General features: G+C 64.1%; 54 protein-coding genes and 1 other RNA gene (2 of these 55 cut by a window edge). 35 read left to right on the forward strand and 20 right to left on the reverse strand.

Features of this window, described 5'->3' with window-relative positions; translation table 11 throughout:
- A protein-coding gene (locus P8H27_RS07180; RefSeq protein ID WP_289636354.1) for a YaiI/YqxD family protein crosses the window boundary here: on the forward strand, window positions 1-325 show its 3' portion. 128 nt of this gene lie to the left of the window's left edge; 325 of the gene's 453 nt are visible here — the last part of the coding sequence; its start codon lies beyond the left edge, outside the window; the stop codon is at window positions 323-325.
- 13 nt (window positions 326-338) lie between these two features.
- Here the strand turns inward: P8H27_RS07180 and P8H27_RS07185 are convergent, their stop codons facing one another.
- The 3 genes from P8H27_RS07185 to P8H27_RS07195 all read right to left on the reverse strand — a co-directional run bounded on the left by P8H27_RS07185 (window position 339) and on the right by P8H27_RS07195 (window position 2,438).
- On the reverse strand, window positions 339-809 hold the full coding sequence (locus tag P8H27_RS07185) for a thioesterase family protein (RefSeq protein ID WP_289636356.1): 471 nt from the start codon (window positions 807-809) through the stop codon (window positions 339-341).
- A 96-nt stretch (window positions 810-905) separates the two neighbouring features.
- Window positions 906-1,565, reverse strand: a complete 660-nt coding sequence (gene elbB, locus P8H27_RS07190) for an isoprenoid biosynthesis glyoxalase ElbB (protein WP_289636358.1) — start codon at window positions 1,563-1,565, stop codon at window positions 906-908.
- Window positions 1,566-1,883: 318 nt separating this feature from the next.
- Complete coding sequence (locus tag P8H27_RS07195; RefSeq protein ID WP_289636359.1) at window positions 1,884-2,438, reverse strand: DedA family protein; 555 nt, start codon at window positions 2,436-2,438, stop codon at window positions 1,884-1,886.
- Between the two features lie 213 nt (window positions 2,439-2,651).
- Here P8H27_RS07195 and hemB point away from each other — a divergent pair, with 213 nt between their 5' ends.
- Both hemB and ppk1 read left to right on the forward strand, forming a co-directional pair.
- A complete protein-coding gene (gene hemB / locus P8H27_RS07200) occupies window positions 2,652-3,665 on the forward strand; it encodes a porphobilinogen synthase (RefSeq protein WP_289636360.1) in 1,014 nt (337 codons plus the stop codon).
- 18 nt (window positions 3,666-3,683) lie between these two features.
- Window positions 3,684-5,882, forward strand: coding sequence for a polyphosphate kinase 1 (gene ppk1 / locus P8H27_RS07205; protein ID WP_289636362.1), 2,199 nt, complete (start codon window positions 3,684-3,686; stop codon window positions 5,880-5,882).
- On the opposite strand, the gene ppx is transcribed toward ppk1, so the two are convergent.
- Window positions 5,869-7,371, reverse strand: a complete 1,503-nt coding sequence (gene ppx / locus P8H27_RS07210; protein ID WP_289636364.1) for an exopolyphosphatase — start codon at window positions 7,369-7,371, stop codon at window positions 5,869-5,871. The genes ppk1 and ppx overlap by 14 nt on opposite strands.
- A gap of 264 nt (window positions 7,372-7,635) precedes the next feature.
- Here ppx and trxA point away from each other — a divergent pair, with 264 nt between their 5' ends.
- The 4 genes from trxA (at window position 7,636) to P8H27_RS07230 (ending at window position 12,131) form a co-directional block, all read left to right on the forward strand.
- A complete protein-coding gene (trxA, locus tag P8H27_RS07215; RefSeq protein WP_289636366.1) occupies window positions 7,636-7,962 on the forward strand; it encodes a thioredoxin TrxA in 327 nt (108 codons plus the stop codon).
- Between the two features lie 246 nt (window positions 7,963-8,208).
- Complete coding sequence (rho, locus tag P8H27_RS07220) at window positions 8,209-9,468, forward strand: transcription termination factor Rho (RefSeq protein WP_289636368.1); 1,260 nt, start codon at window positions 8,209-8,211, stop codon at window positions 9,466-9,468.
- Between the two features lie 127 nt (window positions 9,469-9,595).
- Complete coding sequence (gene ubiD / locus P8H27_RS07225; protein ID WP_289636369.1) at window positions 9,596-11,062, forward strand: 4-hydroxy-3-polyprenylbenzoate decarboxylase; 1,467 nt, start codon at window positions 9,596-9,598, stop codon at window positions 11,060-11,062.
- 100 nt (window positions 11,063-11,162) lie between these two features.
- Window positions 11,163-12,131: a CDP-6-deoxy-delta-3,4-glucoseen reductase gene (locus tag P8H27_RS07230; RefSeq protein WP_289636371.1), complete on the forward strand. Its 969-nt coding sequence runs from the start codon at window positions 11,163-11,165 to the stop codon at window positions 12,129-12,131.
- A gap of 73 nt (window positions 12,132-12,204) precedes the next feature.
- Here P8H27_RS07230 and P8H27_RS07235 read toward each other — a convergent pair whose 3' ends face one another.
- Window positions 12,205-13,182 carry an NADPH:quinone oxidoreductase family protein gene (locus P8H27_RS07235; RefSeq protein ID WP_289636373.1) on the reverse strand — a complete coding sequence of 326 codons (978 nt, stop codon included), beginning with the start codon at window positions 13,180-13,182 and terminating at the stop codon, window positions 12,205-12,207.
- Window positions 13,183-13,340: 158 nt separating this feature from the next.
- Between P8H27_RS07235 and P8H27_RS07240 the strand changes: the two genes are divergently transcribed.
- Window positions 13,341-13,754, forward strand: coding sequence for a flagellar basal body-associated protein FliL (locus P8H27_RS07240; protein ID WP_289636374.1), 414 nt, complete (start codon window positions 13,341-13,343; stop codon window positions 13,752-13,754).
- A gap of 167 nt (window positions 13,755-13,921) precedes the next feature.
- Here the strand turns inward: P8H27_RS07240 and P8H27_RS07245 are convergent, their stop codons facing one another.
- From P8H27_RS07245 to P8H27_RS07260, 4 genes are all read right to left on the reverse strand, one after another.
- Window positions 13,922-15,046: an ABC transporter permease gene (locus tag P8H27_RS07245; RefSeq protein WP_289636375.1), complete on the reverse strand. Its 1,125-nt coding sequence runs from the start codon at window positions 15,044-15,046 to the stop codon at window positions 13,922-13,924.
- Entirely contained in the window at window positions 15,046-17,787 is a 2,742-nt protein-coding gene (rbbA, locus tag P8H27_RS07250; RefSeq protein ID WP_289636377.1) for a ribosome-associated ATPase/putative transporter RbbA, read from the reverse strand. Before rbbA ends, P8H27_RS07245 begins: the two co-directional genes overlap by 1 nt.
- Window positions 17,784-18,860 carry an HlyD family secretion protein gene (locus P8H27_RS07255; RefSeq protein ID WP_289636378.1) on the reverse strand — a complete coding sequence of 359 codons (1,077 nt, stop codon included), beginning with the start codon at window positions 18,858-18,860 and terminating at the stop codon, window positions 17,784-17,786. Before P8H27_RS07255 ends, rbbA begins: the two co-directional genes overlap by 4 nt.
- 217 nt (window positions 18,861-19,077) lie before the next feature.
- A complete protein-coding gene (locus P8H27_RS07260) occupies window positions 19,078-19,527 on the reverse strand; it encodes an EVE domain-containing protein (protein ID WP_289636379.1) in 450 nt (149 codons plus the stop codon).
- A 198-nt stretch (window positions 19,528-19,725) separates the two neighbouring features.
- Between P8H27_RS07260 and P8H27_RS07265 the strand changes: the two genes are divergently transcribed.
- Window positions 19,726-19,857, forward strand: coding sequence for a hypothetical protein (locus P8H27_RS07265; protein ID WP_289636381.1), 132 nt, complete (start codon window positions 19,726-19,728; stop codon window positions 19,855-19,857).
- Window positions 19,858-19,911: 54 nt separating this feature from the next.
- On the opposite strand, the gene P8H27_RS07270 is transcribed toward P8H27_RS07265, so the two are convergent.
- From P8H27_RS07270 to P8H27_RS07285, 4 genes are all read right to left on the reverse strand, one after another.
- Window positions 19,912-20,508, reverse strand: a complete 597-nt coding sequence (locus P8H27_RS07270; RefSeq protein ID WP_289636382.1) for a 5-formyltetrahydrofolate cyclo-ligase — start codon at window positions 20,506-20,508, stop codon at window positions 19,912-19,914.
- Window positions 20,509-20,557: 49 nt separating this feature from the next.
- A non-coding RNA gene (gene ssrS / locus P8H27_RS07275) (6S RNA) lies at window positions 20,558-20,736 on the reverse strand.
- Window positions 20,737-20,769: 33 nt separating this feature from the next.
- Window positions 20,770-21,090, reverse strand: coding sequence for a cell division protein ZapA (locus tag P8H27_RS07280; RefSeq protein ID WP_289636384.1), 321 nt, complete (start codon window positions 21,088-21,090; stop codon window positions 20,770-20,772).
- On the reverse strand, window positions 21,087-21,296 hold the full coding sequence (locus P8H27_RS07285) for a TIGR02449 family protein (protein WP_289636386.1): 210 nt from the start codon (window positions 21,294-21,296) through the stop codon (window positions 21,087-21,089). Before P8H27_RS07285 ends, P8H27_RS07280 begins: the two co-directional genes overlap by 4 nt.
- Window positions 21,297-21,450: 154 nt before the next feature.
- On the opposite strand from P8H27_RS07285, the gene P8H27_RS07290 reads away from it, so the two are divergent.
- From P8H27_RS07290 to P8H27_RS07360, 15 genes are all read left to right on the forward strand, one after another.
- Entirely contained in the window at window positions 21,451-22,005 is a 555-nt protein-coding gene (locus P8H27_RS07290) for a YecA family protein (protein ID WP_289636387.1), read from the forward strand.
- 34 nt (window positions 22,006-22,039) lie between these two features.
- Window positions 22,040-23,374, forward strand: coding sequence for a Xaa-Pro aminopeptidase (gene pepP, locus P8H27_RS07295; protein WP_289636388.1), 1,335 nt, complete (start codon window positions 22,040-22,042; stop codon window positions 23,372-23,374).
- 4 nt (window positions 23,375-23,378) lie between these two features.
- Complete coding sequence (gene ubiH / locus P8H27_RS07300; RefSeq protein WP_289636389.1) at window positions 23,379-24,566, forward strand: 2-octaprenyl-6-methoxyphenyl hydroxylase; 1,188 nt, start codon at window positions 23,379-23,381, stop codon at window positions 24,564-24,566.
- A 3-nt stretch (window positions 24,567-24,569) separates the two neighbouring features.
- Window positions 24,570-25,052, forward strand: coding sequence for a DUF4442 domain-containing protein (locus P8H27_RS07305; RefSeq protein ID WP_289636390.1), 483 nt, complete (start codon window positions 24,570-24,572; stop codon window positions 25,050-25,052).
- 9 nt (window positions 25,053-25,061) lie between these two features.
- Window positions 25,062-26,279 (forward strand): 2-octaprenyl-3-methyl-6-methoxy-1,4-benzoquinol hydroxylase, encoded by a 1,218-nt coding sequence (locus P8H27_RS07310; RefSeq protein WP_289636391.1) that lies wholly within the window; start codon window positions 25,062-25,064, stop codon window positions 26,277-26,279.
- A gap of 166 nt (window positions 26,280-26,445) precedes the next feature.
- On the forward strand, window positions 26,446-27,447 hold the full coding sequence (locus P8H27_RS07315) for an extracellular solute-binding protein (protein WP_289636392.1): 1,002 nt from the start codon (window positions 26,446-26,448) through the stop codon (window positions 27,445-27,447).
- 134 nt (window positions 27,448-27,581) lie between these two features.
- A complete protein-coding gene (locus P8H27_RS07320) occupies window positions 27,582-29,198 on the forward strand; it encodes an iron ABC transporter permease (protein ID WP_289636393.1) in 1,617 nt (538 codons plus the stop codon).
- Between the two features lie 202 nt (window positions 29,199-29,400).
- Complete coding sequence (gcvT, locus tag P8H27_RS07325; protein WP_289636394.1) at window positions 29,401-30,498, forward strand: glycine cleavage system aminomethyltransferase GcvT; 1,098 nt, start codon at window positions 29,401-29,403, stop codon at window positions 30,496-30,498.
- Window positions 30,499-30,682: 184 nt separating this feature from the next.
- A complete protein-coding gene (gene gcvH, locus P8H27_RS07330; protein WP_289636395.1) occupies window positions 30,683-31,072 on the forward strand; it encodes a glycine cleavage system protein GcvH in 390 nt (129 codons plus the stop codon).
- A gap of 268 nt (window positions 31,073-31,340) precedes the next feature.
- On the forward strand, window positions 31,341-31,673 hold the full coding sequence (locus P8H27_RS07335) for a helix-turn-helix transcriptional regulator (RefSeq protein ID WP_289636396.1): 333 nt from the start codon (window positions 31,341-31,343) through the stop codon (window positions 31,671-31,673).
- The gene (locus P8H27_RS07340; RefSeq protein WP_289636398.1) at window positions 31,663-32,094 is read left to right on the forward strand and encodes a YeeE/YedE family protein; all 432 of its coding nucleotides are present in this window, start codon (window positions 31,663-31,665) and stop codon (window positions 32,092-32,094) included. Before P8H27_RS07335 ends, P8H27_RS07340 begins: the two co-directional genes overlap by 11 nt.
- A gap of 2 nt (window positions 32,095-32,096) precedes the next feature.
- A complete protein-coding gene (locus tag P8H27_RS07345) occupies window positions 32,097-32,516 on the forward strand; it encodes a DUF6691 family protein (protein ID WP_289636399.1) in 420 nt (139 codons plus the stop codon).
- Window positions 32,517-32,530: 14 nt separating this feature from the next.
- Entirely contained in the window at window positions 32,531-32,719 is a 189-nt protein-coding gene (locus P8H27_RS07350) for a DUF2892 domain-containing protein (protein WP_289636400.1), read from the forward strand.
- 82 nt (window positions 32,720-32,801) lie between these two features.
- Window positions 32,802-33,665, forward strand: coding sequence for an MBL fold metallo-hydrolase (locus P8H27_RS07355; protein ID WP_289636401.1), 864 nt, complete (start codon window positions 32,802-32,804; stop codon window positions 33,663-33,665).
- Window positions 33,666-33,749: 84 nt separating this feature from the next.
- Window positions 33,750-35,486 (forward strand): SulP family inorganic anion transporter, encoded by a 1,737-nt coding sequence (locus P8H27_RS07360; protein WP_289636403.1) that lies wholly within the window; start codon window positions 33,750-33,752, stop codon window positions 35,484-35,486.
- Window positions 35,487-35,525: 39 nt separating this feature from the next.
- Here the strand turns inward: P8H27_RS07360 and mgtE are convergent, their stop codons facing one another.
- The 6 genes from mgtE to P8H27_RS07390 all read right to left on the reverse strand — a co-directional run bounded on the left by mgtE (window position 35,526) and on the right by P8H27_RS07390 (window position 42,993).
- The gene (gene mgtE / locus P8H27_RS07365; protein WP_289636405.1) at window positions 35,526-37,172 is read right to left on the reverse strand and encodes a magnesium transporter; all 1,647 of its coding nucleotides are present in this window, start codon (window positions 37,170-37,172) and stop codon (window positions 35,526-35,528) included.
- Window positions 37,173-37,271: 99 nt separating this feature from the next.
- A complete protein-coding gene (gene aguA, locus P8H27_RS07370; protein WP_289636407.1) occupies window positions 37,272-38,378 on the reverse strand; it encodes an agmatine deiminase in 1,107 nt (368 codons plus the stop codon).
- Window positions 38,379-38,487: 109 nt separating this feature from the next.
- On the reverse strand, window positions 38,488-39,366 hold the full coding sequence (gene aguB / locus P8H27_RS07375; RefSeq protein ID WP_289636409.1) for an N-carbamoylputrescine amidase: 879 nt from the start codon (window positions 39,364-39,366) through the stop codon (window positions 38,488-38,490).
- A 221-nt stretch (window positions 39,367-39,587) separates the two neighbouring features.
- A complete protein-coding gene (locus tag P8H27_RS07380; RefSeq protein ID WP_289636527.1) occupies window positions 39,588-40,226 on the reverse strand; it encodes a TetR/AcrR family transcriptional regulator in 639 nt (212 codons plus the stop codon).
- Window positions 40,227-40,331: 105 nt separating this feature from the next.
- Window positions 40,332-41,426, reverse strand: a complete 1,095-nt coding sequence (locus P8H27_RS07385) for a polyamine ABC transporter substrate-binding protein (RefSeq protein ID WP_289636411.1) — start codon at window positions 41,424-41,426, stop codon at window positions 40,332-40,334.
- Between the two features lie 190 nt (window positions 41,427-41,616).
- Complete coding sequence (locus P8H27_RS07390; protein ID WP_289636412.1) at window positions 41,617-42,993, reverse strand: glutamine synthetase family protein; 1,377 nt, start codon at window positions 42,991-42,993, stop codon at window positions 41,617-41,619.
- 277 nt (window positions 42,994-43,270) lie between these two features.
- On the opposite strand from P8H27_RS07390, the gene P8H27_RS07395 reads away from it, so the two are divergent.
- The 8 genes from P8H27_RS07395 (at window position 43,271) to P8H27_RS07430 (ending at window position 52,556) form a co-directional block, all read left to right on the forward strand.
- Window positions 43,271-44,023, forward strand: coding sequence for a gamma-glutamyl-gamma-aminobutyrate hydrolase family protein (locus P8H27_RS07395; protein ID WP_289636413.1), 753 nt, complete (start codon window positions 43,271-43,273; stop codon window positions 44,021-44,023).
- Between the two features lie 43 nt (window positions 44,024-44,066).
- Entirely contained in the window at window positions 44,067-45,425 is a 1,359-nt protein-coding gene (locus P8H27_RS07400) for a glutamine synthetase family protein (RefSeq protein ID WP_289636415.1), read from the forward strand.
- Between the two features lie 53 nt (window positions 45,426-45,478).
- Window positions 45,479-46,852, forward strand: a complete 1,374-nt coding sequence (locus P8H27_RS07405; protein ID WP_289636417.1) for an aspartate aminotransferase family protein — start codon at window positions 45,479-45,481, stop codon at window positions 46,850-46,852.
- Between the two features lie 162 nt (window positions 46,853-47,014).
- Window positions 47,015-48,109 (forward strand): polyamine ABC transporter substrate-binding protein, encoded by a 1,095-nt coding sequence (locus P8H27_RS07410; RefSeq protein ID WP_289636419.1) that lies wholly within the window; start codon window positions 47,015-47,017, stop codon window positions 48,107-48,109.
- A gap of 266 nt (window positions 48,110-48,375) precedes the next feature.
- Entirely contained in the window at window positions 48,376-49,470 is a 1,095-nt protein-coding gene (locus tag P8H27_RS07415) for a polyamine ABC transporter substrate-binding protein (protein ID WP_289636420.1), read from the forward strand.
- A 53-nt stretch (window positions 49,471-49,523) separates the two neighbouring features.
- Window positions 49,524-50,666: an ABC transporter ATP-binding protein gene (locus P8H27_RS07420; protein WP_289636422.1), complete on the forward strand. Its 1,143-nt coding sequence runs from the start codon at window positions 49,524-49,526 to the stop codon at window positions 50,664-50,666.
- Window positions 50,667-50,692: 26 nt separating this feature from the next.
- Window positions 50,693-51,574 carry an ABC transporter permease subunit gene (locus P8H27_RS07425; protein ID WP_289636528.1) on the forward strand — a complete coding sequence of 294 codons (882 nt, stop codon included), beginning with the start codon at window positions 50,693-50,695 and terminating at the stop codon, window positions 51,572-51,574.
- Window positions 51,575-51,656: 82 nt separating this feature from the next.
- Window positions 51,657-52,556 (forward strand): ABC transporter permease subunit, encoded by a 900-nt coding sequence (locus tag P8H27_RS07430; RefSeq protein ID WP_289636424.1) that lies wholly within the window; start codon window positions 51,657-51,659, stop codon window positions 52,554-52,556.
- A 273-nt stretch (window positions 52,557-52,829) separates the two neighbouring features.
- Here the strand turns inward: P8H27_RS07430 and P8H27_RS07435 are convergent, their stop codons facing one another.
- Window positions 52,830-53,642 carry a TOBE domain-containing protein gene (locus P8H27_RS07435; protein WP_289636426.1) on the reverse strand — a complete coding sequence of 271 codons (813 nt, stop codon included), beginning with the start codon at window positions 53,640-53,642 and terminating at the stop codon, window positions 52,830-52,832.
- A 341-nt stretch (window positions 53,643-53,983) separates the two neighbouring features.
- On the opposite strand from P8H27_RS07435, the gene P8H27_RS07440 reads away from it, so the two are divergent.
- From P8H27_RS07440 to P8H27_RS07450, 3 genes are all read left to right on the forward strand, one after another.
- Entirely contained in the window at window positions 53,984-54,691 is a 708-nt protein-coding gene (locus tag P8H27_RS07440) for a succinate dehydrogenase iron-sulfur subunit (protein WP_289636428.1), read from the forward strand.
- 364 nt (window positions 54,692-55,055) lie between these two features.
- A complete protein-coding gene (locus P8H27_RS07445) occupies window positions 55,056-55,595 on the forward strand; it encodes a cysteine hydrolase family protein (protein WP_289636430.1) in 540 nt (179 codons plus the stop codon).
- A gap of 124 nt (window positions 55,596-55,719) precedes the next feature.
- Window positions 55,720-55,883, forward strand: partial view of a DNA topoisomerase III gene (locus P8H27_RS07450; protein ID WP_289636431.1) — the beginning only. It continues 1,777 nt past the right edge of the window; only the first 164 of its 1,941 coding nucleotides appear in the window; the start codon lies at window positions 55,720-55,722; its stop codon lies beyond the right edge, outside the window.

The following is a 55,883-nucleotide window of genomic DNA, read 5'->3' on the forward strand; positions in this document are numbered from 1 at the left end:
TTGCGTGCGCCTGATCGTGGTGCCGAGTGGCCCGGATGCGGCGGATGATTACCTGGTGGAGCATGCCGTGCCTGGCGAGTTGGTCATCTGTAGCGACGTGCCGCTGGCCGATCGGCTGGTGAAGAAGGGCGTTGCCGCTCTCGATCCGCGCGGCAAGGAATTCGATGAGGGCAACATGGGCGAGCGCCTGGCGGTGCGCAATTTGTTTACCGATCTGCGCGAGCAGGGCCAGGTCGGTGGTGGCCAGGGGCCTTACGGCGAACGCGAGCGGCAGGCGTTTGCCAACGCGCTGGATCGTATTCTGACCCGCCTGATGCGAGGCTGATACCAGGCGCCGGCTAACCGCACAGGTAGGTGCCGGTACCTACCGCGACCAGGGTGCCGTCATCGCTGTGCAGTTCGCTGCGCACCACCGCGACCTTGTTGCCGGAGCGCAGCAGCACGGCGTTGACGGTGAAGTGCTGGCCGCGACCGGGGCGCAGGTAGTCGATGCGCAGGTCGATGGTGCCCAGCTTGGACAGTCGCGTCAGGCGCTCCTGGCTGGACAGGTGCCGGTGCTTGTCGAAAGCGCCGATCAGCGCCATGGCACCCCCGGCGACATCCAGCAACGAGGCGATTACCCCGCCATGCAGGATGCCGTGGACGAAGTTGCCAATTAGCTGATCCTGCATCGGCAGCTGCATGGTCACTCGCTGCGGACTCAGATCGCCGAGCTGGATGCCCAGCATCTGGTTGAACGGGATGCGTTGGAAAAAGCCGCTCACGGCCTGATGCAGCTCTTGGCTGAGTTCGAGAGGTGGAGTGGTCATGGTGCCTGCCTTTGCGAGATGTGACCCACGCTGCAGCAGCTGGCCGTGCTTGGCCAGAGGCGCGGCGGGTGTGCCGCGCGCATTGGCCGGTTCGGCCTAGATCTGGGTCAGTTCGAGCACCCGGTCGACCAGCTTGTTGATGCCCGAGGCCGCTTCGCTGATCGACTGGGCGAGCATGTAGGCTGGCGTGCTGACCAGCTTGTGCGGGTGATCTTCGATAATTTCGCTGACCTCGCACTCGTGGTGAATGGTGCCCATCTGGGCCAGTGCGGCGGCGGTTTCATGGTCGTTGCCGATGGTGCACACCACCCCGCGGCCGAAGATTTTGGCCGCCAGAACCGGGGCGATGCAGATCAGGCCGACCGGTTTGCCGGCCTTGACGAAGGCCTGGGTGGCGTTGAGGACGTCGGCCTGCACCGTGCAGTTGGCGCCGCTGATGGCGAAGTCGGAGAGATTCTTGGCCACGCCAAAGCCCCCAGGCAGGATCAGGGCGTCGAAATCGTCTACGTGCAGTTCGCGGACGTCCTTGATCTTGCCGCGGGCGATGCGGGCGGCCTCCACCAGGACGTTGCGCGTCTCGTCCATTTCATCGCCGCTGTAATGATCGACCACGTGCAGTTGCGGCACGTCGGGCGCAAAGCAGTGCACCTTGGCGCCGCGCTGGTCGAGGCGCAGCAGGGTAATAACGCTTTCATGGATCTCGGCGCCGTCGTAAACGCCGCAGCCGGAAAGAATCACCGCTACTTTTTTGTTCATTAAGAACTCCTGGTCACTGGGCCGAGCCAGGGCGGCTGGGCAAATTTTTACGAGTCGGCGGCCGATCCTCGACGAGTTGAATCTGCTGCCTAGAGGCCGTTGACGCGGTTCTGCTGCGCAAAGCCACTGTTTAGCCTGCTGCTCTTCGTCATTCAATGGCGCGCTATTCGCTGCGAGCGCCGCCGGGGCAGGGCGAGGGGCTTCCCGGTAATCCTAGCCCTTGGGCTTAGGCCGCGATATGGCTCGGCATGAATTACCTTCTGCCCGCCATGGTTTTGCCGGCTGGATCGCGCGCGGATCGGGTTCTGGCGGGGCGGCTCAATGCGCCGAGCGACGCAGGCGCTGGCGCAGCCAGAAACCCAGGCCGATCAGCAGCAGCGCGCCGAAGACGTACAGCTGGTAACGACGGAAGTCGCCGAGAATGGTTTCCAGTGCCGCGCCCAACTGATAGGCCGCCAGGCCCAGGCCGGTGGCCCAGCAGGCTACGCCGATGGCGTCCAACAGCAGGTAGCGTCGCCATGAATAGCCGGACAGGCCGATGGCCAGCGGCATCACCGTGCGCATGCCGTAGATGAAGCGAAAGCCCAATACCCACAAATCCGGATGCCGGCGCAGAAGCAGCAATGCCTTGTCGCCCAGACCCTGCCAGTGCGGGCGGCGGGCGAGGATGCGGCGGCCATGGCGACGGCCGAGGAAATACCACAGCAGATCGCTGGCGTAGGTGCCGCAGAAGGCGAACAACACCACCAGTTCGATGCTCAGGTAGCCGCGCAGAGCCAGGTAAGCCGCCAGCAGCAGCGACATTTCGCCTTCGAGAAAGGTGCCGAGCAGCACCGCGGGATAGCCAAATTGCTGCAGAAGAGTTTCGAACATGGGGGCGGCCAAGTGATCAGGCGCTCAGCCTACTCCCCTGCGCCGCTCGGGAAAACCGCGCGTCGCTCGACGACGCTGGGCATGCTGGGCACAATGACGCGGCAGGCCGGCGCGACGCATTGGCGCAGTTTCGCCTGCGACCGTCATCATTTGGTCATAATGATGGCTTATAACTGTCACGCTCGCCCGTTCGTGCGGGCTCTGGAGTCTGCCGTGAGCTTTACCCCTGCCAATCGCCTGTTTCCCGCCACCCGCCTGCGGCGCAATCGGCGCGATGACTTTTCCCGGCGCCTGGTGCGCGAAAATCGCTTGAGTGTCGACGACCTGATTCTGCCGGTGTTCGTCCTCGACGGCGACAACCGCCGCGAGGCGATCGCCTCGATGCCGGGGGTCGAGCGTCTGTCCATCGACCTGCTGCTCAAGGAAGCCGAGCACTGGGTGGCCCTGGGTATTCCGGCATTGGCACTGTTTCCGGTGACGCCGCTGGAAAAGAAATCCCTGCTCGCCGAGGAAGCCTGGAACCCGCAAGGCATCGCCCAGCGCGCGATTCGCGCCTTGCGCGAGAAATTCCCGGAGCTGGGCATCATCAGCGACGTGGCCCTGGATCCTTTCACTACCCACGGTCAGGACGGCATTCTCGACGAAGACGGCTACGTGCAAAACGACGTCACCGTCGACGCCCTGGTCAAACAGGCGCTGTCCCATACCGAGGCCGGCGCCCAGGTGGTGGCGCCCTCGGACATGATGGACGGTCGGGTGCAGGCCATCCGCGAGACCCTGGAGCTGGCCGATTTCCCCAATGTGCGCATCATGGCCTACTCGGCCAAGTACGCCAGCGCCTACTACGGCCCGTTCCGCGATGCCGTGGGCTCGGCGGCCAACCTCGGCAAGGCCAACAAGGCCAGCTACCAGATGGATCCGGCCAACGGCGACGAGGCGCTGCATGAAGTGGCCGCCGATCTGGCCGAAGGCGCCGACATGGTGATGGTCAAGCCGGGCATGCCCTACCTGGACATCCTCTGGCGGGTCAAAGAGGAATTCCGCGTGCCAACCTTTGTCTATCAAGTCAGTGGCGAGTACGCCATGCACATGGCCGCGATCCAGAATGGCTGGTTGAGCGAGGCGGTGATTCTCGAGTCGCTGACCGCTTTCAAGCGTGCCGGTGCCGATGGCATCCTTACCTATTTCGCCGTGCGTGCGGCAGAACTGTTACAGCAGGGGCACTAGTCCCGCCAGGACGATCCAATGACTACCGAAGGACTCCCCCAGAGCGAATTGCAGACTGCCGAAGCGGCCGTCGCCGAACTGCCAGCGGAAATCCTGCTGCCGATCGAAACGCCCACGCCAGCGCCGCCCATGGTGGTGCCGAGCCTGGACGACAGCAGCCTGTATATCCACCGTGAGTTGTCGCAACTGCAATTCAACATTCGCGTGCTGGAGCAGGCGCTGGATGAGTCCTACCCGTTGCTGGAGCGGCTGAAGTTCCTGCTGATTTTCTCCAGCAATCTGGATGAGTTCTTCGAGATTCGCGTGGCCGGCCTGAAGAAGCAGATCAACTTCGCCCGCGAACAGGCCGCCGCCGATGGCTTGCAGCCGCACCAGGCGCTGGCGCGGATCTCCGAGCTGGCGCACGAACAGGTTAGCCGGCAGTACGCGATTCTCAACGACACCCTGTTGCCGGCGCTGGAGAAGCACCGGGTGCGCTTTATCCGCCGGCGTCACTGGAACACCAAGTTGAAGGCCTGGGTGCGCCGCTATTTCCGCGACGAGATCGCGCCGATCATCACGCCGATCGGTCTGGATCCGACCCACCCGTTTCCCTTGCTGGTGAACAAGAGCCTGAACTTCATCGTCGAGCTGGAGGGCATCGACGCCTTCGGCCGCGACTCGGGCCTGGCGATCATCCCGGCGCCGCGCCTGCTGCCGCGGATCATCAAGGTGCCCGAGGAAGTCGGTGGCGCTGGCGACAACTACGTGTTCCTCTCCTCGATGATCCACGCCCATGCCGACGACCTGTTCCAGGGCATGAAGGTCAAGGGCTGCTACCAGTTCCGTCTGACCCGCAACGCCGACCTGTCGGTGGACACCGAAGACGTCGAGGATCTGGCCCGCGCCCTGCGTGGCGAGCTGTTTTCGCGGCGTTACGGCGATGCGGTGCGTCTGGAGGTGGTCGACACCTGCCCGCGGCCGCTGCTGGATTACCTGCTCAAGCAGTTCAGCCTGAGCGAGAGCGAGTTGTATCGGGTCGGCGGCCCGGTCAACCTGACCCGCCTGTTCAGCATCACCGGCCTGGCCAGTCATCCGGAGCTGCAGTATTCGCCGTTCACCCCGGTGATCCCCAAGCTGCTGCAGAACAGCGACAACATCTTCAGCGTGATCAGCAAGCAGGACATCCTGCTGCTGCACCCGTTCGAGTCCTTCACCCCGGTGGTCGATCTGCTCCGTCAGGCGGCGAAAGATCCGCACGTGCTGGCGATCAAGCAGACCCTGTACCGCAGCGGCGCCAACTCGGAAATCGTCGATGCGCTGGTCGAGGCGGCGCGCAACGGCAAGGAAGTCACCGCGGTGATCGAGCTGCGTGCGCGCTTCGACGAGGAGTCCAACCTGGCCCTGGCCAGCCGCTTGCAGGCGGCCGGTGCGGTGGTGATCTATGGGGTGGTCGGGTTCAAGACCCACGCCAAGATGATGTTGGTTCTGCGTCGCGAGAGCGGCGAGATCGTCCGCTACGCGCACCTGGGCACCGGCAACTACCATGCCGGCAACGCCAAGCTGTACACCGACTACAGCCTGCTCACCGCCGATGTGGCCCTCGGCGAGGATGTGGCGAAGATGTTCAGCCAGTTGATCGGCATGGGCAAGACCCTGCGCATGAAGAAACTGCTGCATGCGCCCTTCACCCTGAAGAAAACCCTGCTCGACATGATCGCCAAGGAAACCGCCCTGGCCAGCGAGGGTAAGCCGGCGCACATCATCGCCAAGTTCAACTCGTTGACCGACGCGAAGATCATCCGCGCGTTGTACAAGGCCAGCCAGACCGGGGTGCGCATCGATCTGGTGGTGCGCGGCATGTGCTGCCTGCGTCCGGGTATTGCCGGGGTGTCGCACAATATTCAGGTGCGCTCGATCATCGGCCGCTTCCTCGAACACACGCGGGTGTTCTATTTCCTCAACGAGGGCGAGGAGAAGGTCTACCTGTCCAGTGCCGACTGGATGGAGCGCAATCTGGACAAGCGGGTCGAGACCTGCTTCCCGGTGGAAGGCAAGAAATTGGTCATGCGGGTGAAAAAAGAACTGGAGGCCTACCTGAGCGACAACACCCAGAGCTGGGTGCTGCAAGCGGACGGCCGCTACCTGCGCAGCAGCCCGACCGGCAACCAGAACCCGCGCAGCGCCCAGGCCGGGTTGCTGGAAAAGCTGACGGTGCCGCTGGTCAGCGCACGCTGAGTTCGATGTCGATGCGTTTGAGCCAGCCCGCTTCCTGAGTGAAATCCGCTTGGGTCAGCGGGTTGGCGTTCAGCCAACCCGCGGGAAACACTATTTCCAGGCTCTGCGCGCTGGCCTCTAGCTGAACCCGGGGCATCTCCTGGGTACTGCGGATGTGATGGAACAGAATGGCGAAACGCAGCAGCACGCACAGACGAACCAGCTTGATGCCTTCGTCGCCGAACTCGCCCAACTTGTCCTTGGGGATATTGCGTCGGTGACCGCGCACCAGCAGAGCGAGCATCTGCTGATCCATGCGTGAGAAGCCGGCCAGGTCGGAGTGTTCGATCAGGTAGGCGCCGTGCTTGTGGTACTGGTAGTGGGCGATGTCCAGGCCCAGCTCATGCACGCGGGCCGCCCAGATCAGCAGTTCGCGATGCCATTCGTCGCCCAGCTCCCAGCTGTCGGCCACTTGATCGAGGGCTTCCAGGGCCTTGTGCTCGACCCGGGCGGCTTGCTCCAGGTCGACGTGGTAACGCTCCATCAGCGCGCTCAGGGTGCGCTGGCGCACGTCTTCGTGGTGATGGCGGCCGATCAGGTCGTAGAGCACGCCTTCGCGCAGGGCGCCTTCGGAATGCGACATGCGCTCGATCTCGCAGGCATCGAAAATCGCTTCGAGGATGGCCAGGCCGGCAGGGAATATCCCGCGGCGATCCGCTTTGATGCCGTCGAGGTCGAGCTTGTCCACGTCCCCGATCTTGAATATTTTGCGCTTGAGCCAGGCCAGGCCGTCCGGGTTGATCTCGCCGCTGCCCAGCCCCGCGGCCTGGATCGCCAGGCCGATGGCTTTGATGGTGCCGGCCGCGCCGACCGCATCCTGCCAGCCGAGCCGGCGTAATGCATGCTCGATACCCATGATCTCCAGGCGGGCGGCGGTGTAGGCCTGGGCGTAGCGTGCCGGGGTGATCTTGCCGTCCTTGAAGTAGCGCTGGGTGTAGCTCACGCAGCCCATCTGCAGGCTCTCGCGCAGCAACGGCTCGAAACGCTGGCCAATGATGAACTCGGTACTGCCGCCGCCGATATCGGTCACCAGGCGCTTGCCCGGGGTGTCGGCGATGCTGTGGGACACGCCGAGGTAGATCAGGCGCGCTTCTTCGCGGCCGGAAATGACCTCGACCGGGTGGCCGAGGATTTCCTCGGCGCGGCGGATGAATTCGCCGCTGTTACGCGCCTCGCGCAGGGCATTGGTGCCGACGATACGCACCGCACCCTCCGGCAGGCTGGCGGTCAGTTGGGCGAACCGCCGCAGGCAGTCGAGGCCGCGCTGCATGGCGTCCTCGCTGAGCAGGCGCAGCTCGTCGATACCGGCGGCCAGCTGCACCTTGTCGCCCAAGCGTTCGAGGATGCGCAGTTCGCCGTGATCGGCCTTGGCCAACACCATGTGGAAGCTGTTGGAACCCAGGTCGATGGCTGCGATCAAGGGAAATGACTCTGCAGGGGTATGCGGCATGATCAGGCTTTCTCGATGCGGAACGCCGCCATCGTGCCACGATAGGCCTGGCACGCCAACGCATACTGATGTCGCAGGCCGTTGTCGAGTGCCTGGCGATCCGCCAATTTGACGCGTCAGGAGCCGGCACCGGCCAAGCGCGGTGTGAGTTGCGCAGCGCTTCGCCAAGGCCTATAGATAAGCTCAATGGCGTTCGCCTTCCTGTGCCGGGAAAGGCGGGCTATCATGGCGACCACTTTTTGCTTCCGAACACGGAGACTTTCCATGAGCGAATTCATCACCAATGTCAGCGATGCCAGCTTCGACCAGGACGTCATACAGGCCGAGGGTCCGGTGCTGGTCGATTACTGGGCTGAGTGGTGCGGCCCGTGCAAGATGATTGCCCCGGTGCTCGATGAGATCGCCCAGACTTACCAAGGCAAACTCAAGGTCTGCAAGCTGAACATCGACGAAAACCAGAACACTCCGCCGAAATACGGCGTGCGTGGTATCCCGACCCTGATGCTGTTCAAGAACGGCAATGTCGAAGCCACCAAGGTCGGCGCGCTGTCCAAGTCGCAGCTGGCAGCCTTCCTCGACAGCAATATCTAAGTTGCCCCGAATGACAGAAGCCCCGCAAATTGCGGGGCTTTTTTCTGCCTGAATGCTGGACGTGCCAATAAAGCCGGTGTTACATTCGGCCTCGCTGCATTTCCTATGCAGCCCCCTGCAAGCCGTCGCCGACGCATTCCTACGCGAATACCTTCGATACACGCTGGCGATCCAATCGCCTTTTAGCGGCGCGGCCTCCCAAGCTGAATAGCTTATTTCCCCTCCTTCATGAATTACGTCATTCCTATGAATCTGACCGAACTCAAGCAAAAGCCGATCACCGAACTGCTGGAACTCGCCGAACAACAGGGCCTGGAAAACATGGCCCGTTCGCGCAAGCAGGACGTGATTTTCTCGCTGTTGAAAAAACACGCTAAAAGCGGTGAGGAAATCTCCGGTGATGGCGTGCTGGAGATTCTCCAGGACGGTTTCGGCTTTCTCCGCTCCGCGGATGCCTCGTACCTCGCTGGCCCCGACGACATCTACGTCTCGCCGAGCCAGATTCGCCGCTTCAACTTGCGTACCGGCGATACCATAGTCGGCAAGATTCGTCCGCCGAAAGAAGGCGAGCGTTATTTTGCCCTGCTCAAGGTCGATACGATCAACTACGATCGCCCGGAAAACGCCAAGAACAAGATTCTGTTCGAGAACCTGACGCCGCTGTTCCCCACCAAGCGCCTGCTCATGGAAGCCGGTAACGGCTCCACCGAAGACATTACCGGGCGGGTGATCGACCTCTGCGCGCCGATCGGCAAGGGCCAGCGCGGCCTGATCGTGGCGCCGCCGAAGGCCGGCAAGACCATCATGTTGCAGAACATCGCGGCTAACATCGCGCGCAACAATCCCGAGTGCCACCTGATCGTCCTGCTGATCGACGAGCGCCCGGAAGAAGTGACCGAGATGCAGCGCACCGTGCGCGGCGAAGTGGTCGCCTCGACCTTCGACGAGCCGCCGACCCGCCACGTGCAGGTCGCCGAGATGGTGATCGAGAAGGCCAAGCGTCTGGTCGAGCACAAGAAGGACGTGGTTATCCTGCTCGACTCCATCACCCGTCTGGCGCGTGCCTACAACACCGTGATCCCGAGCTCCGGCAAGGTGCTCACCGGTGGTGTCGACGCCCATGCCCTGGAGAAGCCCAAGCGTTTCTTCGGTGCCGCGCGCAATATCGAGGAAGGCGGTTCGTTGACCATCATCGCCACCGCGCTGGTGGAAACCGGCTCGAAGATGGACGAGGTGATCTACGAGGAATTCAAAGGCACCGGCAACATGGAACTGCCGTTGGATCGGCGGATCGCCGAGAAGCGCGTGTTCCCGGCGATCAACATCAACCGTTCCGGCACCCGCCGCGAAGAGTTGCTGACCGCCGAAGACGAGCTGCAGCGCATGTGGATTCTGCGCAAGTTGCTGCACCCGATGGATGAAATCGCCGCCATCGAGTTCCTCACCGACAAGCTGAAAGCGACCAAGACCAACGAAGAGTTTTTCATGTCGATGCGTCGCAAGTAAAAGCAGCAAGCACAAAAGCCGGGGCAACCCGGCTTTTGTGCGTCTGCGCGGCGGCAATCCTTCTGAATAACCCGGTTCGGCGCTAAACTTTGCGCCCCGACTGGCCCGCCTGATACGAGGCTCCTGCATGCAATATCGCGACCTGCGCGATTTTATTCGCGGTCTGGAACAGCGCGGCGAACTCAAACGCATTCAGACGCCGGTTTCCCCGGTGCTGGAAATGACCGAAATCTGCGACCGCACCCTGCGCAAGGGCGGCCCGGCGCTGCTGTTCGAAAATCCCACCGGCTTCGCTATGCCGGTGCTCGGCAACCTGTTCGGCACGCCCCAGCGGGTGGCCCTGGGCATGGGGGCGGAGGCGGTCAGCGAGCTGCGCGAGATCGGTAAGCTGCTGGCGTTCCTGAAAGAGCCGGAGCCGCCGAAAGGCCTGAAAGACGCCTGGTCGAAGCTGCCGATTTTCAGAAAGGTGCTGGCCATGGCGCCCAAGGTGTTGAAAGACGCGCCTTGCCACGAGGTGATCGAGGAGGGCGACGACGTCGACCTCGGCAAGTTGCCGGTGCAGACCTGCTGGCCGGGCGATGTCGGCCCGCTGATCACCTGGGGCCTGACCGTGACCAAGGGGCCGCACAAGGAGCGGCAGAATCTCGGTATCTATCGCCAGCAGGTGATCGGCCGCAACAAGCTGATCATGCGCTGGCTCAGCCACCGCGGCGGCGCCCTGGATTTTCGCGACTGGTGCGAGAAGTTTCCGGATCGGCCCTACCCGGTGGCCGTGGCCCTGGGCGCCGATCCGGCGACCATCCTCGGCGCGGTCACCCCGGTGCCTGACAGCCTGTCCGAATACGCCTTCGCCGGCCTGCTGCGCGGCCACCGTACCGAGTTGGTGAAGTGCCGCGGCAGCGAGCTGCAGGTGCCGGCCAGCGCCGAGATCGTCCTCGAGGGGGTGATCCATCCCGGCGAGATGGCCGACGAAGGGCCTTACGGCGACCACACCGGCTACTACAACGAGGTCGATCGCTTCCCGGTGTTCACCGTCGAGCGCATCACCCGCCGGCAGAAGCCGATCTACCACAGCACCTACACCGGGCGGCCGCCGGATGAGCCGGCAATCCTGGGCGTGGCCTTGAATGAAGTGTTCGTGCCGATCCTGCAGAAGCAGTTCCCCGAGATCGTCGACTTCTACCTGCCGCCGGAAGGCTGTTCCTACCGCATGGCGGTGGTGACCATCAAGAAGCAGTACCCCGGCCACGCCAAGCGGGTAATGCTCGGCGTCTGGTCGTTTTTGCGCCAGTTCATGTACACCAAGTTCGTCATAGTCACCGACGACGACATCGATGCGCGCGACTGGAACGACGTGATCTGGGCCATCACCACGCGCATGGATCCCAAGCGCGACACCGTGCTGATCGACAACACGCCGATCGATTACCTGGACTTCGCCTCGCCGGTCTCCGGCCTGGGCAGTAAGATGGGCCTGGACGCCACCCACAAGTGGCCGGGCGAGACCAGTCGCGAGTGGGGCCGGGCGATCGTTCAGGATGAGGCGGTCAAGCGGCGGGTCGACGATCTCTGGGCGCAGTTGGGGATCGACTGATGCGCCATGGCTGGATACCTGCGCGACTGCGGTCGCGCTTACTGCACAGCGTGCGCACCCCGGCCAAGACCGTGGGTTGGCGCTTCGGATTGAAAACGCGATGAAAGTGACCTTGCAACCCTCAGGCGCCGTACTCGAAGTCGAGCGTGGCGAGCGCATTCTCGATGCGGCGCGCCGGCTCGGTTACGACTGCCCGCAGAGCTGCCGCAACGGCAACTGCCATATCTGCGCATCCCTGCTGGTCAACGGCCGGGTGCGTCAGGCCGGCCAAAGCTATGAGCATGGCGAGGTGTTCGCCTGCCTGGCCGAACCCGAAGAGGAGTGCGTACTGCTCTGGGACGGTGTGCTGGCCCCTGGCGAGCTGCCGATGCGCGAGTTGAACTGCCAGCTGATCGAATGCCGCGACGCCGGTGGCGAGGTGTTCCGGGTGCGCCTGCGCGCGCCGGCGGGCAAGCTGCCGCGCTATCACGCCGGCCAGTACCTGCTGTTGCAGCGCGCCGAGGGCGAGTACGCGGCCTTTTCCCTGGCCTCGGCGCCACAGTCCGGGCGCGAGCTGGAACTGCATATTCTGGCGCGTGACCCGTCCAGTATCGCGGTCATCGAGCACCTGCGCGGGCAGGGTTTCGCCCGGGTGCAGATGCCGTTCGGCGATACCCATCTGGCCGAGCTGCCGGACGGGCCGCTGGTGCTGATCGCCGCCGGCACCGGCATGGCGCAGATGCGCAGCCTGATCGAGCACTGCCGCGCCGCCGGCTTCCGCCATCCCGTGCACCTGTACTGGGGCGCGCGGCGGCCGGAAGATTTCTATGAGCTGCCCTGCTGGGCCGAATGGCAGTCGTTACCCAACCTGTTTCTGCATCGGGTGGTCAGCGACCCTTGTGGCTGGCAGGGCCGTTGCGGCCTGTTGCACCAGGCGGTGCGCGAGGACTTCGCCGATCTCAAGCCGTTGCATGTGTATGCCAGTGGCTCGCCGACCATGGTCTACGCGACCCTGGACGCCCTGGTGGAAGCCGGCATGGAGGCCCGGCAGATGCGCGCCGACGTGTTCGCCTACGCGCCGCGTGCGTAGGCCGGATCGCACTTCACCGATCCAGCGGCGGGCGCTGTAGGGGGCGGATGAAAGAGCCTCATCCAGCTTTGGCTCAGCGTACCTGCACCACCACCTTGCCCACCGCCTTGCGCTGGCCGAGGCTGTCGATCGCCGCGGCGGCCTGCTCCAGCGGGAAGGTTTGCGAGACCAGCGGCTTGAGTTTGCCGGCAGCGTGCCAGGCGAACAGTTGCTGGAAGTTGGCGGCGTTGTCCTGCGGCTGGCGCTGGGCGAACGAACCCCAGAACACCCCGACCACCGCCGCCCCCTTGAGCAGGGCCAGGTTGACCGGCAGTTCGGGGATGCGCCCGCTGGCGAAGCCGACCACCAGCAGGCGGCCATTCCAGGCGATGCTGCGGATGGCCGCGTCGAACAGGTCGCCGCCGACCGGGTCATAGATCACGTCGGCGCCCTGGCCGCCGGTCAGGCGTTTGACTTCATCCTTGAGGCTGCAGTCGCTGTAGTTGATCAGCTCGTCGGCGCCGGCGGCCTTGGCCACGGCCAACTTCTCTGCGCTACTCGCCGCGGCAATCACCCGGGCGCCCATGGCCTTGCCGATTTCCACCGCCGCCAGGCCGACGCCGCCGGAGGCGCCCAGCACCAGCAGGGTCTCGCCCGGCTTGAGGCCCGCGCGCTGCTTGAGGGCGTGCATCGAGGTGCCATAGGTCATGCCGAAGGCGGCAGCGCTGACGAAGTCCATGTGCGCGGGGATCGGCATGAGGTTATAGCTCGCCACCGCCACCTGTTCGGCAAAGCTGCCCCAGCCCGTCAGGGCCATCACCCGGTCGCCCACTTTCAGGTGGCCGACTTTTTCGCCCACCGCCGCCACCACCCCGGCCGCCTCGCCGCCGGGGGAGAAGGGCAAAGGCGGCTTGAACTGGTACTTGCCCGCGATGATCAGGGTGTCGGGGAAGTTGACCCCGGCGGCGTGCACCTCGAGCAGCACTTCGTTGGCCTTGGCTGCGGGGTTGGCGACTTCTTCCAGTACCAGGGTTTCGGCGGGGCCGAAGGCTTTGCACAGCACGGCTTTCATCGGGCTATTCCTCTGCGGGAGTGGGCTTGCAGTGTAAGTGCGAGCGGCAGCCGGTCAACCAGCATGGCGGCTGCTGAATACTCGGGCATAAGCAGGGGGCTTGGGCCGCCGCCTGACTGTGGCTATGCTAGGGCTCTATCTGTGGAGGAACACACCCTGTGAAAGTCTGGATCGCTTTATTGTTGGCCTTGTCCCTGCCGCTGACGGCGTCGGCCAATGCAAGTAAAGAGGAGGCGAAAGAAGGGGCGGCGCCCGCCGTGGCCTACATAAGTCTGTTTCCGGCACTGGTGGGTAATTTCGGTTCAGGAACCAAGCTCAAGTACTTCAAGGCGGACATTTCGCTGCGGGTGACGGGGGCGGATGTCGAGGCCACGGTTAAGCACCATGAACCGCTGATTCGCAACCAGTTGGTCATGCTGTTCTCCCAGCAGACCGAGGAAAGCATGAATGCGGCCGATGCCAAGGAAGCCCTGCGCCAGGAAGCCCTCAAGCAAGTGCAAGATGTGCTTAACCAGGAAGAGGGCAAGCCGCTGGTGGATGACCTGCTGTTCAATAACCTGATTATTCAATAGCAGGCCGTTGAAAAATGTAGCGAGCGAAGGCTAGGCAAGGCGAAATCGGCCGAAAAAGCGCAGTTTACTGGTGTAAATGAGCATTTTGAGGCCGATTTCAACGCCGCATAGCCGAGCGCAGTAGTTTTTCAACGGCCTGATAGGGCCAGGCCGCCGGCCAAGGCCTGCTAAGCCATCTGCGCCAGGGTTTTGCGAAAGCGCAGCAGGGCGGCGGCGAAAAACAGCGTGCCGATGGCGCTGATGGCGAGCAGCTGCGGCCAGACGATGGAGAGCCCGGCGCCGCGGTAGAGAATCGCCTGGGCCAGGCTGACAAAGTGCGTCGTGGGGGCGGCCAGCATGATCTGCTGCACCAGTTCGGGCATGCTTTCGCGCGGCGTGGTGCCGCCGGAGAGAATCTGCAGCGGGATCAGCACCAGGATGATCAGCAACCCCAGTTGCGGCATCGAGCGCGCCACCGTGCCGAAGAAGATGCCCATCGAGGTGGTGGCGAACAGGTGCAGCGCCGCGCCGAACAGGAACAGGCCAAGCGATCCGCCGATGGGCACCTGCAACCAACGCTGCACCACCAGGGTCAGCGACAGCAGGGTCGCGACCAGCACCACCAGGCCCATCGACCAGACCTTGGCCAGCATGATCTCCAGCGGCGTGACCGGCATCACCAGCAGGTGTTCGACGGTGCCGTGCTCGCGTTCGCGAATCAGCGCGGCGCCGGTGAGAATGATCGATAGCATGGTGATCTGGTTGATCACCTCCATCACCGAGCCGAACCAGGCGCGCAGCAGGTTCGGATTGAACTTCACCCGCACCGCCAACTCGGCGCTCTGTGCCGGACGGGCACGGTAGCGGCGGACAAACTCGGCGATCTCGCCGGCGCCGATGCTCTGGATATAGCCGGCGCCAGTGAAGGCCTGACTGACCTGGGTGGCATCGACGTTGAGCTGGATCACGGGCGAGCGCCCGGCCAGTACATCGCGCTGGAAGTTCGCCGGGATGTTCAGGCTGAAGGTGTACAACCCGGCATCCATGCCGCGATCCAGCTGGCTTAGGTCGATGCGTGCCGGGGGGCTGAAGTAGGGCGGCTGGAAGGCGTTGATCAGGCGTTCGGAGAGCGGCGACTGATCTTCATCGACCACGCCGATGGAGGCGTGTGCGAGGCTCTCCGGCATGCTGGTGGCGGCGGAGTAAACGCCGATGCTGAAGGCCCAGACGATCAGCAGCACCAGTGCGATGTCGCGCTGCAGGCTGCGAAATTCCTTGCAGCCGAGGTGGGCGATATTGGCCAGCTTGCGCATCAGAGCTCCTGCTTCTTGAGGCAGCCGACGCAGAGCAGGGTCAGCAGCGGAATGCTCAGCAGCAGCGCGCCGAACGGGGCGTACAGATCGCTGAAGTCGAGGGCCTTGGAAAAGGTGCCGCGACTGATCAGCAGAAAATGCGAGGTCGGGTAGAGGGTTCCGATCAGTGCGCCTACCCCCTCCAGCGAGGACACCGGGTAGATCAGCCCGGAAAACTGGATGGCCGGCAGCAGGGTGGCGATGGCGGTGCCGAAGACCGCGGCGATCTGGCTGCGGGTGAAGGTCGAGATCAGCAGGCCCAGGCCGGTGGCGCAGGTGATGTAGAGCAGGCCGCCGAGCAGCAAGGTCGGCAGGCTGCCCTTGAGCGGCACATCGAACAGGGTCACGGCCAGGAGCAGCAAGAGGATGAAGCTGAGCATGCCCAGGGCGATATAGGGCAACTGTTTGCCGAGCAGGAATTCCAGGCGCGTCACCGGGGTGACGTAGAGGTTGATGATCGAGCCCAGCTCTTTTTCCCGCACCACCCCCAAGGCGGTGAGCATGGCCGGAATCAGCATCAGCAGCAGCGGGATGACCGCCGGCACCATGGCCTTGAGGCTTTCCACGTCCGGGTTGTAGCGGTAGCGCACTTCCAGGCCGGCGGGGCTGGCGGGTTGCGCCTGGCTCGAGCGGCGCGCCAGATTGGCCAGGTAGTCGCTGTGCATGCCTTGCACATAAGCCTTGATGGTTTCCGCGCGGGTCGGCATGGCGCCGTCGATCCACATGCCGATGTGGGGGCTGCTGCCGCGCTTGAGGTCACGGCCGAAATTCGCCGGGATTTCCACCGCCAGACTGATTTCGCCGCTGCGCATGCGCCGTTCCAGGTCGTCGTAGTCCTGCAGCGCGGGGCGCTCGATAAAGTAGCGCGAGCCAGACAGGTTGAGGTGGTAGTCCATGCTGGTGGTGGTCTGGTCGCGATCGAGCACGGCGAAGCTCAGGTCTTGCACATCCAGGCTGATGCCGTAGCCGATGATGAACAGCAGCAGCACCGTGCCGAGCAGGGCCATGCTGCCGCGAATCGGGTCGCGGCGCAGCTCCAGGGTTTCCCGGCGGCTGTAGCTGAGCAGGCGGCGCAGGCTGAAGCGCTGGCGCGGGCTTGACGGTGCCGGGTCAGGCTTGGCCGCGGGGCTGGCGGCGACTGGCGCGCCGGCGTTGGCTGCTTCTTCCAGGTAGGCGATAAAGGTCGCTTCCAGGGTCGCCAGGCCGCGCTGCTGCATCAGTCCTTGCGGAGTGTCGCTGGCCAGTACCTTGCCGGCATGCATCAGCGAGATGCGGTCGCAACGCTGCGCCTCGTTCATGAAGTGGGTGGAGATGAAGATGGTCACCCCGTCGTTGCGCGACAGGTCGATCATCAACTGCCAGAAGCCATCGCGGGCCACCGGGTCGACGCCGGAAGTGGGTTCGTCGAGGATCAGGATTTCCGGTTTGTGGATCACCGCCACCGCCAGTGACAAGCGTTGGCGCACGCCCAGCGGCAGGCGCTCGGGCAGGCTGTCGAGCACGCTGCGCAGGTCGAAACGCTCGGCCATCGCGGTGACCCGCCGGGCAATTTCGGCGCGCGGCACATGGAACAGCTGGGCGTGCAGCACCAGGTTCTGGTGCACCGTCAGTTCGGCATATAGGGAGAAGGCCTGGGACATGTAGCCGACCCGGCGGCGGGTGGCCATGTCCTTGGGGTTCACCGTCTGGCCGAACAGCAGGGCTTGGCCCTCGCTGGCCTCGAGCAGGCCGGTGAGGGCTTTCATGGTGGTGGATTTGCCGCAGCCGTTGGAGCCGAGAAAGCCAAAGATTTCCCCGCGTTCGATGCGAAAGTTGACGTGGTCGACGGCGACGAAATCGCCGAAGCGGCAGGTCAGTTCGCGTGCTTCGATGGCGCTGCTCGGTTCGTTAGCGCCTGTAGCCGTCGGCGGCCGCGGTGGAATCACCAGGGCCCGGTGGCCTTGGCGCTTTGCCTCCGGGAGCAGGGCGATAAAGGTGTCTTCCAGGGTGGCGCAGCCATGGGCGTCGCGCAGCCCTTGCGGGGTGCCGGTGGCCAGTATCTGGCCGGCATCCATGGCCACCAGCCAGTCAAAGCGCTGGGCTTCTTCCATATAGGCGGTGGCGACCAGCACGCTCATCTGCGGGCGCTGGCTGCGGATCCGGGCAATCAACTCCCAGAACTGGTTGCGCGAGAGCGGGTCGACGCCGGTGGTGGGCTCGTCGAGGATCAGCAGATCCGGGTCGTGGATCAAGGCGCAGCACAAGCCGAGCTTCTGTTTCATGCCGCCGGAGAGCTTGCCCGCCGGCCGCTCGCGAAAGGCTGTCAGGCCGGTGCTGGCGAGCAGCTCGTCGATGCGCCGGGTGCGCTCGGCCTGACCCTGGCCGAACAGGCGGCCGAAGAAGTCCAGGTTCTCCAGCACCGACAGCGTCGGGTAGAGGTTTTTGCCCAGGCCCTGGGGCATATAGGCAATATGCGGGCAGACCTGGCGGCGATGGCGACGCTCGCGCATATCGCCGCCGAGCACCTCGATCTGCCCGCTCTGGATCTTGCGGGCTCCGGCAATCAGCGCCAGCAGGCTGGACTTGCCGACGCCGTCCGGGCCGATCAGGCCGACCATGCGTTGTGCCGGTATTTCCAGGCTGAGCGCATCCAGCGCGCAGGTCTTGCCGTAGCGCAGGCTGACCTCACGCAGCCGCGCGACTGTTGCTGGCGCCTCGCTCATTGGGGAACCTTGATGACCAGGTGCTCAGGCCATTCGACCTGCGGGTCGAGACGTAGGTAGGCCATGCCGGGTACGCCAGTCTTGACCTGGTGCAGATGACGTTGCAGCAGTTCGGGGGCGATGCGCGCCTTGACCCGGAACACCAGCTTTTCGCGCTCGTTGGCGGTTTCCACGGTTTTCGGGGTGAACTGGGCGACGCTGGCCACATAACTGACCTTGGCCGGGATCACGTACTGGGGAATCGCATCTATGACCAGGCGCACTTCGGCCCCCAGAGCGACCCGGCCAGCCTGGCGTTCGGGGAGAAAGAAGGTCATGTAGACATCGCTCAGATCCACCAGATTGAGCACCTTGCCGCCCGCGCCTATGACTTCGCCAGGCTCGCTCACGCGGTATTGCACGCGGCCGCCGCGCGGGGCCTTGAGCTGACTGTCGGCAATCTCGACCTGCAGGCGTGTGACGCTGGCCTGGGCCGCTTCCACCGCCGACTGCGCTTCGACGACCTGGGATTGTGCGGCCGTGATTCCCGCAGCGGCCGAGATGACCTGGGAGCGCGCCGCGGCCAAGGCCGCCTGGGTGCTTTGTAGGCGTGCCAGGTCATCATCCAGTTGTTGCTGGGGCATGGCGTTGCGTTTAACCAGGATGGCGCTGCGGGCATGCCGTTTTTGCGCGGCGGAAACTTCCGCCTGGCGCTGAAGCACTATGGCTTCGGCGGTGATTTTTTCGCTTTCGCGCAGGCTGACCTGGGCGCGGGCGGTCAACTGGCTGTTCTGCATCTGGCGCATTTGGGCCTGGGCCTGGGCCAGTTGCGCTTGCAGCACCTGGGTGTCCATGAGCGCGACTATCTGTCCGGGCTGGACGAACTCGCCTTCGTCGACCTCGATGCTGGCGATGCGTCCGGCCAGCTTGGTTGCCACGTCCACCTCGGTGGCTTCGATGCGGCCGTTGCCGCTGGCGAAAGCTTGGCCCAGGCCAGTGGGGCGCAGCTCATACCAGAGCAAACCGGTGATTGCCGCGATGATCAGGGCGAGGGTGAGGCGGAGAATCCAATTCTTGCTGCTGGGCATATTCATCCATGGTGTCTCAAGGGCAGGAGGGGCATGGCCTGCGCTGCATGCCGCAGGGGCGAGCAGTGGCCGCTTGTGAGCATCGGCCGACTCCAGGCCTGCCGTGCCGCCGGGATGCCAGGACTCTATCGCGCCGGTCGTATGGATTGTGCTGCAGCGGCTTCGCTCAACCCTTGATGCAGGTCAACCGCAGGCTGCCCCGTGCGCGCTCGCCAGCGCCTGCTCAGCGCATCGCGAGGATGGCCGCCCATTGCTCGGCACTGACCGGCATCACCGACAGGCGACTGCCTTTGTGCACCAGGGGCAGCTCCAGCAAGGCGCCGTGCGCCTTCAGTGCGGCCAGCGGAATGACCCGGCTGAAGGCTTCGACAAACGCCACGTCGACCGCGCTCCAGGGGTTTTTCTCGTGGCTGGCCTTGGCGTCGAAGTAAGGGCTGTGCGGATCCAGCGCCGTCGGGTCGGCATAGGCGGGGCTGCTGATGCAGGCGATGCCGGCGATGCCCGGCTCGGGGCAGCTGGAATGGTAAAAGAACAAGTGCTCGCCGCTCTGCATGCGGCGCAAGAAATTGCGCGCCTGATAATTGCGCACCCCATCCCAGCGGGCGTGGCCGAGGCGCTGCAGGTCGTGGATCGACAGTTCGTCGGGTTCCGACTTCATCAGCCAGTAAGGCATGAACTTTGCTCCCAAAAGGCGGTTCTTGCTGCGGGCCGATGGCCGTACGCGCAGCTGGCGACCGTTTGGCGCCAGAAATTGCTTGGTTGCGACGACTGGCAGACAATGCCGGCCTTTGCATCAGACGGTTTGTACGGCCGATAAAAATAAAACCGCCGGATCACCGTGCGCAGCATGCCTCGAAGGGGGAGGCATCCTATGAAACGTAAGCCAGATCTATTGTGGGTATTAGTCGTTCTGTTCAGCCTGGGCGTGGTTACCACGGGTTACACCCAGAGCCTATGGGAACGCCAGGGTGATAGGCCGGTTAACGTCTCCGCGCAACCCTGAGCCGCCCGCCGAGTTCGCCATGCGCCGCAGGGATCGCGGTGCCGCCAGCACCTTTCAGTACCACGCCCTGTCCGTCACCGTCGCCTTGAGCGGCACATCCCAGCTGGCCAATACCAGCCGATCTACCTGCTGGCATTCATGCGCCAGGCCCAATAAAGTCGGGCTGTGCCATTTTTTGCGCACCCCTCGATACGCCAGGCTGCGGTCGTAGAAGCCGCCGCCCATGCCGATGCGCCCGCCGTGGCGGTCGAAGCCGACCAGCGGCAGCAACACCAGATCCAGTGCCCATACCTTGCGCTGCTGTGCGCGATTGTGGCGCGGTTCGGGGATGCGGAAGCGATTGGGTTTCATGGCCTCGTGCGGGCGCACGCGCTGAAACACCATCTTGCTGCGCGGCCAGGAGTTGAGTACCGGCAGGTAGGTGGCTTTGCCGCGGCGTTGCGCGGCGCGTAACAGCGGCCGCGGGTCGATTTCGCCATCGTTGGGCAGGTACAGGGCGATGTGCTTGGCACGCCGAAACAACGGATGTTGCGCCAGTTGTCGATACAGTTGCTGGGCGGCGCGGCGTTGCGCTTGAGTGTCGAGGGCGCAGCGCTGTTGCCGTAGCAGGCGGCGTAATTGCGGGCGGGTCAGGTCGGCTGAATCGAGCATGATCAGGCGTGGCACCCGTTGCCGGCAGCGGGCAGCAGGTATGAAAATAAGACTCCCCGACGTGTCGCTGTCGGCTTAGCCCTTGAACCCGAAAGTTCAAGGTGGAGGTTGCAGGAGGCGTTAAGGCTTTCCGTCAGGCGGACATGCACACCGGCCCCAACATGCAACCCCCGGGTTTGTGCGTATCGGCTCAGGGACATCACCAACTGGCGCACACTCCAGGGAGCGGTGGCCAGTATACCCGAATCCGCGGCGTCGTAATCAGCGAGCTTGGCCATCGCCACCATCATCGTTGGCCAGGGCATGGTCGACGCGCTCGAGCAGGTTGCGCACATGGTCGCGGGTCGAGGTCGCTTGCTGATCAAGGTTTTGCTGTTTGTGCAGCAGGTCGTGGGTGATGTTCAGCGCGGCCATCACCGCGATGCGGTCGGCACCGATGACTTTGCCGCTGCTGCGGATCTCGCGCATCTTGCCGTCCAGGTAGCGCGCGGCGCTTTCCAGGTTGGCGCGTTCGTCCGCCGGGCAGGCGATGCAATATTCTTTGTCCAGAATATGGACGGTAACGGTATTCGACGGGGTCATGAGTCCTGCTCCAGGGCTTTGAGGCGCGAAATCATGGATTCGACCTTGTGCCGGGCCATTTCGTTCTTTTCGATTAGATGGGCGCGCTCCTCGCGCCAGGCCTGTTCGTTTGCCAGGAGAGTCCGGTTCTGGGTCTTGAGCTGCTCGACCCGCTGGATCAGTTGCTCCAGCTTGGTCGTGAGGGCGTGCAGGTCGACGTCTTCCATGGGGTCTCGCTAAGGCAAGGATTGACCGACTATATAGGCTTGCCCCTGGCTGGGGTCAAACCTTGCGCCGGCCTGGATGGTCTTGGCGCGCCTGCCGGTGCTAGGATACTAGGCCTTCATTCTAGTGATTGCGCCGCTTGGCGCCTAGTGATCTATGCCGACTTCAAGTTCTCCGTATACCGCTTTCGCCGCGCTGCTCGCCAGCAGCGGCCACCCCGTCTCCCCTGCCGAACTGCATGGCCTGCTGTTGGGCCGCAGCTGCGCGGGTGCCGGTTTCGCTATCGATGCCTGGCTGGTGGATGCCGCCGAGCTGCTCGGCGCTGCCCCGCAAGACAACGTACGCCAGGCGTTGATTGGTTTGCAGGAGATGGTCAAGGGCGAGTTGTGCGGTGACGAAGTCACTGTGGTGCTGCTGTTGCCGTCCGATGACGCGCCGCTGGGCGAACGCGCTGCAGCCATTGGCCAGTGGTGCCAGGGCTTTCTCGGCGGCTTCGGCTTGACCGCGGGTGACAGCGCCCTGAGCGCCGAGGCCATGGAGGTGTTGCAGGATCTCTCGGCCATCGCCCAGGTGCAGAACGCCCTGGAAGAGTCGGAAGATGGCGAGAACGATTACATGGAAGTGATGGAATACCTGCGGGTGGCCCCGCTGCTGCTGTTCAGTGAGTGCGCCAAGCCTGTCGCCGCGACCGCCAAGCCGTCGCTGCACTGATTTATTTCGCGTTAGAAGTGGACCCAGCTTGCCCATGATCAGCATCCCCAAGGCGGAATACGCCCGTCGGCGCAAGGCGCTGATGGCGCAGATGGAACCCAACAGCATCGCCATCCTGCCGGCGGCGCCGGTGTATATCCGCAACCGCGACGTCGAGCACGTCTATCGCCAGGACAGCGACTTCCAGTACCTCTCCGGCTTCCCCGAGCCGGAGGCGGTGATCGCCCTGATTCCCGGCCGCGAGCACGGCGAGTACGTGCTGTTCTGTCGCGAGCGCGATCCCGAGCGCGAGCTCTGGGATGGCCTGCGCGCCGGCCAGGACGGCGCGATCGGCCAGTACGGCGCCGCCGATGCCTTCCCCATCGGCGACATCGACGACATCCTTCCCGGCCTGATCGAAGGCCGTGAGCGGGTCTACTACGCCATGGGCACCAATCAGGAGTTCGATCGTCACCTGATGGATTGGATCAACCAGATCCGCTCCAAGGCTCGCCTGGGCGCTTCGCCGCCGAATGAGTTCGTCGCCCTCGACCACCTGTTGCACGACATGCGCCTGTACAAGTCGGCCAACGAGGTCAAGGTGATGAAGGAGGCGGCGCAGATTTCCGCGCGTGCCCACGTGCGCGCCATGCAGGCCAGCCGTGCCGGCCTGCATGAATTCCACCTGGAGGCCGAGCTGGACTACGAGTTCCGCAAGGGCGGGGCGAAGATGCCGGCCTATGGCTCGATAGTCGCGGCCGGCAAGAATGCCTGCATCCTGCATTACCGCGAGAACGATGCGCCGCTCAAGGACGGCGACCTGGTGCTGATCGACGCCGGCTGCGAGATCGATTGCTACGCCAGCGACATCACCCGCTGCTTTCCGGTCAACGGCAAGTTCTCGCCCGAGCAGAAGGCCATCTACGAGCTGGTGCTGGCCGCCAACGAGGAGGCCTTCAAGCACATCGCTCCGGGCAAGCACTGGAACGAAGCCCATGAGGCCACGGTGCGGGTGATCACCGCCGGCCTGGTCGAGCTGGGTCTGCTGCACGGCGAGGTCGACGAGCTGATCGCCGCCGAGGCCTACAAACCTTTCTACATGCACCGCGCCGGCCATTGGTTGGGCATGGACGTGCACGATGTCGGCGACTACAAGGTCGGCGGCGAGTGGCGGGAGCTGGAAGTCGGCATGGCCATGACCGTCGAACCGGGCATCTACATCGCCGCGAACAACACCCATGTGGCGAAGAAATGGCGTGGCATCGGGGTGCGCATCGAAGACGACGTGGTGGTGACCAAGAGCGGTTGCGAGGTGCTGACCCGTAGCGTGCCGAAGACCGTCGCCGAGATCGAGGCGCTGATGGCCGCCGCGCGCACCGTGGCGGCCTGAACCCATGCAGCGAGTCGATCTGGCAATCATCGGCGGCGGGCTGGTCGGCGCCAGCCTGGCCCTGGCCCTGCAGGGCGAGGCCAAGGCGCGCGGCTGGCGCATCAGCCTGATCGAACCTTTCGCCCCGGGCGAAGGTTATCAGCCGAGCTACGATGCGCGCTCTACCGCGCTGTCCTACGGCACGCGGCTGATCTACCAGCGCTTTGGCCTGTGGCAGGCCATCGCTGAGCGCGCCGAGCCGATACTGCAGATCCACGTCTCCGATCGCGGTCGCTTTGCCGCGGCGCGCTTGAGCGCCGCGCAGGAGGGCGTGCCGGCGCTGGGTTATGTGGTGGAAAACGCCTGGTTGGGCCAGTGTCTGTGGCAGGCTCTGGATCGGCAGGTGGTCAGTTGGCGCAGCCCGGCGCAGGTGACTCGCCTGGATGCGCTGGAGCACGGCTATCGCTTGACCCTGGATGACGAGTCCAGTCTGGAGTGTGACCTGGCCGTTCTCGCTGATGGTGGCCGTTCCGGTTTGCGCGAGCAGTTGGGCATCGGCGTCAGCCATAGGCCCTACGGCCAGAGTGCGCTGATCGCCAATCTCAGCCCGCAGGACGATCACCACGGCTTGGCCTTCGAACGCTTCACCGCAGACGGGCCGATGGCCCTGCTGCCGCTGGCGGACAAACGCTGTGCGTTGGTCTGGACTCGCTCGACGGCAGACGCCGAGCGTTTGCTGCGGCTGGATGAAGCGAGCTTTCTCGGCGAGTTGCAGCAGGCCTTCGGTTATCGCCTCGGTGCCTTGCGCCAGGTCGGGGCGCGGCACCTGTACCCGCTGGCGCTGACTGCGGCCGAAGAGCAGGTGCGTTCCCATCTGGTGGTGCTCGGCAACGCCGCGCACAGCCTGCACCCGATTGCCGGGCAGGGCTACAACCTGTCCCTGCGCGATACCCTGGCATTGGCCGAGACGCTGCTGGCCAGCAGTGCGCCGCTGGGCGATCTGGCGACCTTGCAGGGCTATCTGCAGCGGCAGCGGCTCGACCAGCAATTGACCGTGGGCTTTTCCGATCGGGTCACCCGCCTGTTCAGCAGTGGCGAGCCGCTGCTCGCCGCCGGGCGCGGTCTGGGCCTGCTCGGTCTGGATCTGCTGCCGCCGGCCAAACGCTGGTTCGCTCGCCAGGCCATGGGCCTGGGCACCCGTGTGGAGCGCTAGCGGATGACGGCTCGCCGGTTAGCCCGCAAGGCGCGCATGCTGCGCTGGGCGATGAATCTCTATCCGCCCTACCTGGGCGCCGGGGTGTGGGTGCGGCATATCGGCGCGGACTTCCGTCAGGTGCAGGTCAAGATGGGCCTGGGCTGGTACAACCGTAATTATGTGGGCACCCAATTCGGTGGCAGTCTGTATTCGATGACCGATCCGTTCTTCATGCTGATGCTGATGGAGAACCTCGGGCGCGACTACATCGTCTGGGACAAGGCCGCCCGCATCGACTTCATCGCTCCGGGCCAGGGCCCGGTGTTTGCCGACTTCAGCATCGACGAAGGCTTGCTGGAGGAGATCCGTGTCCGCACGGCCGACGGCGACAAGTATTTACCCGAGCTGCAGGTGGAGGTGCGGGACGGCGCCGGAACCCTGGTGGCGCGGGTGCACAAGACCTTGTACGTGCGGCTCAAGCCCCGTGCCCGACAGGCAGCTTAAGGAATCAACATGCGTGCGGATCTGATCATCGTCGGTGCCGGTATGGTCGGCAGCGCCTTGGCGTTGGCCCTGCAAGAGCAGGGCTTGGACATCCTCCTGATCGACGGCGGGCCGCTCAGCGTCAAGCCGTTCGACCCTGCCGCGCCCTTCGAGCCGCGGGTCAGTGCGCTGTCGATCGCCAGCCAGCGGGTGCTCGAACGGCTCGGCGTGTGGCCGGGCGTCACCGCCCGGCGCAGCAGTCCCTATGCCGAGATGCAGGTGTGGGACGGCGCCGGTACCGGACAGATTCATTTCAGTGCGGCCAGCGTGCATGCCGAGACGCTCGGCCATATCGTCGAGAACCGCGTGCTGCAGGACGCCTTGCTCGAGCGCCTGCACGAGGGCAACGTCGGCCTGCTGAACAATGCCCGCCTGGAGCAGTTGCGCCGTTCTGGCGACGACTGGCTGCTGACCCTGAGCGATGGCCGCCAGTTACGCGCGCCCTTGTTGATCGCCGCCGATGGCGCCAACTCGGCGGTGCGCCGTCTGGCCGGTTGCGCCACCCGCGAGTGGGATTACCTGCACCACGCCATCGTCACCAGCGTGCGCTGCGCCGAGGCGCACCAGGCCACGGCCTGGCAGCGCTTCACCGACGACGGCCCGCTGGCCTTTCTGCCCTTGGCTGCCGCGCCGGACGAGCACTGGTGTTCGATCGTCTGGTCGGCCACCCCGAGCGAAGCCGAGCGCCTGATGGCGCTGGACGACGGCGGGTTCTGTGGCGCGCTGGGCAAGGCCTTCGAGCATCGCCTGGGCGCGGTGCTGCACGCCGATCCGCGGCTGTGCATCCCGTTGCGCCAGCGCCATGCCAAGCGCTACGTCGAAGATGGGCTGGCGCTGATCGGCGATGCCGCGCACAGCATCCATCCGCTGGCCGGGCAAGGCGTCAACCTGGGTTTTCTCGATGTCGCAGTGCTGGCCGAGGTGCTGCTGCATGCCCTGGCGCGTGGCGAGTGCCTGGCCGATAAGCGCGTGCTGAGTCGCTACGAGCGTCGGCGCATGCCGCATAACCTGGCGATGATGGCGGCGATGGAGGGCTTCGAGCGCTTGTTCCAGGCCGACCCATTGCCGCTGCGCTGGCTGCGCAACGCCGGGCTCAACTGGGTCGACGAGCTGCCCGAGGCCAAGGCGCTGTTCGTCCGCCAGGCGCTGGGCCTCAGCGGCGATTTGCCGGAGCTGGCGCGTGCCTGAATCCGCCGTTGTCGTCCGTCGATGCGGCTGGACGGATTAAAAAACTGCCGAAGATTGACCTGGGTCATGGTGGCTCATCGTGCTGAAGTGAAGAATGGTTGAGAAACTAAATGACATTCACTACTATTTGATCTTTCGACTCACCTTCGCTCAAGAGGCAGTATCCATGCAGGTTAGCAAGCGTCTGTTCGCCGCTCTCACCCTCACCGCGCTGGCCGGTGCCGTGCAGGCCGCCGATGAAGTGGTGGTTTACTCCGCTCGTATCGACGAGCTGATCAAGCCGGTCTTCGATGCCTACACCGCCAAGACCGGTGTCGCGGTGAAGTTCATCACCGACAAGGAAGCGCCGCTGCTGGCCCGCCTGCAAGCCGAAGGCGAGAACACCCCGGCCGACATGCTAATCACCGTGGACGCCGGCAACCTCTGGCAGGCCGAGCAGGAAGGCGTGCTCAAGCCGCTGCAGTCCGCGGTCATCGACGCCAACATTCCGGCCCAGTATCGCTCCAGCACCGGCGCCTGGACCGGCCTGTCGCTGCGCGCGCGGACCGTGGTCTACTCCACCGAGCGGGTCAAGCCGCAGGAGCTGTCGACCTACGAAGCCCTGGCCGACAAGAACTGGGAAGGCCGCCTGTGCCTGCGTACCAGCAAGAAAGTCTATAACCAGTCATTGACCGCCACCCTGATCGAGACCCATGGCGCGGCCAAGACCGAAGCGCTGGTCAAGGGCTGGGTGAATAACCTGGCCACCGACGTGTTCCCCGACGACACCGCCCTGATCCAGGCCATCGATGCCGGCCAGTGCGATGTCGGCATGGTCAATACCTACTACTTCGGCCGCCTGCACAAACAGCAGCCGGATTTGAAAGCCAAGCTGTTCTGGCCCAACCAGGCCGACCGCGGCGTCCACGTCAACCTCTCCGGTGCCGGCGTGACCAAGCATGCGCCGCATGCCGAGCAGGCGCAGAAGCTGCTGGAGTGGATGACCACCGAGGAAGCCCAGGGTCTGTTCGCCAGCTTGAACCAGGAGTTCCCGGCCAACCCGCAGATCGCGCCATCGGAAGAAGTGGCCGCCTGGGGCAGCTTCAAGGCCGACAGCATTCCATTGGAAGTGGCCGGCAAGCGTCAGGCCGAAGCGACCATGCTGATGGATCGCGCCGGCTGGAACTGATCCAGGTCATTGCCTGAGCGCTAACCGCAGATTCGATTCGGTTTCTTGCTTTAGGCTGCAGTTATACTCGACGCCCCGGCCTAGTCCGGGGCGTTGTGTTTATGCCGTCGAGAAAATAGTTCCGAGGATTGTGCGTGGCCCATCCTGCCCAGCGTCGCTGGTATCCCATCGCCTTTGTCATTGCCCTGCTGGTATTGCTGCCGCTGAGTGTGCTGCTGTTCAGTTGGCATGAGGTGGATCGGCAGATCTGGGCGCACCTGTGGCAAACCCAGTTGCCGCGTCTGCTCGGCAACACCCTGATACTGGTACTCGGGGTCGGGGGCGGGGTTACCGTGCTCGGCGTCAGCCTGGCCTGGCTGACCAGCCTCTGCGAGTTCCCTGGCCGGCGCTGGCTGGATTGGGCGCTGATGCTGCCCTTCGCCATCCCGGCTTATGTCCTGGCTTTTGTCTTCGTCGGTCTGCTGGATTTCGCCGGGCCGGTGCAAACCTTGTTGCGCGACTGGTTTGGCGCCGGCTTGCGCCTGCCGCGGGTGCGTTCCACCGGCGGGGTGATCATCGTCCTGGTGCTGGTGTTCTACCCCTATGTCTACCTGCTGGCGCGCAATGCCTTTCTGGCCCAGGGCAAGGGGTTGATGGAGGCCGCGCGGGTGCTCGGGCAGAGCCCCTGGCAGGCGTTCTGGCGGGTGGCCCTGCCGATGGCGCGACCGGCCATCGGCGCCGGCCTGGCGTTGGCGATCATGGAGACCCTGGCCGATTTCGGCGCGGTCTCGGTGTTCAATTTCGACACCTTCACCACGGCCATCTACAAGACCTGGTACAGCTTCTACAGCCTGACCAGTGCCACCCAGCTGGCCAGCCTGCTGTTGCTCGCGGTGATGCTGGTGCTCTATGGCGAACGACGTGCCCGCGGGGCCGTGCGCCCGGCCAACGAGCGGCCCCGGGTCAAGGCGCTGTATCACCTCAAGGGCGGCCGGGCGCTGGCTGCCAGTCTCTGGTGCGGCCTGGTGTTCGCCTGTGGTTTCGTGATTCCCGTGCTGCAGTTGCTGGTGTGGTTCTGGCAGCGCGGCCGTTTCGATCTGGACGAGCGCTACACCGCCTTGATTCTGCATACCCTCTACCTCGGCGGCATGGCGGCGCTGATCACGGTCAGTGTGGCCTTGCTGCTGGCCTTCGCCCGCCGTTTGGCGCCGACCCGGTTGATGCGCTCGACCGTCGGCCTGGCCAATCTCGGCTATGCGTTGCCGGGTTCGATGCTGGCGGTGGCAATCATGCTGGCCTTCAGCGTGCTCGATCGCGAACTGGTGATGCCGCTGTCCAGTTGGCTCGGCGGTGCCGGCAAGCCGATCTTGCTCGGCAGCCTGTCGGCCTTGTTGCTGGCGTATCTGATTCGCTTCATGGCGGTGGCCTATGGGCCGTTGGAGAACAGCCTGGCGCGGATCCGGCCGTCGTTGCCGGAGGCCTCGCGCAGTCTGGGGGTCGGCGGCATCGGCCTGTTTTTCCGGGTCTACCTGCCGCTGCTGGTGCCGGGGGCGATGTCGGCGGCGCTGCTGGTGTTCGTCGATGTGCTCAAGGAAATGCCGGCGACCCTGCTGATGCGCCCCTTCGGCTGGGGCACCCTGTCGGTGCGGGTGTTCGAGCTGACCAGCGAGGGCGAATGGGCGCGCGCCGCGCTGCCGGCCCTGACCCTGGTGCTGGTCGGTCTGTTGCCGGTGATCCTGCTGATCCGGCGTTCGGCGCGCAGGATCGGCTAGGGCGAACCCAGGCGCGTACGGCGAGCCGTCCGTCGTTCGGCCGCGGCGAGTACGCCCTACGGCCAAGATGACCCGCCGCGGTGTTGCGGCTACAATGCGCGCCATTCGCTGCGGTCGGTCATTTCGCCAGCCCGTGCCAGTGCCCTGTTTCAGCGGCTTCGGCACTTGCCCGCAGCTTCGCCAAGCCCGGAAGGAGACACCCATGGGACAGCGCACCCCTCTGTATGACCTGCACCTCGCCTTGGGTGCCAAGATGGTCGATTTCGGTGGCTGGGACATGCCGCTGCACTATGGCTCGCAGGTCGAAGAGCACCACCAGGTGCGCCGCGATTGCGGGGTCTTCGATGTTTCCCACATGTGCGTGGTGGATGTCGGCGGCACTCAGGCCAAGGCCTATCTGCAGCACCTGCTGGCCAATGACGTGGAGCGTCTGCAGGTTTCCGGCAAGGCCCTGTACAGCGCCATGCTCAACGAGCAGGGCGGGGTGATCGACGACCTGATCGTCTACCTCACCGACTCTGCCGAAGGGCCGAGCGGCTATCGTCTGGTGGTCAATGCCGCTACCCGGGACAAGGATCTGGCCTGGATGCGCCAACAGAGCGGCGCCTTTGCCGTCGAGCTGAATGAGCGCCGCGAGCTGGCGATGCTCGCGATCCAGGGGCCGCATGCTCGCGCTAAGACGTGCGAACTGGTGACCCAGGCCCGCGCCGCCCTGATCCACGAACTCACGCCGTTCCAAGGCCTGGCGCAAGGCGACTGGTTTATCGCCCGTACCGGTTACAGCGGCGAGGATGGCCTGGAAATCATGTTGCCGGCCGATCAGGCCGTGGGCTTCTTCAATGACCTGGTCGGCGCCGGTATCTCGCCGATCGGCCTGGGCGCTCGCGATACCTTGCGCCTGGAGGCCGGGATGAACCTGTATGGCCAGGACATGGACGAGAGCGTCACGCCGCTGGCGGCCAACATGGCCTGGAGCATCGCCTGGGCGCCGGCCACTCGCCAGTTTGTCGGGCGTCAGGTGCTGGAAGGGCTGCGCCGCGCGGGAGTGCAGTCCAAGCTGGTTGGTCTGGTGCTGGAGGAGCGTGGCGTGCTGCGCGCCCATCAGGTGGTGCGGGTGGAAGGCGTGGGCGAGGGTGAGATCACCAGCGGCAGCTTCTCCCCGAGCCTCGGCAAGTCCATCGCCCTGGCGCGCGTACCGACAGCGACTGGCGAGCGCGCCGAGGTGGAAATCCGCGGCAAATGGTACCCGGTCAGAGTGGTCACGCCGATGTTCGTGCGCCATGGCAAAGCCCTGATCTGAACGCTACTGCAGGCACCGTGGGGATAGCGCGCCAAGCCGGTAACCCGGAAGGGCTTGGACGGCGGCGTCAACCGCGGGCTGCCGTTGAGAGCGCGATGTTATTAATGACTCCTTTCGTTATGGCCAACCCCTGCTAAATTTTCCTGACGGCGCGGTCGCCGTCATCTCTTACGAGGAACGACACATGAGCACTATCCCCGCCGATCTGCGTTACGCCACCAGCCACGAATGGGCCCGCCTGGAAACCGATGGCACGGTCACCGTCGGTATTTCCGATCACGCCCAGGAAGCCCTGGGCGACGTGGTCTTCATCGAGCTGCCGGATGTCGGCATGACCCTGGCGGCCGGTCAAGAGGCCGGGGTGGTGGAGTCGGTCAAGGCCGCCTCCGATATCTACACGCCGGTGGGCGGCGAAGTGATCGCGATCAACTCGGATCTGGCCGACAGCCCCGAGAGCGTCAACAGCGACCCCTACGGCAGTTGGTTCTTCAAGCTCAAGCCCAGCGATGTCAGCGAGCTGGACAAGCTGCTCGATGCGACTGCCTATACCGCGATTGCCGGCGCCGACGCCTGATCGGAGCAGCGGGCGGTCTGCCCTGGCCGGTTTAACCGGCCGTAGCGGGATGTTGCCCAAGTGGCCAAGGCCTCGCCCTGGCGAGGCTTTTACGCGCCTGTAGCCAGCGCCGGGACACCGTCCCGCTGGTGCTCGTCGAACTAAAGCTCAAGCCCGCTTTCATGCGGGGAAAGTTGATCGCGACCAAGCGTTGTTGGACGCGAGTGGCGTCGGCTTGCTTTATATTATATAAAAATATATATTGTCTTTAGTTTAATTGAGATCGGCCATGAACGCTCCCGAACAAATCCTCGATATTCAGCAGTTACGTGCCAACGCCGACGCGGCCGGGCAGTTGCTCAAGGCGCTGGCCAATCCCGACCGCCTGCTGCTGCTTTGCCAGCTCGCGCAAGGCGAGCGCAACGTTAGCGAGCTGGAAAGCCTGCTCGGTATCCAGCAGCCGACGCTGTCGCAGCAGTTGGCGGTGTTGCGTCGTGAAGGGCTGGTGGAGACCCGCCGCGAAGGCAAGCAGATCTACTACCGGATCAGCAGCCCGGCAGCCTTGGCGGTGATCAACACGCTGTACCAGTTGTTCTGCGCAGGAGAGGCTCATGAGCGTTGACTGGCTCAACTTCACGCCCTGGCCCGCCCTGGCCGGTGGCGCCTTGATCGGCCTGGCCGCCAGCCTGTTCGTGCTGTGCAACGGCCGCATCGCCGGCATCAGCGGTTTGCTGGGTTCGGTTCTGCAGGGCGGTGAGGGCCGCGCGGAGAAGGGCCTGTTCCTCCTCGGCCTGCTGCTGGCGCCGCTGCTCTGGGGGCTGTTTGCCGGGCTGCCGACGATCGAGTTCCAGAGCGGCTGGCTGGGCTTGCTGGTGGCCGGCCTGCTGGTCGGTGTGGGTACCCGCTACGGTTCCGGCTGCACCAGCGGCCATGGTGTCTGCGGCGTTGCCCGGCTGTCGCCGCGTTCGCTGGTGGCGACGCTCGGCTTCATGGCCGCCGGGTTCATCACGGTCTTTGTCTCGCGCCATCTGTGGGGAGCTTGAGTATGCGCCAGCTGACGGCGTTGCTCGCGGGACTGATCTTCGGCTTTGGCCTGTTGCTGGCCGGCATGGCCAATCCGGCCAAGGTGCTCGGTTTCCTCGATCTGGCCGGTGCCTGGGATCCGTCCTTGGCGCTGGTGATGGTGGGCGCCATTGCGGTCGCGGTGGGGCCGTTGGCGTGGGCCAAGCGGCGCGCGCAGTCGCTGTTGGGCGCGCCGATGCAGATACCGGCCAGGCGCGATCTGGATGTGCGCCTGATTGGCGGCAGCCTGCTGTTCGGCATCGGTTGGGGGGTTGCCGGGATCTGCCCGGGGCCGGCATTGGCCATACTGCTCAGCGGTCATTGGCAGGTCATTGTGTTCGTTCTGGCCATGCTGGCCGGGATGTTGTTGTTCACTGCGCTGGAGCGCCAGCGCAGCCTTTAATCTGGGAGATCACCATGAAGACTAACGTTGGCACCCTTGACCGCAGCCTGCGCATCGCCGCCGGCTTGATTCTGCTCGGCCTGAGCCTGAGCGGCGCGATCGGCCTGTGGGGCTGGATCGGCGTCGTGCCACTGGCGACCGGCCTGCTGCGTACGTGCCCGGCCTATGCGTTGCTGGGCATCAACAGCTGCAAGCGCCCCTGAGCCTGTTGGCCGGGCGGCGATGACGGGCGCCTTGCGGCGCCCCACTCAACACTCCAGGGCTATGCGCAGGAGGGCTGTCGGCATGCCAGCACACATCGAAGCTTTTTTTGATCCTGCCACCTTCACCTACAGCTACGTGATCAGCGACCCGGCGACCCGGCGCTGCGCCATCGTCGACTCGGTGCTCGACTACGATCCGGCCGCCGGACGCACTTCGGGCAAGAGCGCCGACCGCCTGATCGGCTATGTGCGCGAGCAGGGCCTGAGCGTCGATTGGCTGCTGGAAACCCATGTACATGCCGATCACCTGTCCGCGGCGGCCTACCTCAAACGCCAGCTGGGCGGCCAGCTGGGCATCGGCGAGCAGATCGCCGTGGTGCAGAACACCTTCGCCAAGCTGTTCAATAGCGGCCGCGAGTTCGCCACCGATGGCAGTCAGTTCGACCGCCTGTTCGCCGACGGCGAGCGCTTCCAGATCGGCAGTATCGAAGCCCGCGCCATCCATACGCCCGGGCATACCCCGGCCTGCCTGACCTATGTGATCGGCGACGCCGCCTTCGTCGGCGACACCCTGTTCATGCCCGACTACGGCACCGCCCGCTGCGATTTTCCCGGCGGCGATGCGCGGCTGCTGTTTCGCTCGATCCACAAGCTGTTCGCGTTGCCGGTGCAGACCCGTCTGTTCATGTGCCATGACTACAAGGCGCCGGGGCGCGAGGAATTTTGCAACGAAACCACGGTGGCCGAGCAGCGCGCGCACAACGTGCATGTGCACGAAGGGGTCGACGAGGACGATTTCGTCGCCATGCGCCGCGCGCGGGACGCCAGCCTCGACATGCCGAGCCTGATCCTGCCGTCGGTACAGGTGAACATGCGCGCCGGGCAGCTACCGCCGGCCGAGGACAACGGCACCCGTTACCTGAAAATCCCCCTCGATGTACTCTGAGAAGGTGCCCGTGGACGCGTGCAGGCGTCTGCCGCCCGCATCTTTGCCGGTGGCCGCCGGCAACGTCGAATCGGAGAAAAGTCGATGAGCCTGCGCCGCTGGCTGCCCTGCCTCGACTGGGGCCGGCGATATAACCGCGCCAGCGCCGCGCAGGATGGCCTGGCGGCGCTGATCGTGACCCTGATGCTGATCCCGCAGGGCCTGGCCTACGCCATGCTCGCCGGCCTGCCGCCGGTGGCCGGGCTGTATGCCAGCATCCTGCCGCTGCTGGCCTATGCCCTGTTCGGTTCCAGCCGCACCCTGGCGGTCGGCCCGGTGGCGGTGGTGGCGCTGATGACCGCCGCCGCTCTGGAGCCGCTGTTCCCCGCCGGCAGCGCCGAGTATGTCGGCGCGGCCATGCTGCTGGCGCTGCTGTCCGGGCTGCTCCTCGCCGGCATGGCCTTGCTGCGCCTGGGCTTTGTCGCCAACTTCCTCAGCCATCCGGTGATCTCCGGCTTTATCAGCGCCTCCGGCATCCTCATCGCGGTCGGCCAGCTCAAGCATATCCTCGGCATTTCCGCCTCCGGCGAGAACCTCCAGCAACTGCTGCCGGCGCTGCTGCACGACCTGCCGGCGGTGCACGGGCCGACCCTGCTGATCGGCGCCTGCAGCCTGCTGTTTCTCTGGTGGGTGCGTGGCCGGCTCAAGCCCTTGCTCATGCGTCTGGGGCTGGGCGCCGGCCTGGCCGGCAACCTGGCCAAGGCCGGGCCGGTGCTGGCGATCATCGTCTCGATCCTGCTGGTCGGCCTGCTGGGCCTGGAGCAGGCCGGGGTCAAGGTCGTCGGCGCTGTGCCCCAGGGCTTGCCGGGGTTGAGCCTGCCGACCCTGGATTACCGTCTGGCCTTGCAGCTGCTACCGGCGGCGTTGTTGATCAGCCTGGTCGGCTTCGTCGAGTCGGTGTCGGTGGCGCAGACCCTGGCGGCCAAGCGCCGTCAGCGCATCGAGCCGGACAACGAACTGCTGGGGCTGGGCGGCGCCAATCTGGCGGCGGCCTTGAGCGGCGGCTTTCCGGTCACCGGCGGCTTCGCCCGCTCGGTGGTCAACTTCGAGGCCGGGGCGCAGACGCCCATGGCCGGGGTGCTGACCGCCGGCGGTATCGCCCTCAGCGTGCTGCTGCTGACGCCGCTGCTGCACAACCTGCCGCAGGCGGTGCTGGCCGCGACCATCATGGTCGCGGTGCTCAGCCTGGTCGATCTCAAGGCGCTCGGTCGCACCTGGCGCTATTCGCGGCAAGACGGCGCCGCCCAGGCGGCGACCCTGGGCGGGGTGCTGCTACTCGGCGTCGAAACGGGCATCCTGCTGGGCGTCGGCCTGTCGCTGCTGCTGTTCCTCTGGCGCACCAGCCGCCCGCACATGGCGGTGGTCGGTCAGGTGCCGGGCAGCGAACACTTTCGCAACGTCGAGCGTTTCGCCGTGGTGGAGAGCCCTAGCGTGCTGTCGCTGCGGGTCGACGAGAGCCTGTATTTCCCCAATGCGCGCTTTCTCGAAGAGCGCATTGGCGAGCTGATCGCGGCGCGTCCGCAGGTGCGCCATCTGGTGCTGATGTGTCCGGGGGTCAACCTGATCGACGCCAGCGCCCTGGCCAGCCTGGAAACCATCGTCGAGCGCCTGCAGGCGGCCGGGGTGCAGCTGCACCTGTCGGAAGTGAAGGGGCCGGTGATGGATCAACTGCAGCGTGCGGATTTCCTCGAACGCTTCGGTGGGCAGGTGTTCGTCAGCCAGTACCAGGCGCTGCGGCTGCTCGATCCGCTGAGTACCCGACGCGCCCTGGCGCAAGGCTAGCGCGGCGGCCACTCGGCGCGGGCGATGGGTGCTTGGCCGTTACAGCAACAACAGGGTGGCCAGGCCGAGGAAGGCGAAAAAGCCGACGACATCGGTCACCGTGGTCAGAATCACGCTGCCGGCCAGTGCCGGATCGATGCCCATGCGCTCGAGCAGCAGCGGGATGCCCCAGCCGGCCAGGGCCGCGCACAGCAGGTTGACCAGGATGGCGGCGCCGAGCACGGCGCCAATGCCCCAGTCGCCGAACCACAACACCGCGAGCAAGGCGATCACCACCGACCAGAGCAGGCCGTTGAGGGCGGAGATGCCCAGCTCGCGGTTGAGCAGGATGCGGATATTGCCTTTCTGCAGCTGGCCCAGGGCCAGGCCGCGGATCACCAGGGTCAGGGTCTGGCTGCCGGCGATACCGCCCATGCTCGCCACTATGGGCATCAGTACCGCGAGGGCCACCAGTTGTTCGAGGGTCGCCTGAAACAGGCCGATCACCCAGGCGGCGCTGAAGGCGGTGAGCAGGTTGATGCCCAGCCATACCGCGCGGCGGCGTGAACTGACCAGCACCGGGGCGAACATGTCGGCTTCGTCATCCAGACCGGCCATCTGCATCAAGGCGCGATCCGAGTCTTCGCGAATCAGGTCGACCACATCGTCGACGGTGATCCGGCCAAGCACCCGGTTGTGCTCGTCCACCACCGGTGCCGATAGCAGGTCGAGATCCTGGAACAGGCGGGCCACGTCGCTGCCTTTGCTGGCCACCGCGATGCCGGCGATATCGCGATTCATCAATTCGGCCACGGGGCGGCCCAAATCGGCGGTGACCAGGCTGCTCAGGCGCAGGCCGCCCTGGTAATGGCCTTTGCGGTCGACCACCATCAGCATGTCGGTCTGCGGCGGCAGTTTTTCCAGCAGGCGCAGGTAGCGCAGCACCGTGCTCACTTTGACATCGGCGCGGATCTGGATGGAGTCGGCGTTCATCAAGCCGCCGGCCGAGTCCTCGGGGTAGGACAGCATCGACTCCAGCTGTTTACGCTGGCTGCTGCTGCTGGCGTACAACAGCCTGTCGCCCAACTCGGCGGGCAAGGTCTGGATCAGGTCGACCCGGTCATCCAGTTCGAGGTGTTCGGCCGAGGCGATCAGATCCTCGGCATCCAGGTCGAGCGCCAGGGCGACGCGGATTTCATCGTGCAGGTAGGTCAGTACTTTGCCGGCCCGCTCGGTGTCGACCATGCTCCACACGCTGTGGCGTTCGATGGGCGGTAGCGCTTCGAGCAGCCCGGCGATCTTGGCCGGGTGCATGCGGTGGAGAAGCTTGCCGACCCGCTTGAGCCTCTTCAGGTTCAACGCCGCGCGCACGGCTTCCAGGTGGTTGACGCTGCTGTGTACGTGTTCCTGTTCGGCTCTGGGCTGGGTCGACTCCGCCGAATCGCCGCCCAGCTGGCTGACCAAGGCAAGGCTGAGGTGGGCGAGGATGCGCCCTTCGAGGGCGGGATCGATCTGTTGCCACAGCGCCATGCGCTGCTCGGCGTCGAGCATCTCGAGCATGGCGGCGATCTTGGCCGGGTGCATGCGGCTCAGCAGCTTACGCGCACGCTTGTTTTTTCCGGCGCCGAGCGCCTGAACGATATGTTCGCTTTCAGTCCGGGCGCGGTTCTCGTCACCGAGGCTGGGGTCTGGTTTGCTCGAATTCATGGCCGCCAGAGTAACACTCGAACCGCCGCTGCCGGGAGACTAAACCCTCGCCTGCGCACGGGCAGGCGAGGGCGGGAGGCACGCGCTGGCCGCAGCCGCTCAGCTGCGTTGCGGGGCCGGCTGCTGCTGGGTGATGCAGTGGATATTGCCGCCGCCGAGGAGGATCTCGCGGCCCGGCACCAGCACCACCCGGTGCGCGGGGAACAGGCGCTGGAGGAGGGCGCGAGCGGTCTCGTCCTGCGGGTCGTCGAAGCTGGGCGCGATGATGCCGCCGTTGACGATCAGGAAGTTGACGTAGGAGCCGGCCAGGCGGATCGACGGATCGCGTGGCTGGCTGCCGGCGGCCAGGTCGACCCCGGCGCATTCTTCTGCCGTGGCATGCAGCGGCCCGGGAATCGGCATCTTGTGCACCAGCAGTTGGCGGCCGCGGGCGTCGCGCGCCTGTTCCAGCACGCGCATGGCGGCCTGGCAGCGTGGGTAGTTGGGGTTGTTTACGTCGTCGGTCCAGGCCAGCAGCACTTCGCCCGGGCGCACGTAGCAGCAGAAGTTGTCGACGTGGCCGTCGGTCTCGTCGTTGAACAGGCCGTCCGGCAGCCAGATCACGGTGTCGATGGCCAGGTACTCGTGGAGCATCTGCTCGATCGCCTCGCGGCTCAGGTGCGGGTTGCGGTTGCGGTTGAGCAGGCATTCCTCGGTGGTGATCAGGGTGCCTTCGCCGTCGACGTGAATCGAGCCGCCTTCGAGGACGAAGCCCTCGGTGCGGTAGCGCGCGCAGCGCTCGATCTCGAGGATCTTGCCGGCCACCTGGTCGTCGCGCTGCCACGGCGCGTACAGGCCGCCGTCGAAGCCGCCCCAGGCATTGAAGCTCCAGTCGATGCCGCGCACTTCGCCTTGGCCGTTGCTGACGAAGGTCGGCCCGGTGTCGCGCACCCAGGCATCGTCGCTGCTGATCTCGACCACGCGGATATTGCCGTGGTCGAGGCGGGCGCGGGCGTTCTCGTACTGGCCGGGCGAGACGCAGACGCTCACCGGCTCGAATTCGGCGATGGCCTTGGCCACGGCGCTGAAGGCGGCTTGCGCCGGTTTGCCGCCGAGGCGCCAGTTGTCCGGGCGCTCGGGCCAGACCATCCAGGTCTGGCTGTGGGCTTCCCACTCGGCCGGCATGCGGAAACCGTCGGCGCGCGGAGTGCTATTGAGGGTGGTCATCGGATCTACCTGCAGTGAACGGTGTTTGTGCAGGAGCCAGCTTGCTGGCGATAGTCATGCCACCTCATCGGCGCATGGATCGCCAGCAAGCTGGCTCCTACAGATGGGATCAGGACTCCAGCGAACCGTCCAGGGTCTTGATCGGCCCATAGAGATTCGGCCGGCGGTCGCGGAAGCTGCCCCAGGCGCTGCGGATATGCTCGAGCTGATCGAGGTCGAAGCGGTGCACCAGCAGGCCTTCCTCGGTCTGGTTGAGCTCTTCGACCTTGGCGCCGAATTGGTCGGCGATGAACGACGAGCCGTAGAAATTGATGTGGTAGTCGCCCTGGTCTTCGCGGCCGATGCGGTTGCTCGCCACCAGCGGCATCAGGTTGGCGCCGGCGTGGCCCTGCTGCACGCGCTGCCAGTGGTCGCGCGAGGTGATGTTCGGGTCATGCGGCTCGCTGCCGATGGCGGTCGGGTAGAACAGGATCTCGGCGCCGAGCAGGGCCATGCTGCGCGCGCACTCGGGGAACCACTGATCCCAGCAGATGCCCACGCCGATCTTGGCGTAGCGGGTGTTCCACACCTTGAAGCCGGTGTCGCCCGGGTTGAAGTAGTACTTCTCGTGGTAGCCGGGACCATCGGGGATATGGCTCTTGCGATAAATCCCGAGGTTGCTGCCGTCGGCGTCGATGATCGCGATGCTATTGAAGCGCGCGCGCCCGGCCAGCTCGAAGAAGCTGATCGGCAGCACCACCTCGAGCTCTTTGGCGACTTTCTGGAAGTGGGCGATGGCCTCGTTGGCGTCCACCGTGGTGGCCAGCTGCAGGTAGTCCGGGTTGGGCTTCTGGCAGAAGTACGGGGTCTCGAACAGTTCCTGGATCAGGATGATCTGCGCGCCCTGGGCCGCGGCTTGACGCACCAGCTTTTCGGCGTTGGCGATGTTGGCGGCGCGATCCCAGGAGCAAGCCATCTGGGTCGCGGCGACGGTGACGATGCGGGACATGGAACACCTCGTAAGAGCAATGGGCGGTGGCCGTTACACGCGAGCAGACGACCGGTGGCGGCGGACGCGAGTCTGCCGAGTGGTGAGTGACTTTATAGTCGATAAAAATCCGCATTAAAAGCAGATTTTTTCTATCGGTAGATTTTTATCGATTAAAAAGCAGATAAATATCTGTCATATGCTGCTGGGCTGGTGGTGCTGTAGCCCGGATTGCATCCGGGCTACAGCGGTGTGGCGCGTTTCGGCAGGCAGGGCGGCAGGTACAGCCCCAGGTAGGCATCGAACACGCGCATGCCTTCTTCGGCCAGGCGCGGGGTGATGCTGCCGTGCAGCTGCACCGAGCGGGCGTAGACGCGGTCGCCCAGCTCCATGGCCAGGGCGAATACGTCGACATCGTCCGGCAGCGGCGGCAGGTCGAAATGCCGCGCGAACAGCGCCTGCATCAACTGACCCAGTTCGATGTCGTGTTGGCGATCGGCCTGGGTCACCTCGCTCAGGCCGTGCTGGGCGAGGATCAGCTGGCGCGCCGCAGGATCGGCGGCGTAGATCGCCAGCATGCGCTGCTCGACGAGGCGCGACAGGTCGCGCCAGTCGCGCAGTTCGGCATGGGCGATGGGCGCCTGCAGGCTGGCACGAAAGGCGGCGTGAATGTCGGCGGTCAGGCCTTCGAGCAGCGCCGGCACGCTGGCGAAGAAGTGGTAGACCGAGGACGCGGGAATGGCCGCGCGTTCGGCCACGCCGTAGATCGACAGGTTGGCCACGCCCTGTTCGGCGAGCAGCGCGCGGGCGGCGGCGAGGATCACGGCGATGCGTGCCTGGCTGCTGGCGCGGGGTTTGCGGGCGGTGGCGCTACGCTGCATGGCGATCATCTCGGCAAGGGACGCGCTATTGGACGCCAGCCGGTGGTCGTCAGGCAAGTCGGCTGGCCTGCTAGCAGGCGCTTCCCGCGCGGGGCGGGGCTCGGCCTACAGCGCCAGCTCGCCATCGCGAAAACGCGCCCACACCTTGTCGCGGGCTTGCCTGTGCTTTTCCGGTAGCGCCTCCAGGGCATGCAGGCGGCGCTTGGTTTCGGCATTCGGGTAGAGGCCGGGTTGGCGGCGCAGGCTCTCGTCGAGAAATGCTTTGGAATCGGCGTTGCCGCTGGGGTAGAGGGTTTCGCTGGTGATCAGCGCGGCGACTTCGGGCTGCATCAGGTAGTCGATGAAACGGTGGGCCAGGTCGGGGCGCCGGGCGTTGTGCGGGATCACCAGGTTGTCGATAAACAGCACCGAGCCCTCATCCGGCACCAGGAAGCGTACCGGTTGCCCGGCCTCGGCGGCCGCCAGGGCGTCGCCGACCCAGGCCATGGCCACGCACAGACGGCCATTGTTGAGGTCATCGATATAGCGCTCGCTGTCGATGTAGCGCAGGTTGGGGCGCAGGCTGTCGAGCACGCTGCCGGCGCGCTCGATGCGGCTCGGTGCGCTGCGGGTCAGGCTGCGCCCTTGATAGTTGAGCAGCAGCGACAGGGTTTCGTCCGGCGCATCCAGCACGCTGAGGCCGCAACTGGCCAGGCGTGCGCTCTGTTCGGGGTCGAACAGCAGGCTCCAGCTCTCGGGTAGCGGGCCGCCGAACGCGGCTTCGGCCTGCGGGGTGTTGATCGCCAGGCCAACCGCGCCCCACAGGTAGGGCACCGCGTAGCGGTTGCTCGGGTCGACCGCGGCGAGTTTGTTCAGCAGTTGTTTGTCCAGGTGCTTACGGTTGGGCAGGCGGCTGAAGTCCAGGGGTTGCAGCAGGCCGTCCTGGATCAGGCGCGGCAAGTCGTTGTGCGAGGGCACTATGATGTCGATGGCCTCGGCGCCGCTGAGCGCCGCATGCATGTCCTCGGCGCTGTTGAAGGTGCGGTATTCGACGCGGATGCCGGTTTCGGCCTCGAAACGCTTGAGCGCTTGCGGGGCGATGTAATCGTTCCAGTTGTATACGCGCAGGCGATCCTCGCTCTTCTCCAGCGGCGTCGCTGGGGTGGAGTGGGCCAGTACCGGCAGCAGGGCGAGCAGTAGCGAAGCGATCAGGCGCAGCATGGATGTCTCCTTGAGTGTTCCCGGCAGTGCGTCCACGCCAGCCGGCGCGGCCGTTGGATCGAGTCAGCAAGCGTCCTCGACTGAATTCGACGCAGCACTATCCCGCCGCGGGCTGGCGCGCGGCTCAAAGGTCGTTGGCAGATTCCGCCGGATAAAACGACGCCGGCTCAAGGCCGGCGTCGGGTGTGGCTTACACGGTGTGCAGGTACCAGTTGTACTCGAGGTCGGAGATCGAATTCTCGAACTCGGCCAGCTCGCTTTCCTTGCAGGCGACGAAGATATCGATGTATTTCGGGTCGATATAGCGCGCCAGGATCTCGCTGTCGTCCAGCTCGCGCAGGGCATCGCGCAGGTTGTTCGGCAGGCTTTGCTCGTTCTGCTCGTAGGAGTTGCCTTCCACCGGCGCGGTTGGCTCGACCTTGTTGGTCAGGCCGTGGTGCACGCCCGCCAGTACGGCCGAGAGCAGCAGGTAGGGGTTGGCATCCGCGCCCGCGACCCGGTGTTCGATGCGCACGGCGTCGGCGCTGTCGTTGGGCACGCGCAGGGCCACGGTACGGTTGTCGATACCCCAGCACGGCGAGTTCGGCACGTAGTACTGCGCGCCGAAACGGCGGTAGGAGTTGACGTTCGGGCAGAGGAAGGCCATCGACGCCGGCATGGTTTCCAGCACCCCGCCAATGGCATGGCGCAGGGCTTCGTTCTGCTCGGGATCTTCGCAGGCAAAAATATTCTTGCCGTCCTTGTCGAGGATCGAGATGTGCACGTGCAGCCCGTTGCCCGCCTGGTTCGGGTACGGCTTGGCCATGAAGGTGGTGTCCATCTCATGGTCGTAGGCGATGTTCTTCACCAGGCGCTTGAGCAGCAGCGCGTAGTCGCAGGCCTTGATCGGGTCGGCGACGTGGTGCAGGTTGACCTCGAACTGCGCCGGGGCGCTTTCCTTGACGATGGCGTCGGCCGGGATGCCTTGCTCCTTGGCGCCTTCGAGAATGTCTTGCAGGCATTCGGCGTATTCGTCGAGGTCGTCGATCAGGTAGACCTGGGTCGAATGCGGGCGCTTGCCCGACAGCGGCGACAGCGGCGGCTGCGGGCGACCGTTCACGTTGGCCTGGTCGATCAGGTAGAACTCGAGCTCGAAAGCGGCACAGATGGTAAGGCCCAGTTCATCGAACTTCGCAACCACCTGACGCAACACTTCCCGTGGGTCGGCAAAGAACGGCTCGCCTTCCATTTCGTGCATGGTCATCAACAGTTGCGCGGTAGGACGCTTCTGCCAGGGTTCATTGCACAGGGTGTCGGGGATGGGGTAGCAGATACGGTCGGCATCGCCGATATCCAGGCCCAGGCCAGTGCTTTCCACTGTCGAGCCGTTGATATCCAGGGCAAACAAAGACGCCGGGAGGTTGATGCCGCGTTCGTAAACCTTGTGCAGGCTCGCCCGCTCGATGCGCTTGCCGCGCACCACTCCATTCATATCTGCAATGAGAAGGTCGACGAACAGGACCTCAGGATGTTTCTTAAGGAACGCGTTCGCTTCGTTAAGCTGAACGGCACGCGGGGGTACCGACATGATGCAACACCTTTATTGTTAAAAATATCAATCATTGAACTGCGACAAGCTGAGTCAATCTTAAACCTAGAGGCCTGTCAAGGGTGGTTTATTTTGCTCGAAAATAGCGCAGTGTGGCCGTTTTTAGGGCGTTTCAGGGCAGTGCTAAGTGGCGCAGAGCCATGGCTGGCGCGGTGCTCATCGGGGTGTGTTCAATTTTTTACATGCCTATTGTGTAAAAAAATGAACAAGGCTAAGCTCCGGTTCAACCCACTAACAGCAATAAAACGGGTGTCTCATGTCGTGCCTGCCGTTGATCGGCGTTACCGCCTGCACCAAGCAGGTTGGTCTGCATCTTCACCATATAGCCGGTGACAAATACGTTCGTGCCATCGCCATCGGCGCTGGCGGTTTGCCGCTGATCATTCCGGCGCTGGGCGAACTGATCGATCAGCCAAGCCTGCTCGATAATCTGCACGGTCTGTTGTTTACCGGCTCACCGTCCAACGTCGAGCCTCATCATTATAGCGGCTCGGCCAGCGAGGCCGGAACTGCGCACGATCCCGAGCGCGACCGCACCACCTTGCCGCTGATCCGCCAGGCTATCGAGGCCGGCGTCCCGGTGCTTGGCATCTGTCGCGGCTTCCAGGAGATCAACGTGGCCTTCGGCGGCAGCCTGCTGCAGAAGGTGCATGAGGCCGCCGGCATGCTCGATCACCGCGAATCGCCGGATGAGCCGCTCGACGTGCAATATGCCCCGCGCCACCTGCTGCGGGTGCAGCCGGGTGGCGTTCTCGCTGGCCTCGGTTTGCCCAGCGAGATGGCCGTCAACTCCATTCATGGTCAGGGCGTCGAGCGTCTGGCGCCGGGCCTTCGAGTCGAGGCACTGGCGCCTGACGGATTGGTCGAAGCCTTCTCCGTCGAAGGTGCAGCTAGCTTTGCTCTGGGGGTGCAATGGCATCCAGAATGGCAGATAGGCCGCAACCCGAATGATCTCGCTCTCTTCCAGGCCTTTGGTGAGGCTTGCAGGAAGAGGGCGGGACTGTGCTGAGCCGACTATATATAAGCCGGTTCTAACCAACCCTGAGGTCTCTATGAGCACCAAATTGGACCAGCTTTCGAGCTGGCTGAAAGAACGCAAAATCACCGAAGTTGAATGTTTGATCAGCGATCTCACCGGCATTGCCCGGGGCAAGATTTCGCCGACCAACAAGTTCCTCGACGAGAAGGGTATGCGCCTCCCCGAGAGTGTGCTGCTGCAGACCGTCACCGGCGACTACGTCGAGGACGACATCTATTACGACCTGCTCGACGAAGCGGACATCGACATGTTCTGCCGTCCCGATGAGAACGCGGTGTTTCTGGTGCCGTGGGCCATCGAGCCGACCGCCATGGTGATCCACGATACCTTCGACAAGCAGGGCAATCCGATCGAGTTGTCGCCGCGCAACATTCTCAAGAATGTGCTCAAGCTGTATGCCGACAAGGGCTGGAAGCCCATAGTGGCGCCGGAGATGGAGTTCTACCTGACCAAGCGCTGCAGCGACCCGGACTTCCCGCTGGAAGCGCCGATGGGCCGCTCCGGTCGCCCGGAAGTCGGTCGTCAGTCGTTCTCCATCGATGCCGCCAACGAATTCGACCCGCTGTTTGAAGATGTCTATGACTGGTGCGAAATCCAGGGCCTGGATCTCGATACCCTGATCCATGAAGACGGCCCGGCGCAGATGGAAATCAATTTCCGCCATGGCGAAGCCTTGCACCTGGCCGACCAGATCACCGTGTTCAAACGCACCATGCGCGAAGCGGCGCTCAAGCATGACGTGGCGGCGACCTTCATGGCCAAGCCGATCACCGATCAGCCGGGCAGCGCCATGCACATTCACCAGAGTGTGGTGGATATCGAAACCGGGAAAAACCTGTTTTCCAATGCCGATGGCAGCATGAGCGAGCTGTTTATGCAGCACATCGGCGGCTTGCAGAAATACATCCCGGAATTGCTGCCGCTGTTCGCGCCCAACGTCAATTCCTTCCGCCGTTTTCTGCCGGACACCTCGGCACCGGTGAACGTCGAATGGGGCGAAGAGAATCGCACGGTCGGCCTGCGCGTACCGGAAGCCACGCCGGAGAACCGGCGGGTGGAAAACCGTCTGGCCGGCGCCGATGCCAACCCTTACCTGGTGCTGGCGGCCTCGCTGCTGTGCGGTTACATGGGCATGGTCGAACGGCTCGAACCGGGTGCGCCCGTCCAGGGGCGGGGGTATGAGCGGCGCAATCTGCGTCTGCCGATCACCATCGAGCACGCACTGGAGCGGATGGAAGCCTGCAAGGCCGCGGAAGAATACCTGGGTGACAAATTCATCCGTGGTTACGTCGCGGTCAAGCGTGCCGAACATGAAAACTACAGGCGCGTGATCAGTTCCTGGGAGCGCGAGTTCCTGCTGCTCTCGGTGTAAATAAAACTGTTGCGCTCGCGACGTTGCAAACGTCGTTAATTAAAGGTGTGGATATGACTAAGCAAGCAAACAACCCGCAAACCCGCGAGTGGCAGGCCATGAGCCGCGACCACCATCTGGCGCCGTTCAGCGATTTCAAGCAGCTGGCGCAGAACGGCCCGCGCATCATCACCAAGGCCGATGGCGTCTACCTGTGGGACAGCGAAGGCAACAAGATCCTCGACGGCATGGCCGGTCTGTGGTGCGTGGCGATCGGCTACGGCCGCGACGAATTGGCCGATGCCGCCAGCAAGCAGATGAAAGAGCTGCCCTTCTACAACCTGTTCTTCCAGACCGCGCATCCGCCGGCGCTGGAATTGGCCAAGACCCTCGCCGAGATCGCCCCCGCCGGCATGAACCATGTGTTCTTCACCGGCTCGGGCTCGGAAGGCAACGACACCATGCTGCGCATGGTGCGCCATTACTGGGCGATCAAGGGGCAGCCGAGCAAGAAGGTCATCATCAGCCGCATCAACGGCTACCACGGCTCCACCGTGGCCGGAGCCAGCCTCGGCGGCATGAAGTTCATGCACGAGCAGGGCGACTTGCCGATTCCAGGCATCGAGCACATTGCCCAGCCTTACTGGTTCGGCGAAGGCGGCGACATGAGCCCGGACGAGTTCGGTATCTGGGCCGCCGACCAGTTGGAGAAGAAGATCCTCGAAGTCGGCGAGGACAACGTCGCCGCCTTTATCGCCGAGCCGATCCAGGGCGCCGGCGGGGTGATCATCGCCCCGGACAGCTACTGGCCGCGGATTCGCGAGATTCTCGCCAAGTACGACATTCTGTTCGTCGCCGACGAGGTGATCTGCGGGTTCGGCCGCACCGGCGAATGGTTCGGCAGCGACTTCTACGGCAACAAGCCGGACATGATGACCATCGCCAAGGGCCTGACCAGCGGTTACATCCCCATGGGCGGGCTGATCGTGCGCGACGAAATCGTCGAGGTGCTCAACCAGGGCGGCGACTTCAACCACGGCTTCACCTATTCCGGGCACCCGGTGGCGGCGGCGGTGGCGCTGGAAAACATCCGCATCCTGCGCGAAGAAAAAATCGTCGAGCGGGTCAAGGCAGAAACGGCACCCTATTTGCAGCAGCGTCTACGTCAACTGGCCGACCATCCGTTGGTGGGCGAAGTGCGCGGCGTCGGCATGCTCGGCGCCATCGAACTGGTGAAGAACAAGGCCACTCGCGAGCGCTACCCGAGCGAGCTGGGCGTCGGCATGATCTGTCGTGGTCATTGTTTTGCAAACGGCCTGATCATGCGCGCCGTGGGCGACACCATGATCATTTCGCCGCCGTTGGTGATCAGCAAGGCCGAAATCGACGAACTGGTAGACAAGGCGCGTCAGTGTCTCGATTTGACCGCCGCGGAGCTTGCCGGCTGATCCGCGCCGCTCTTTATCGCGTTCAGCGGGCTACGCTGAGAGTTGTAAAGAGTGTCGCGACCTTGCCAGACTGGGCCAGTGCGTTGGCCAGGCTCACCGGAAGGTGCGGCAGGTAGGCTGCGCATCTTTCGGAAAATTTTTACAACAACAGGAGCTGTACGCATGAAAACATTCGGCAAAACCCTTCTCGCGTTGTCCCTTGCCGGGGCTGTGGCGGGTGCCGCGCAAGCTCAGGACAAAGTGCTGCATGTCTACAACTGGTCGGATTACATTGCCGAAGACACCCTGGAAAACTTCCAGAAAGAAACCGGCATCAAGGTGGTGTACGACGTCTTCGACAGCAACGAAACCCTGGAAGCCAAGCTGCTTTCCGGCGGTTCGGGTTACGACGTGGTGGTGCCGTCCAACCAGTTCCTCGCCAAGCAGATCAAGGCCGGGGTGTTCCAGCAACTGGACAAGTCCAAGCTGCCGAACTGGAAAAACCTCAATCCAGACTTGATGAAGGCCCTGGAAGCTGCAGATCCGGGTAACCAGTACGCTTTCCCTTACCTGTGGGGCACCACCGGTATCGGCTACAACCCGGAGAAGGTCAAGGCCGCGCTGGGCGTCGACACCATCGACTCCTGGGCCGTGCTGTTCAAACCGGAGAGCATGGCCAAGCTCAAGGAATGCGGCGTCTCCATGCTCGATGCGCCGGAAGAGATTTACGCCGCCGCGCTGCACTACCTGGGCCTGAACCCGATCGCGCAAAGCCCGGCTGACGTGCAGAAGGCCGAAGCGCTGCTGCTGACCGTGCGCCCCTACATCACCTACTTCCATTCCTCCAAGTACATCTCCGACTTGGCCAACGGCAACACCTGCGTAGCGGTTGGCTGGTCCGGCGACGTGTTCCAGGCCCAGGCCCGCGCCGAGGAAGCGAAGAACAACGTACCGGTCGCCTACGCGATTCCGAAAGAAGGCGCCGCCACCTTCTTCGACATGATGGCCATCCCGGCCGACGCCAAGAACACCGAAGAGGCCTATACCTTCCTCAACTACATCCTCACCCCGGAAGTGATCGCGCCGATCAGCGACTACGTGGCCTACCCGAACGGCAACAGCGCCGCCACGCCGTTGGTGTCGGAGGAAATTCGCACCAATCCGGGGATTTACCCGACCGAAGAAGCCTCCAAGAAGCTCTACACCTTTTCCGAGTTGAGCCCGAAAGTGCAGCGCGCGATGACGCGTAGCTGGACCAAGGTGAAATCGGGACGTTAAACCCTAGGTCGCACCCAGTTGCTGGCGGGGCGAGCCGCCAGCAACCCTAACAACACTAAGAAGGAAGCCTGCATGCGTCGCATAGCTTTTCTGGCACGCCTCAGTGTGGGCGCCATTCAGCGAATCACGACCGGCTGCCCCGTGGCTGCGCAGCGCGGCCCTGGCGTGCCGTCCGGGTGGCTGGTCGCCGCCCGCTGAGTAGCAAAAGACTTTTCCGCTAGAGCGCGGGCCCTTCCGGGGGCTGCCCGATAAAAGAGGATTCACGCATGCGCCTTTCTTTCGTTACAACCCTGATAGCCAACGCCCTGAGCCTTGGCCTGGTGGCCACTGCCCAGGCGGAGTCGAACGTACATATCTACAACTGGAGCGATTACATCGGCGAAAACACCCTCGCCGAGTTCCAGCAGGCGACGGGTATCAAACCGCTCTACGACGTCTTCGACAGCAACGAAACCCTGGAAGGCAAACTGCTCGCCGGGCGTTCCGGCTATGACGTGGTGGTGCCTTCCAACCATTTCCTCGGCAAGCAGATCAAGGCCGGTGCCTTCCAGAAGCTCGACCGCGGCCAGCTGCCGAATTGGCACAACCTCGACCCGGCACTGCTCAAGCAGCTGCAGGTCAACGACCCGGGCAACCAATATGCCGTGCCTTACCTGTGGGGCACCAACGGCATCGGCTACAACGCCGAGAAGGTCAAGGCGGCGCTCGGGGTCGACAAGATCGACTCCTGGGCCACGGTCTTCGAGCCGGAAAACATCAAGAAGCTCGCCAGCTGTGGCGTGAGCTTCCTCGACTCGGCCGACGAGATGATCCCGGCGATGCTCAATTACCTGGGCCTCGACCCCAACAGCATCAAGCCTGAGGATTACCAACAGGCCGAAGCCAAGCTGTTGGCCGTGCGCCCTTATGTCACCTACTTCCACTCCTCCAAGTACATCGGCGACCTGGCCAACGGCAACATCTGCGTGGCCGTGGGCTTCTCCGGCGACATGTTGCAGGCCGCCGACCGCGCCGAAGAAGCCGGCAAAGGCATCGAGATCACCTATGCGATCCCCAAGGAAGGCGCCAATCTGTGGTTCGACATGCTGGCCATTCCGGTCGATGCGGCGAACGTCGAGCAGGCCCATGCCTTCATCAATTACCTGCTGGAGCCGGCGGTGATCGCCGGGGTCAGCGATTACGTCGGTTACGCCAATCCCAACCCCAAAGCCGGCGAGTTGATGGATCAGGACGTACGCCACGACGAGGCGGTGTACCCGCCGCAAACAGTTTTGGACAAGTTGTACATCTCGGCGGAGTTGCCGAAGAAAGTCCAGCGGCGGATGACCCGCAGTTGGACCAAGGTCAAGTCAGGCCGATAATTTCAAACGTCTGGCCGCCGGGGTCAGGCGCAATTTTTGCGGGAGTTTTGGTAATGTCAGTTGCTTCCAGTACCTATAAAAAGGTTCTCGAGGGAGACCAGCAGCCCAAAGAGGTGCTGGTCAAGATCGAACGGGTGACGAAGAAATTCGACGAAGCGGTCGCCGTCGATGATGTCTCTCTGACCATCAACAAGGGCGAGATCTTCGCCCTGCTCGGTGGCTCGGGCTCGGGCAAATCCACCCTGCTGCGCATGCTCGCCGGCTTCGAGCGGCCGACCGACGGGCGCATCTTCCTCGACGGCGTGGACATCACCGATGTACCGCCGTACGAGCGGCCGATCAATATGATGTTCCAGTCCTACGCCCTGTTCCCGCACATGAGCGTGGCCGACAACATCGCCTTCGGCCTCAAGCAGGACAAGATGCCCAAGGCCGAGATCGATGCCCGGGTCGAGGAAATGCTCAAGCTGGTGCAGATGAGCCAGTACGCCCGGCGCAAACCGCACCAGCTGTCCGGCGGCCAGCGCCAACGCGTGGCCCTGGCCCGCTCGCTGGCCAAGAGCCCCAAGCTGCTGCTGCTCGACGAGCCGATGGGCGCGCTGGACAAGAAACTGCGTTCGCAGATGCAATTGGAGCTGGTGGAGATCATCGAGCGGGTCGGCGTGACCTGCGTGATGGTGACCCACGACCAGGAAGAGGCCATGACCATGGCCCAGCGCGTCGCCATCATGCACCAGGGCTGGATCGCCCAGATCGGCAGCCCGGTGGATATCTACGAGACCCCGACCAGCCGCCTGGTCTGCGAGTTCGTCGGCAGCGTCAACCTGTTCGAAGGCCAGGTGGTGGAAGACGCCGAAGGCCATGCGCTGATCGACAGCCCGGATCTGGAGCGCAACATCTTCGTCGGCCACGGCGTCAGCACCTCGGTGCAGGACAAGAGCATCACCTACGCGATTCGCCCGGAGAAGCTGCTGGTCACCACGCAGAAGCCCGACTGCGAGCACAACTGGTCGCGCGGCACCGTGCACGACATCGCCTACCTGGGCGGCCATTCGGTGTTCCACGTCGAGTTGCCGAGCGGCAAGATCGTCCAGTCCTTCGTCGCCAACGCCGAACGGCGCGGCGCACGGCCGACCTGGGACGATGAGGTCTATGTCTGGTGGGAGGACGATAGCGGGGTGGCGTTGCGCTCATGAATATTTCCCGAAGCATCAGTCGCCGGATGCCCAAAGGCCGGCACTTCGTCATCGGCGTGCCGTTCCTTTGGCTGTTCCTGTTCTTCCTGCTGCCCTTCATCATCGTGTTGAAGATCAGCTTCGCCGAAGCCGACGTGGCCATTCCGCCCTATACCGAGATCTACGCCTGGGCGGAACAGCAGCTGTCGATTGTCATCAACCTGGGCAACTACATCTTCCTCAGCGAAGACGACCTGTACCTGGCCGCCTACCTCGGCTCGTTGCAGATGGCCTTCTTCAGCACCCTGCTGTGTTTGCTGATCGGCTACCCGATGGCCTACGCCATCGCCCGCGCCGACAAGGAAATGCAGACGGTGTTCCTGCTGCTGATCATGATGCCGACCTGGACCGCGATCCTGATCCGCGTGTACGCCTGGATGGGCATCCTCAGCAGCAACGGCCTGCTCAACAGCCTGCTGCTGAGCCTGGGTCTGATCGACGATCCGATCCGCATCCTCAACACCAACGTCGCGGTGTATATCGGCATCGTCTACTCGTACCTGCCGTTCATGGTGTTGCCGCTCTACGCCAACCTGGTCAAGCACGATCAGAGCCTGCTGGAGGCCGCTGCGGATCTGGGCTCGAGCACCTACAACAGCTTCTGGAAGATCACCGTGCCGCTGTCGAAGAACGGCATCATCGCCGGCTGCATGCTGGTGTTCATTCCGGTGGTCGGCGAGTTCGTGATTCCCGAGCTGCTCGGCGGCCCGGAGACGCTGATGATCGGCAAGGTGCTCTGGCAGGAGTTCTTCAATAACCGTGACTGGCCGGTGGCCTCCGCCTTGGCGGTGGTGATGCTGGCGGTGCTGATCATCCCGATCATTCTGTTCAACCGTAGCCAGGCCAAAGAAATGGAGGGCAGAGCATGATGACGTTTCCTCGGAGTGTGCCGACCATTCTGTTCAACCCTCTGCATCAGCAACATCTGGCTAAGGAAATGGAGGGCCGCGCATGAAAAGTTTCAGTTTCTCCCGCTTCATGTTGTGGGCGGGCTTCGCGTTCATCTACCTGCCGATGCTGATCCTGGTGATCTACTCGTTCAACGGCTCCCGTCTGGTCACGGTGTGGGGCGGCTGGTCGGTGAAGTGGTACGTCGGCCTGCTCGACAACACCCAGCTGATGAGCGCGGTGATGCGCTCCCTGGAAATCGCCTTCTACACGGCGATCGCCGCGGTGATTCTGGGCACCCTGGCGGCCTTCGTGCTGACCCGGGTGACCCGCTTCAAGGGCCGCACCCTGTTCGGCGGGCTGGTCACCGCACCGCTGGTGATGCCGGAAGTGATCACCGGTCTGTCGCTGTTGTTGCTGTTCGTGGCCATGGCCCAGGTGATCGGCTGGCCGGCCGAGCGTGGCATCCTGACCATCTGGATCGCCCACACCACCTTCTGTACCGCCTATGTGTCGGTGGTGGTGTCCTCGCGTCTGCGTGAGCTGGATCTGTCCATCGAGGAGGCGGCCATGGATCTGGGCGCCAAGCCGCTGAAGGTGTTCTTCCTGATCACCATTCCGATGATCGCGCCGTCCCTGGCGGCCGGCGGCATGATGTCCTTCGCCCTGTCGCTGGACGACCTGGTGCTGGCCAGCTTCGTTTCCGGTCCCGGTTCCACCACCCTGCCGATGGAGGTGTTCTCCGCCGTGCGCCTGGGCGTGAAGCCGGAGATCAACGCCATCGCCAGCCTGATCCTGTTGTCGGTGTCGCTGATGACTTTCATCATCTGGTTCTTCGCCCGGCGTGCCGAGGCCAAGCGCAAGAAGGCCGTACAGCAGGCTATGGACGAAACCACCGGCATCCGCGAGCAGCAGGGCCCGGACAACCGCCGCGACCCGTCGCAGATCCACGCGACCGCCTAGCGCGTTGCCTGGGTAAGCAAACAAGGGTCACTGCGGTGGCCCTTGTTTGTGGGTGTGTTTTTTCCGGAGATGCCTGTCCGGATGCTTGTGGAATGGCTGTCCGAGTCCGCACGGAAGCCGCCCGCCGCGCCAACGCCTGCTTCGCCAGGCCAAGAGCCCGCTGGGGCACAGGCTCTATGCGCTGCGCGAACAGGCGGTGAGGCCGATATTCGGCGGCATCGAATCAGTTACGGGGGCGCCGGTTCCTGCTGCGCGGCATGCTGCCTCAACTGCTCAGGCTGGCACTCCGACAATCACGCTCGATGCCTTGAAAATCGCCGTAGCGGCCTGGCCTTCTGCGAGGCCCAGGTTGCAACTGCTCTCGTTGGTGACGATGGCTGCCAGCGCGGCGCCGCCGGGAAGTTCCAGCACCACCTCCGTATTCACCGCGCCGGCATGCACCCGCGTAATATTGCCAGTCAACCGGTTGCGTGCGGAGAAGCGCGCGCCCTCCTCATCGGTGACCAGGATGATTGAGGACGACTTGATCAGAGCCAAAGCTTCGCTACCGTGCATTAGCCCGAGTTCCGTGGTGCTTTCATGGGTGACGATGGCGACGATCTTCTGACCGCCAGCAATTTCCAGTTCGATTTCGTCATTGACTGCGCCGGTTTTCACCTGGGTGACGGTGCCGCGAAACTGATTGCGTGCGCTGGTCTTCATGCTCATTCTGCGGATCAATAGGTAATCATCGGCAATGCCCTCGGCTTGCCGGTTCAGTTGTTCAACGAAACGCAGGTGTTCACGCTCGATCAGGCGAAAGTTCTTCACTAACTGTTCGCCGCGCGGGGTCAGGCGCGTACCGCCGCCGCCCTTACCGCCGGCAGCACGCGCCATCAGCGGCTCGCCCGCCAGGTTGTTCATGGCGTCGATGGCATCCCAGGCGGCCTTATAGCTCATCTTGATCGCTTTGGCGGCCTGGGTGATGGAGCCGCACTCGGCGATCTTGGCCAGCAGGGCGATACGCTGTTCACCGCCGAACTTCTCGCCATCGACAGTCAGCCAGACCGAACCGTGCAGCTCCATGGCCCTATCTTTAGTTTCCATGAGCGTTCTGCTGCTCCTCAGTGGTTTCGTCGACGAAGCATATCGACAATTGCCCACAGTTACTGCCGCCGGGTGGGCGCAACGGCGGGCTTCCAGAGTTCGCCTCCCCTTGGGTCTTTGCGCGTGGGCGCGCGCACGCCGCGAATGGCCGGCGCGTATCCTGGCGGGGGCCGCTCACCGCCTGCCGGAGCGGGCAGTGCAGAGGCTTCAGTGGCCAGGCCTTGATCAACGGCTATGCTTCACCCGAGTCGCTATCCCGAGCGGCCGGATGCAGGCGCGGCGGGCTTGCCGGGTCGAGACGCGATCCACTCTCGCCGTAATGACCGCAGGGGCAACAAGCCATGATTGATGTACAAGTCTATCGCTACCACCCGGAACAGGAGCGGCAGCCCTGGATGCAGTCGTTGTCGTTGCCCGAGGAATTCCGCGCACGAATGGTGCTGGATGCGTTGGAGTTCCTGCATGAGGCCGATCCGACGCTGGTCTACCGGCGCTCCTGCCGGGAGGGGGTTTGCGGCTCGGATGGCATGAACATCAACGGCAAGAACCGACTGGCCTGCATCACGCCGGTCTCGGCGGCGCTGGGCACGGCCAGCGCACTGATTATCAGACCTTTGCCCGGCATGCCGGTCATCCGCGATCTGGTGGTCGACCAGAGTCTCTTCTTCAAGCAATACCAGAGCATCAAGCCATGGCTGATCAACCACGACCCGGCGCCGACCATCGAGCGCCTCCAGTCCCCCGAGGAACGCGCCAGGCTCGACGGGTTGTATGAGTGCATCCTCTGCGGCTGCTGTTCTTCGCAATGTCCGTCCTGGTGGTGGAATCCGGAAAAGTACGTCGGTCCAGCCGGGCTGCTGCAGGCCTGGCGTTTCATCGCCGACAGCCGCGACCAGGCCACGACGGAACGGCTCGAACGGTTGCAAGACCCGTTCAGCCTGTTCCGTTGCCGCAGCATCGGCAACTGCTCCTGGGTCTGCCCCAAGGGGCTCAATCCCATGGGGGCCATCGGCAAGATTCGCCAGGAACTGTTGCGCAAATCCACCTAGCGGCCTCGCTGGCATAGACGTTGTCGGGGGTATGCCTCTGGTCGATATTAGCCTTTCGTAAGGCGACGTCCCCGTTAGGTGTCGCATGAGGCGTAGGGCTTTTGTAGGCGCGGTTTCAGCCGCGAATTTCGCGGCTGAAACCGCTACGGGAGATCCTCACGCCTTGGCGTGTTTGTAGCAGTTAACGGCTAGATGGCTTTCGTTACCTGTAGCGTTGCGTCGAACACGAACCGCGCCGGCCGCCTCTATGCCATCGATGCGGGCCTCTGCAGGCCATGCGTTGAACAAGGCAACGCGATCCGCAACAATGTCGTTTCCGGGGGCATCGCCCTTGTTCCATCGGCCTGCTCCAAGGTGAAGCCGCATGACCACTGCACTGCTGATTATCGACGTCCAACAGGCACTCTGTACTGGCGCGGAAGCGGCCTTCGATATCGACCGGGTTATCGCAAGGATCAACCGCGTTGCCGAGCAGGCACGGGCCGCCGGGCTACCGATTGTTTTGCTCCAGCATGAAGAGAGCCACGGATCTCTTCGCTTCGGCACCCAGGGTTGGCAACTCGCTGAAGGGCTAGTGACGTCGCCGGATGATCTGCGAATGCGCAAGAGCACCCCGGACTCGTTCTTGCGAACCGACCTGAACCAGCGGCTCCAGGAATGGCAGATCACCCGTTTGCTGATCTGTGGCTTGCAGAGCGACTACTGCGTCGACACCACCACCCGCCGCGCCTTGGCGCTGGGCTATGAGGTAGTCCTGGTCGCGGACGCGCATTCGACGGTGGACAACGGGGTGCTCTGCGCCGCGCAAATCACGGCACATCACAACGCCACCTTGGCGAACATCACAAGCTTCGGGGCGCGGGCCGTCGTCGTCCCGGCCGCCGATGTGCGCGTCGAGGTGTAAAAGACTTTCGCCGGCACGCGTTTTGGTAGCATTTAACTGTACATCCATACAGATTGTGCTTGCCTGAACCCGCGCCGCTGCGCATGCTGTGCGCCATCGCGACAAGGAACCAATGATGGCGGCCATGCGGCTCTTTCTCTGTGAAAAACCTTCCCAGGCCAAGGACATCGCCAAGGTGCTCGGTGCCACCCGGCGTGGCGACGGTTGCTGGTTGGGCAGCAACCTGACGGTGACCTGGTGCATTGGCCACCTGCTGGAAACCGCCCCGCCGGACGCCTACGACGCCCG

Origin of the sequence: Pseudomonas sp. sp1636, assembly GCF_030376615.1 — a bacterium.
In the GTDB taxonomy this organism is placed as follows: domain Bacteria; phylum Pseudomonadota; class Gammaproteobacteria; order Pseudomonadales; family Pseudomonadaceae; genus Aquipseudomonas.

Bases quoted from the DNA above. Each gene is read 5' to 3' on its own strand.
- P8H27_RS07285 (WP_289636386.1), bottom strand. From the start codon at position 21,296: ATGGAAGACGTCGACCTGCACGCCCTCACGACCAAGCTGGAGCAACTG.
- P8H27_RS07410 (WP_289636419.1), top strand. From the start codon at position 47,015: ATGAAAACATTCGGCAAAACCCTTCTCGCGTTGTCCCTTGCCGGGGCT.
- gcvH (WP_289636395.1), top strand. From the start codon at position 30,683: ATGAGCACTATCCCCGCCGATCTGCGTTACGCCACCAGCCACGAATGG.
- mgtE (WP_289636405.1), bottom strand. From the start codon at position 37,172: ATGAATTCGAGCAAACCAGACCCCAGCCTCGGTGACGAGAACCGCGCC.
- P8H27_RS07440 (WP_289636428.1), top strand. From the start codon at position 53,984: ATGATTGATGTACAAGTCTATCGCTACCACCCGGAACAGGAGCGGCAG.
- P8H27_RS07280 (WP_289636384.1), bottom strand. From the start codon at position 21,090: ATGACCCCGTCGAATACCGTTACCGTCCATATTCTGGACAAAGAATAT.
- rbbA (WP_289636377.1), bottom strand. From the start codon at position 17,787: ATGAGCGAGGCGCCAGCAACAGTCGCGCGGCTGCGTGAGGTCAGCCTG.
- P8H27_RS07235 (WP_289636373.1), bottom strand. From the start codon at position 13,182: ATGAAAGCCGTGCTGTGCAAAGCCTTCGGCCCCGCCGAAACCCTGGTA.
- trxA (WP_289636366.1), top strand. From the start codon at position 7,636: ATGAGCGAATTCATCACCAATGTCAGCGATGCCAGCTTCGACCAGGAC.
- P8H27_RS07260 (WP_289636379.1), bottom strand. From the start codon at position 19,527: ATGCCTTACTGGCTGATGAAGTCGGAACCCGACGAACTGTCGATCCAC.
- P8H27_RS07345 (WP_289636399.1), top strand. From the start codon at position 32,097: ATGCGCCAGCTGACGGCGTTGCTCGCGGGACTGATCTTCGGCTTTGGC.
- ppx (WP_289636364.1), bottom strand. From the start codon at position 7,371: ATGCCGCATACCCCTGCAGAGTCATTTCCCTTGATCGCAGCCATCGAC.
- P8H27_RS07230 (WP_289636371.1), top strand. From the start codon at position 11,163: ATGAAAGTGACCTTGCAACCCTCAGGCGCCGTACTCGAAGTCGAGCGT.
- P8H27_RS07425 (WP_289636528.1), top strand. From the start codon at position 50,693: ATGCCCAAAGGCCGGCACTTCGTCATCGGCGTGCCGTTCCTTTGGCTG.
- aguB (WP_289636409.1), bottom strand. From the start codon at position 39,366: ATGTCCCGCATCGTCACCGTCGCCGCGACCCAGATGGCTTGCTCCTGG.
- P8H27_RS07290 (WP_289636387.1), top strand. From the start codon at position 21,451: ATGCCGACTTCAAGTTCTCCGTATACCGCTTTCGCCGCGCTGCTCGCC.
- P8H27_RS07385 (WP_289636411.1), bottom strand. From the start codon at position 41,426: ATGCTGCGCCTGATCGCTTCGCTACTGCTCGCCCTGCTGCCGGTACTG.
- P8H27_RS07265 (WP_289636381.1), top strand. From the start codon at position 19,726: ATGAAACGTAAGCCAGATCTATTGTGGGTATTAGTCGTTCTGTTCAGC.
- P8H27_RS07430 (WP_289636424.1), top strand. From the start codon at position 51,657: ATGAAAAGTTTCAGTTTCTCCCGCTTCATGTTGTGGGCGGGCTTCGCG.
- P8H27_RS07400 (WP_289636415.1), top strand. From the start codon at position 44,067: ATGAGCACCAAATTGGACCAGCTTTCGAGCTGGCTGAAAGAACGCAAA.
- P8H27_RS07350 (WP_289636400.1), top strand. From the start codon at position 32,531: ATGAAGACTAACGTTGGCACCCTTGACCGCAGCCTGCGCATCGCCGCC.
- P8H27_RS07310 (WP_289636391.1), top strand. From the start codon at position 25,062: ATGCGTGCGGATCTGATCATCGTCGGTGCCGGTATGGTCGGCAGCGCC.
- ubiD (WP_289636369.1), top strand. From the start codon at position 9,596: ATGCAATATCGCGACCTGCGCGATTTTATTCGCGGTCTGGAACAGCGC.
- P8H27_RS07270 (WP_289636382.1), bottom strand. From the start codon at position 20,508: ATGCTCGATTCAGCCGACCTGACCCGCCCGCAATTACGCCGCCTGCTA.
- P8H27_RS07255 (WP_289636378.1), bottom strand. From the start codon at position 18,860: ATGAATATGCCCAGCAGCAAGAATTGGATTCTCCGCCTCACCCTCGCC.
- P8H27_RS07340 (WP_289636398.1), top strand. From the start codon at position 31,663: ATGAGCGTTGACTGGCTCAACTTCACGCCCTGGCCCGCCCTGGCCGGT.
- rho (WP_289636368.1), top strand. From the start codon at position 8,209: ATGAATCTGACCGAACTCAAGCAAAAGCCGATCACCGAACTGCTGGAA.
- aguA (WP_289636407.1), bottom strand. From the start codon at position 38,378: ATGACCACCCTCAATAGCACTCCGCGCGCCGACGGTTTCCGCATGCCG.
- P8H27_RS07185 (WP_289636356.1), bottom strand. From the start codon at position 809: ATGACCACTCCACCTCTCGAACTCAGCCAAGAGCTGCATCAGGCCGTG.
- P8H27_RS07420 (WP_289636422.1), top strand. From the start codon at position 49,524: ATGTCAGTTGCTTCCAGTACCTATAAAAAGGTTCTCGAGGGAGACCAG.
- elbB (WP_289636358.1), bottom strand. From the start codon at position 1,565: ATGAACAAAAAAGTAGCGGTGATTCTTTCCGGCTGCGGCGTTTACGAC.
- P8H27_RS07305 (WP_289636390.1), top strand. From the start codon at position 24,570: ATGACGGCTCGCCGGTTAGCCCGCAAGGCGCGCATGCTGCGCTGGGCG.
- P8H27_RS07415 (WP_289636420.1), top strand. From the start codon at position 48,376: ATGCGCCTTTCTTTCGTTACAACCCTGATAGCCAACGCCCTGAGCCTT.
- P8H27_RS07380 (WP_289636527.1), bottom strand. From the start codon at position 40,226: ATGCAGCGTAGCGCCACCGCCCGCAAACCCCGCGCCAGCAGCCAGGCA.
- P8H27_RS07405 (WP_289636417.1), top strand. From the start codon at position 45,479: ATGACTAAGCAAGCAAACAACCCGCAAACCCGCGAGTGGCAGGCCATG.
- P8H27_RS07445 (WP_289636430.1), top strand. From the start codon at position 55,056: ATGACCACTGCACTGCTGATTATCGACGTCCAACAGGCACTCTGTACT.
- P8H27_RS07390 (WP_289636412.1), bottom strand. From the start codon at position 42,993: ATGTCGGTACCCCCGCGTGCCGTTCAGCTTAACGAAGCGAACGCGTTC.
- P8H27_RS07245 (WP_289636375.1), bottom strand. From the start codon at position 15,046: ATGCGCAAGCTGGCCAATATCGCCCACCTCGGCTGCAAGGAATTTCGC.
- ubiH (WP_289636389.1), top strand. From the start codon at position 23,379: ATGCAGCGAGTCGATCTGGCAATCATCGGCGGCGGGCTGGTCGGCGCC.
- gcvT (WP_289636394.1), top strand. From the start codon at position 29,401: ATGGGACAGCGCACCCCTCTGTATGACCTGCACCTCGCCTTGGGTGCC.
- P8H27_RS07355 (WP_289636401.1), top strand. From the start codon at position 32,802: ATGCCAGCACACATCGAAGCTTTTTTTGATCCTGCCACCTTCACCTAC.
- P8H27_RS07315 (WP_289636392.1), top strand. From the start codon at position 26,446: ATGCAGGTTAGCAAGCGTCTGTTCGCCGCTCTCACCCTCACCGCGCTG.
- P8H27_RS07335 (WP_289636396.1), top strand. From the start codon at position 31,341: ATGAACGCTCCCGAACAAATCCTCGATATTCAGCAGTTACGTGCCAAC.
- P8H27_RS07195 (WP_289636359.1), bottom strand. From the start codon at position 2,438: ATGTTCGAAACTCTTCTGCAGCAATTTGGCTATCCCGCGGTGCTGCTC.
- P8H27_RS07435 (WP_289636426.1), bottom strand. From the start codon at position 53,642: ATGGAAACTAAAGATAGGGCCATGGAGCTGCACGGTTCGGTCTGGCTG.
- ppk1 (WP_289636362.1), top strand. From the start codon at position 3,684: ATGACTACCGAAGGACTCCCCCAGAGCGAATTGCAGACTGCCGAAGCG.
- P8H27_RS07395 (WP_289636413.1), top strand. From the start codon at position 43,271: ATGTCGTGCCTGCCGTTGATCGGCGTTACCGCCTGCACCAAGCAGGTT.
- P8H27_RS07360 (WP_289636403.1), top strand. From the start codon at position 33,750: ATGAGCCTGCGCCGCTGGCTGCCCTGCCTCGACTGGGGCCGGCGATAT.
- pepP (WP_289636388.1), top strand. From the start codon at position 22,040: ATGATCAGCATCCCCAAGGCGGAATACGCCCGTCGGCGCAAGGCGCTG.